This window comes from Moorena sp. SIO3I6, from assembly GCF_010672095.1.
Genome location: NZ_JAAHHU010000021.1, coordinates 1 through 55,071 on the forward strand (window position 1 = coordinate 1; position 55,071 = coordinate 55,071).

A 55,071-nucleotide genomic window follows, 5' to 3' on the forward strand; every position below is an offset into this window, starting at 1 on the left:
AATTTTTCAGTTAACACTCTTTGAGTATCAACTGTTTCTGGATGTGCTTTGATATCCGCAGGTTTGGCTGATTCGGCGGAAACAGCATAGCCATAAGCATTACCACTTTGGCTAAACAATAAGCGGTAACAAGGGATGGTATCTGAGAGAATAGAACTTGCCATCATCCCCGTATGTATTTCTAGAAGAGCCTGTGGCGGTGCTTCAAAAACTAAGCGCTGCCCTGGGAAAACAACTCTTTCAAAGTACCAGTTAGGTATATTAGTTATTCTAGCAATCTGGATCTGGCTAGTAGCGTTCACATAGCAGCACAGAAGGGAATCTTGGCTATCTGAAGGAATAGGATCAAAAACTTGTGTCATATCTATTAATTCTCTAAAGGTTAATTTATTACAAACACCAAGGTAGCATTGATGATTCCGGCGAGCTGTAAACATGGCTACTAATTATTGGAGTTTACCTCAGCCGATCACCAACAAAACACCGTTAATAGGCTGATTATTGGGATTATTTAGGATTATTTGCTGGTTTTAGCGATATTCAGCATCATTCAGGTGTAATGCTCACTCTATAAACCCTATTATATGACTTTACTCTATTAGATGACTTTATGCTGATTTTTGATCCCTATAGACAAAACTACCATACGCTTGAGGTAAGTCCCTAATTTTGGTAAAGTTAAGATATGTAAACACCAATTTCATAATTGTTGCCCACCCTTGGTAAGTTCTGCCCGCCGTAGTCTCAAAGTAGAGAAAACGGCGGTAGATAAATCTGTCTATAACTCTAGCTATAACTCTAGGTATAGATCTGCCTTGAAATCTTGAGCTTAATTGGCCTTTGGGCCACGCTACGCGAACGGAATTGGTCAAGAATAACCCAAACTAACCTTCCTGATAAAAAAAACTTATAATAACAAAAAATCATTACTATAAACAGTTACCAATGGCACAGAAAATACTATACGTTCGCCTTCCTTGTAATCCAATCTTTCCGATCGGGGTGGTTTATTTAGCTGACCATGTTCATAAACAGTTCCCGGATGTAGAACAGCGCATTTTTGACTTGGGAACTGTACCTCCCCTAGACTTTGGCAGCGCCTTGGATACTGAGATAGACCAGTTTAAACCAACCCTGTTGGTATTTTCCTGGCGCGACATTCAAATCTATGCTCCAGTGGGTGGTAGGGGTGGTAATCCCCTCCAAAATGCCTTTGAGTTTTACTATGCTGGCAATCCCTTGGTAAAATTACGGGGAGCCCTGGGGGGTCTGCGTTTAGCAGCGTCTTACTATGGGGAACTGTGGGGTAACTTGGGGTTAATCAAACAAGGACTCAAACGGGCTAAACGATATAACCCAGACGCTCGCCTGATTGTGGGGGGTGGAGCAGTTAGTGTATTCTATGAGCAGTTGGAAAATAAACTGCCAACTGGAACCATCGTTTCCGTTGGAGAAGGGGAAACCTTACTCACGAAAATTCTCCGGGGTCAGGACTTCGATGATCAGCGGTGTTATGTGGTAGGGGAAGCTAAGCCACGCGATCGCATGATCCATGAGTCTCCCACTGCCATTGAAAAAATTGCTTGCAACTACGACTATATTCAAAGCATCTGGCCGAGCTTTGATTATTACTTCCAACAGAACGACTTTTACATTGGAGTTCAAACCAAGCGTGGGTGCCCCCATAACTGCTGCTACTGTATCTATACCGTTGTAGAAGGCAAACAGGTAAGGATTAACCCGGCAGATGAAGTGGTGGCAGAAATGCGCCAACTCTATGACCGAGGCATCCGCAAGTTCTGGTTCACTGATGCTCAGTTCATTCCTGCCAAAAAATTCATTGGTGATGCGGTTGAACTGTTGCAGAAAATCCTTGATGCTGGAATGAGCGACATTAACTGGGCAGCATACATTCGGGCAGACAATCTCACCCCAGAATTATGCGACCTGATGGTAAAAACCGGGATGAATTACTTTGAAATTGGGATTACCAGTGGTTCTCAGGAACTGGTGCGGAAAATGCGCATGGGCTATAACCTACGCACCGTACTGCAAAACTGTCGTGATTTAAAAGCAGCTGGCTTCAATGACCTAGTTTCCGTCAACTATTCTTTCAATGTGATCGATGAAACCTTTGACACCATTCGTCAGACTATTGCCTATCACCGGGAACTAGAGCAAATATTTGGTAGGGATAAAGTAGAACCAGCCATCTTCTTCATTGGTCTACAACCCCATACCCATTTAGAACAGTACGCCTTTGACAAAACTATCCTCAACCGGGACTATGATCCCATGAGTCTGATGCCCTGGACAGCCAAGAAACTCCTATGGAATCCCGAACCCCTAGGGTCTTTCTTTGGTGAAGTTTGTCTGGAAGCTTGGCGGCAAAATTCTAATGATTTTGGGCGTGAAGTGATGAAAATCCTTGAAGAAAGACTAGGAGTGGCTCCATTAGAAGCAGCCCTCACTGCCCCAATATTACCAAATAAACACCAAGAAAAAAAACTAGTTTTAAATAACTAGAAAGGGATAATGGCAAAATTAAATTAACAAGTTTAAATAACAAAATTTAATTAACAATTTTTTAGTAACCATGCGCTCAGGTTCGATATTACAAAAACTAGAACAAGCCCATCGCGGCACCAAAAAACCTCTAAGCTTTGGAGTTTATTACAAAAATACCTTAGTATCGCTGTGCCATGCCCTAGAAGACTTTATCCTAGAGTCTGACAGTGCTCCACTAATGATTACGGCATTCCAGCGGGGCAAATGGTATCTTGAGGAAGCTGAACGCTATGGCGATATAGCGCTGAAATCATCTCAGGTGGTGATCATGGCCGCACCGGATGCTGGCTTTGCTGAACATCCCACCAGTCAGCGGTCGAATGTTGCCCTAGTTAGTTTAGAGTCCTCCGATCCTGTAGCTCAAGAGTGGCACTTGATTATTATTTCCGAGACATACACAGCAATGGTGTTATGTCAAGAATTATCTGAGTCGGATTATGGCACTCAAGGACTGCCAGAGCAGGATCGAGAGCGCAAATTCTATGGATTCTGGACATTTGAGCCAGACTTGGTCAGGGAGACAGTGGAGTTTGCGATCGCTCACATTGGTAACTATAACCCAGACTTGCAAGCTAGCTTAACGGCACAACTTCAAAAGATGATCGACAGCACCAAGCCACGAGACTATATTGGGGCAGTGGTGAATCGGGTCGTGAACTATCTTCAGAAAGGTCAACAAGAGTTACCGTCCCATACCTCCCCTAGCCATGCTCAGGTGTTAGACGATAACCTCGTTTCTAATGAAATGCAGGCTTTCTTGCGTATGGCTCAGCTAATTGACCAAGCGGATGCTGTGAATCCCAACGCTAGCGCTGAGGTAAAAAGCTTGTCTGAGACTATAGGCCAGTTGCTGGATTTACCAGCATGGCAACTGAAACGTTTAAGTCTGGCAGCACTCTTGCACCGTCTATCTCCCTTGCAGGGGGTCAAGATAGAACTACCCCCTAAGTCAGCTGCTCAGAAAGAGGTGATCGAGAAGCAGGAATCTCTTCCGAGGGGATCGGTGTTACGGATTATGCCTCGATTGCAGGCTGTCGCTAACATTATTACCCACCAAACCGAATCCTGGGATGGTTCAGGACAACCGGATGGCTTAGCTTACGATAACATTCCCTTGGAATCAAGGATTTTGAGGCTGATCGCTTATTTTCAGCAGCAACTCAATACCTATAAATCTGAGGAGGATGCTCTGTCTCAAGCTCTAAGAAACTGTCAGGCATTGTCAGGGGAAGCGTTTGACCCTAAACTGGTGGAAACCCTGGGACTGATAGTGATGGGAATGCAGCAGGGTATGAGTTTGCAGGCTAATCAGCCTAAAATAGCTTCAGGGATGTGGTTGCTTGATTCCTTATCTGAGGAAAAAGTAACGGTTGAAGGATCAAGGAAGAAAAGTTGAAGGTTATCAAGGTTGAAGGTTATCAAGGTTGAAGGTTATCAAGGTTGAAGGTTATCAAGGTTGAAGGTTATCAAGGTTGTTCGCCTTTGGCGTTCCCGTAGGGTAGGTTGAACGCGATTGCGTGGCCTTTTGGCCAAGGTTGAACAGTTCAAGATTGTTCTTGCCCAGGGGTCTGGTGTAGGGTAGGTTGAAGGATGAACAGTTCAAGGTTATCTGGTTGATGGAAATTGAAGCAATTCGGGCGGGGAAAGTAAAGCAACTGCCAGGAGCAGATTTGGAAGATGAGGATCTTTCCGGTAGCCAATTGGAAAAAATTAATCTTGCTGGTGCAACACTTGTGGGGGTAAATTTTTCTGGCTGTAATTTGAATGGTGCTCGTCTTGATGGTGCTAACTTAATCGGTGCCAAACTGGAATCTGCTGACTTACGGGCAAATTTGCTTGGTGCTAATTTGATGCAGGCGGATTTGAGTGGTGCGGACTTGCGGGGTGGTAATCTGCGCGGCGCTAATTTGATGGGGGCTAAGTTGAGTCAGGCTTGCTTTACCGGTGCTTTTTTAAGTGGTGCCAATTTGATGGGGGTGAATTTGCAAGGGGTGGATTTGCGAGGGGCAGATTTGCGAGGAGCTAATCTTAATGGTGCCAATTTGAAGGGAGCCGATTTGTCTCAGGCGGATTTACAAGGGGCAACCTTAAGTGAAGCCAATCTGGAAGAGGCCGATCTCCGTGGAGCTAATCTATCTGGTAGTAATCTCAGTGGGGCGAACTTGCTTTGTGCTGAGATGGATGGGGCTTCTTTAAGTGGTGTTAATTTGGATCGAGCTTGTTTAGTAGGGACTTGTGTGCCTGAGGAATAATTGGCAATAGTGGATAACGGATATAAAGGATGGCAGCTGGGGAGGTGTGTGATGGAATTGCTTAGCAATAAGTAAGACTTATTTCGATTTAAAAAATTGACTTTTTAATTCCCGTAACATTCTGCTTGTTCCTTGATTAATTGCCTGTTCTACGAGTTGAGGAATCTGTGTAGTTAAGGATAAATTGGGAAAGGTTGGACTGAGCGACGTTTCTTGATAATTTCCATCTTTGATGATGTAAATTCTAAGTTGTTGTTTGCTATAAATCCATACTTCAGGAACACCAATAGCTGCATAAACCTCAAGAGTTGTTTTTGACGTAACATCAGATTCTATAGCTAAGTCTGGGGGTGGATAAATGTCCAAGTCAATGTGAGTACAGCCTCGCATTTGAGGAGCATTCTGAATATAAAGACAGGTATCCGGTTCAACACCAGCAATTTCAGGACGTTTAAAGGTAGTTGAACCAAAATCTTCCCAGTCGCGCCCCTGTAGGTTTAATATGCCTTTAACAATATCGGCAATAATCCGGTGGGGTCTTTCGTGAATAGCAAGGGGGGACATGATTTCTAAATTTCCTTGATAGTAGGTCAGCCGCACTCGTCGCTTTTCCCCAAGTTCGTCAAGAATTGTTTCAAAGTCTTGCCATTTAAGGTTATCTATAGTAATGGCACTACCGGGTGTGAGTTGGATAGCTTTGATGGGTATGGTAACGGTCATGGTTTTTCCTCAACTGTACCGACGTGATGGGTAAGTCCTAATTGGATTAATTTGAGGGAGGGAGTGCGATCGCAAAATGCCTACACAAAATGCGATCGCATTTACAAATCCTAACTAGTCCCTGGGTTTAAGCAACACCGTTCAGCAGTCAACAAAGAAATCTATTCCACAGTCACCGACTTCGCCAAATTCCTGGGCTGATCCACATCCAACCCTCGCCTTGCCGCAATGTGATAGGCTAACAACTGCAACGGAATCACCGCCAGAATTGGTGAAAGCAACTCCTCCACCTCTGGTACAGGCAACAAATCATCAAAGATATCCATCGCCTCTTTGCCATTGCTCGGTGTCACCCCAATCAACCGAGCATCCCGAGCCTTAGCTTCCTGAGCATTAGAAATTACCTTCTCATAGACAGTACCAGGCATTGCGATCGCAACCACAGGCACCTTAGCATCCAGCAGAGCAATCGGACCATGCTTCATTTCCCCAGCTGGGTAGCCTTCAGCATGAATATAGCTAATTTCCTTAAGTTTCAGCGCCCCTTCTAAAGCAATCGGAAAATTAATCCCCCGTCCTACAAAGATAAAGTCTTGGGTTTCCGCAAAGTCATGGGCTAATTCTTCAATATACTTTTCTTGACTTTCCAGCACCTGCTCAATCTGATTAGGCAATTGCCGCAAGCCTGCCATAATTGCTTGAATTTTTTCAGGGGCGAGAGTATTACGTCGATCTGCTAAATCTAGCGCTAGACAATAAAAGGCCACTAACTGGGTCACAAAGGTTTTAGTAGCCGCCACCCCAATTTCAATCCCTGCCTGGGTATCAATCACATCAGGCACCAACTGAGCCAAAGAACTTTCTGGTCGATTCGTAATTCCCAGCAGTCGGGGCTGATACAGAGGGTCTAATCCACTGCGACGGTGTTTTTCCATCTCCAGTGCTGCTAAGGTATCAGCAGTTTCCCCAGACTGAGTTACCCCAATAGTTAGGGTATTCTTAGTTAACGGACCTGGTGCATAACGAAACTCAGATGCATACTGCACCATGGTAGGAATTCCTGCCAACTGCTCCAACAAATATTTACCCACCAAACTAGCGTGCCAACTGGTTCCGCACGCCAGAATCTGAATCTGTTCTACATCCTCGTACAGTGACTCTGGTATGCCTAACTGAACTGGGGAATTAGCCAGGTCTGCCTCTGTCTGTGTAGGATTAGCATGCCAATTACTATTGAGATACCGCTCGAAACAGTTGCGCACTACCCCTGGTTGCTCATAAATTTCCTTAAGCATAAAGTGTCGGAATCCTTGCTTTTCCACTTGAAAGGGATTCCAACTGAGGGTACGGGGGAACTTATTCAAGCGACGACCCTCAAAGTCGTAAACTTCTGCCCCTAGGGGAGTTAACCGTGCGATTTCCCCATTGTCTAAGTTCAATACTGCCCTGGTATGGGGTAACAATGCTGGGGTATCTGAGCCAAAGAAAAATTCCCCTTGACCAAACCCAATAATCAAAGGAGCCTGTTGCCGCACTCCAATCAATTCATCAGGATAGTCAGCACAAAGGATAGCTAGGGCAAAAGCTCCCTCTAATCGATTCACTGTTTGCCGCACTGCTTCTAGGAAAGGAGAGAAGAAGGAAGAGGAAGAAGCAGAATTTTGCTGTAAACACTCAGCAATTAGATGGGGAATAACTTCTGTATCGGTATCGGAGCGGAATTCATGTCCCTGCTGGATCAATTCTTCCCGCAATTCCCGGTAGTTTTCAACAATGCCATTTTGTACCACTGCCACCCGCATTGCCATATCCATGTGGGGGTGAGCATTATACTCTTCCGGTTTACCATGGGTTGCCCAGCGCGTGTGTCCAATGCCAATCCGCGCCTGGTTTTCGATTTGTACCAGTTTTTCCCGCAAATTGTGCAATTTTCCCTTAGCACGTACACAATGAACGTCCCCTTCCGAGACTGTAGCAATCCCAGCAGAATCATAGCCTCGATATTCGAGTTTCTCTAATCCTGCCATTAAAATTTCTGTAGCGATTTGCGGACCGATATAGCCGACTATTCCACACATAGTGTTGAGTTTAGTAAGTAACCATAATACTCAAACTATAGCCGTGCTAACAGTGGAGTGTCCTGTGTTGACGGTTAACCGTCAACGGTTGACCATCAACAGTCAACCGTCAACATCAGATAGATTGCTAGGTTAATGGTTAGTAAGCCAAGCCCATGCTACGAGTTGTTTCAGCTCCCAGGTAAACCCGGATGCTCAAGAAGTCAGTAGGACAAGCAGTTTCGCACCGCTTGCAACCAATACAGTCTTCTGTACGAGGAGAAGAGGCAATCTGACCAGCTTTACAGCCATCCCAGGGAACCATCTCCAATACATCTAGAGGGCAAGCCCGAACACATTGGGTGCAACCAATACAGGTATCGTAAATTTTAACGCTATGAGACATTGATTTAAGAACTCCTACATTTTTTTATCGGACATTGCGGAAAAACCGCTGACCTGTCTCCTTGGGAAAATTGGGGATATTCCCGATGATTCCACCAGGATTATCTTTGCCTAGGTTCGTGCTTGTTGGCGTTTCAGGCAAACGACAGGGAATTTTAAGGATCAAGGGCTAGTTTACCGCAGGGTTTTGATAGTCTTGCGCCAGAGGTTACAGAACTTTAAATTCTTTAATATATCAGTATCAGAAACTATTGTGTGATCGAGCCTAATCTATGGGTCAACCTCAGGAAGAGCGATAACGGGGAAACCTTGGTAATTCAATAGACGCTAAGGATTTGCGCCCTTTGGAGGGACGTAGGGGATAGAGTACTGGTGATGGCGACTTACCCTGAGACGGAAATACGTCATTGGTCTGATTTGACTGTGACTCAGCCTCTATGATATCTTCTGGCAATTCCTGACTCGATGGATTTGCTTCAGGCTCCAAGGTCTGAGTATGGTCTGACCTACTGGTTTGCTCAAGGTCACTAGTCAATTCAACGGTTTGGTCAGATTCATCTGAGTTAGTCGTTTCTAGTTCTGATCTGCCATCGACTTTGGCATTAGCCGACTCTGATGGCAACTCCGACAACCCAAATTCCTCTGCCAGGGCAGACATTTGCTCAATTAACTGTTGTGCTACTTCTATCTCTTTGGCTGTCACATTTTCAGGGGAGATTACCTGAGTTTGCCCTGGACCCGAGGCATCTGCTGGGGATATAGGATCAGTTTGGTTAGGTTGGCTGCTGTCAACCGATAACGCTTCTGTGGTAGATTGAGACTGGACAGAAGAATTACCAGTACTGCTGAAAATAAATTCTTCTGCAAATAACTCTGGGTCAGCAGACCAGGGTCTAATCGCCTGGGCTTTTTGTAGCAGAGATTGCTGAGCAATGATGCTCCGACTCTCTTGCTGTTGTAGTACAGAATTCTCAGAGGCAGGCATTTCCAGACACTTTTCTAAGGCTACCTTAAATTGCAAGGTTTGCTGTTGTTGTCGGTATAGACGGGTTCTAAGTTCTCGACAGGTATCTTTCAATTGCACCAGCTGATGAGATTGTTCGTTGTAGCGCTGCTGGGTTTGGGAATAGTCCTGTTCGAGTCTGGCAACTTGATCCTGAGAGCTTTGTAACTGTTCTGATAAGGTTTCAACCAAAATTTGCTGGCGTTGACCGGATTGATGGGATGATTCTAGAGTGTGGAACAAACGGGTTAATTGGTCTTGAACTGTATTGAGTTCCAGATCTTTTGTGGACAGGAGTTTGTCGTACTCTCGCAATTGCTTAGCTTGTCCGTTTAACTCCTGCTGTTTTTCCTGGAGTGCTTGCTGCAGCTGNCCTACTTCCCACTCCCCACTCCCCACTCCCTACTCCCTACTCCCTACTCCCTACTCCCTACTCCCTACTCCCTACTCCCTACTCCCTTTTCTATAGTGCTAGGGCTGTGCTTTTGGATCACCATACTTAATCAAAAGTGCGATCGCTATACTCACAACCAAAATTAACATCATACTCAAAGCTGACCCAAATCCCCAGTTTTGAGTAGCTCCTAAAAACTGGTTATAAATCAATCTTGCTCCAGTCATACTCGATGCTCCCCCTAGCAATTCCGGATTAATAAAATCCCCTAATCCAGAGATAAATACCAGCAAAGAACCTGCAGCAATTCCTGGTAGAGTTTGGGGTACAGTTACTTTCCAAAACGTTTGATAGGGATTTGCCCCTAAATCCGCCGCCGCTTCTAACAACCGTTTGTCTAACTTTTCTATAGACGCATAGAGAATCAAGACCATATATGGCAGAAAGCTGTAAGCCATGGCAATCAATACAGCAGCACTACGATTGAGCAAATCCAACCCTGGTAGTCCAAGAGTAGTCAGGACTGTATTGAGAACCCCAGTCGGTCGCAGAATGCTAATCCAGGCATAAGAACGCAGTAGAGAGGATGTCCACAACGGTAATATAAAACCCAGCAGCAGTAAATTTTGCCACCGCTTGGGTGCTAGCTGAGCAATCCAATAAGCCACAGGAAATCCTAGCACAAGACAAATCACAGTGGTTCCCATGGCCAAAAAAAGCGATCGCCCCATCACTTGCAAGATTACTGGATCAAATATCCGCAAATAATTATCAATACCAGAGGGATTGACCACATCTCCTGGTCTAATGTTGGGTACCAAACTTAGTTCAAAAATCACTAGGGTTGGCAGCACCAACAACAAAGCTAACCATATACCTGCTGGACTGAGCAATCCTAGGGGTTCTAACCACTGCCATCGTAAGTGTCTCTTATCTTGCATAACTGGGGATTCAGCAATGTTCTCAGTAACGCTTTCAGTGTTATTTATCATTAGTTCTTAGTCATTATTCCAAGACTTATACCAATTTTATTAAAAAATGCTATCTTTATTTTATATAGAAATTTAAAACTCTTAAAAATTAGAGTGATTATTTATGATTTTATTACTTATGGTTTTTTATTCGTGATAATAACATTTATCAATAGCGTTTCGCTCTTTTTGATAGGTAGTTTTAATGATATTTTTATTGCTACCGTTCCGTACTATTTTCCTAAACTTTAGGGTGTTGAAAAGGGCTAATTCCTAACTCCTAAGCACTGGTCAACTGAGTCCAGTATCGGTCATAAAGTTCGCTAACCTCGTCAACAGGTGCAAGACCTTCACAACGTTCTAACGCTGATTGTTCTGGAAACAAACTTTGATCCTCTTGGATGTCACGGGACAATAGCTTAAAGGCTTTCTGGTTTGGTGTGGCGAAGCTCAACCGTTCACAAATTTGAGCAGCAACATCTGCTTCTAACATAAAGTTAATCCAAGCGTAGGCACCCTCAAGATTGGGAGCTGTTTTGGGAATTGCCAAGGTATCGGTCCACAAGGAAGAACCACTTTTCGGTAGCACGTACTGCAAATCTGGGTTTTCTGCCATGATGTCAACAGCATCGGAGGAGTAACACATCGCAACCCATAAATCCCCAGTCAGGATTTGCGATCGCCAAGCATCAGAAGAAAATGAAGCAATACTTGGTTTTAACTCCACCAACGTTTCATAGGCCTTTTTGATCTCCTGGGGATTGGTAGAGTTGTACGAGTAACCCAACATTTTCAAAGTTGCACCCATCACTTCTCGCACATCGTTGAGCAAAGTCATCCGTCTCGATAATTTATCTTTATATTGCCAAAGATAGCTCCAATCCTCCGGTACCTTAGATAGTTTTTTGGAGTTGTAAATCAAACCTGTTGTTCCCCAGCTCAGAGGAATACTGTGCAAATTGTTGGGGTCATATATAGGATTGAGGAACTTAGAAAACAGTCGATTTATTCCGATGATGCGTTCAAAATCCAGTTTCACCAACAGATCCAACTCCACCATCTTCCGCACCATGTAGTCAGACGGGTAGATAATGCTATAGGCTCCACCCCCAGAAGCCTGAAGTCGAGCAAGCATAGCTTCGTTGGAATCAAAGACATCGACTACAGCTTTGATTCCAGTTATTTCCTTAAAGCGGTCTAGTAGCTCATCATCGGTATAGTTAGTCCAAGTGTAGATAAATAGTTTATTTCTGTCACCTGGTGAAGGAGGTGTTGGTCTGACCTCAGCTAGAGTCCAGCCACATCCAGACAAGGTTAGACCTGATAGGGTAGCGACCGTGGCTAGCTGTAAAAAGTTGCGCCTTGTAGGGCGTTTTAGTAATGATTGTCGATCCTTAGAAAGCACGATTGAAAAGGTTGAAGGTTGACGTTTGTTTTTGCCCAGGCGTCCATTTTAGGGTAGGTTGAAGAAAGTTATTCACAACGGATTACCGATTACCCATTACCCTAAAATGGATAGGATAATTAATCCAGCGGATTTTATCTAGTCAACAAATAAAAATCTCTTGCTCTACTCAGCACTATTTTCCAAGCAAACTAGGCTCAAAAACTACCGAAATCCTCAAATTATTCCTCCAACACTCGACAATCCGTGGGTGCCCAACGAGCATAAATTGTCGTGTGAGGGTCTGGTAACTTGTTATTGGTGTTGGCCAGTATGACTCTGAGACAGTCGCCACTGAGTAACTCCACCACACATTGAATATGAGTACCCAGGTACATCGCGTGTTTGAGACGTCCTTCAAAGCAATTCATTGTAGTAGTAGTAGTTGTTGTTGTTGGGGGGGAAAGACTAAGGCGAATTTTCTCTGGTCGTACACCTACTACAATATCCTGAGCATTAGAATTATCCAGGACTTCTTTAACGGATGGAGACTCAACCACAATCTTGATACCAGTCTTGGTGGTAATTTCAAGTGTGTCGGCATCGGACCGTTGCAGACGACCTTTAAATAAATTGGTATCACCGATAAAGTCCGCCACAAAGGTTGTCCGAGGATTTTCATAGATTTCTCTGGGGGAACCAACTTGCTCAATTTTACCTGCACGCATCACAGCGATACGGTCAGAAAGACTCATAGCTTCTTCTTGGTCGTGGGTCACCATCACAAAGGTTAACCCCAGGTCTTGATGGAGATTTGACAGTTCCACCTGCATCTGTTTGCGCAGCTTGAAATCTAGCGCTCCCAAAGGTTCATCCAACAACAGCACCGCTGGTCGATTAACTAATGCTCGGGCTAATGCCACTCGTTGCTGTTGACCCCCAGACAATTGAGGGGGATACCGATTCGCCAATCCCTCCAGTTTCACTTGTTTGAGGGCTGCTTTGACTCGTTCCTCAACCTCCAATGAGGGTAGCTTTTTTAGCCGTAGACCGAAGGCAATATTTTCGGAAACACTCAGGTGATTGAATAGAGCATAACTTTGAAAGACAGTATTGACAGGTCGGCGGTGTGGTGGAATATGATTCATCGAGCGTCCCTGAATCATTACCTCCCCAGCTGAAGGCATCTCAAATCCCGCTACTAAACGCAAGGTTGTAGTCTTGCCACAGCCAGACGGACCAAGAATGCTAAAAAATTCTCCTCGACGGATAGTTAAGTCAACACCACGAACAACAGTCTCGGTGTCGAACACTTTAAAAACCTTCCGGAGTTCAACATCAAGTTTAGCTGTAGTCGTAGTAGTCGGACGTGGTTCTTTAACAGTCGTTTGAAACATGGTGGTTATTTCAGCAGTAGTGATGCCCCCAGAGTCATGCCTCGTCTGTCTGCATCTGTGCAACACGGTTTCTCTCCTTGGGTTTATTTTATCCTCCAACCTAAAAATACTCCTGCAGTAGCTAAACAGATCTGCACTGATCCAGTAGCTGAGGTGCAGAAGTAAATTGCTGGGTATTAGCCGTGACTAGGTATTAAGCTAATGGTAAGAGCTATTAGAACAGGGGCAAATCAGAGCCTCCTTAATCAAGGCTTTGGGGCAGATCTAGGTGAATTAGTGTGGGCAATCCCAAGGGCATATTCCAATTCTGCTCACTACACCCGGTCACCCTCAACCCCATACCCAGTTTTAACCGACAAGCTTGGGGCGTGAGTCCTGTTGTTTTGTTGTCAATTGTCAATCCTTAATTCTTAATTGAAAAGGGAGACTTATTCGGAATCAAAGCCAATAGGTTACTGGGATTGATCAGGTGACTATTCGCCTTAATTGCCCAATTCCGTGTTCTCCAAGTGCGATTCCCCATTCTCAGACCTCTGACGATGACATTAATTCAGCCTTCCTTATCTCCATTTGCAGTGCATCGATCTAATTCCCGCACTGTCGGACGCAAATACCAATCCGTAGTGATTATGGTACTGATTAGCCTATTCTTGCTGGGGGGAATTGCTTCCCGTTTAGCGTATTTACAGCTAGTTCAAGGGGAACGCAACCAACAGCTGGCAGAAAATAACCGGATTCGTCTGATTCCCAAGCCCCCTATACGGGGCAATATTTTTGACCGTAAGGGAAGAGTATTAGCTAGCTATCGGTTGTCTCACTCGGTATTTGTGTGGCCGATGGTTCTTAGGCAGGAGCAATGGCCCCAAACTCGCAAACGCCTGTCCCAAATTTTGAAGATACCAGACGCTGAGATTCAAAAGCGTCTGGAACAAGCGGGCTATAACTCTCCTTACCTACTTCGGATTGCCCGTGGTGTTACTCCCGCTCAAGTTACTGCCTTGGCTGAGTACAGCAATGAATTACAGGGGATAGAGGTGGATATTGATGCCTTGCGGTACTATCCCCATGGACAGCTATCGGCTCACGTTCTAGGTTATACTGGAGAGCTGGACTATGAAGAGCTGCAACGGCGTAAACCTGACGGCTACCGCCTCGGTGATGTGGTTGGCAAAATGGGGGTGGAGAAGTCCTATGAGCATCTGCTACGGGGAGAATGGGGCGGTCAGCAAGTAGAAGTTGATGGTGCTGGACGAGTCGTCAGGGTTCTGGGTCAGAAACAGGCACAAGCGGGTAAACCTATCCATATAACCATCGATATAGATGTGCAGAAGGCAGCCGAGGCAGCATTAGGCGATCGCAAAGGGGCAGTCGTGGCTATAGACCCCAACACCGGTGCTGTCCTCGCAATGGTTTCTCGTCCAACCTTTGACCCGAATATTTTCTCGACTCGCATCACCTCAGAAACCTGGCGAAAGCTACAAGGCAGAGGGAATCCGTTTATCAACCGGGCAATGCGAGGGTTTCCTCCAGCCAGTACATTTAAGGTGGTCACGGCTTCGGCGGGTATGGAATCTGGTCGGTATTCTCCCAAAACTGTTTTACAGACTTATCCTTACCTGTATGTCGGTGGTCATGCCTTTGGGGAGTGGAACCGAGCCGGATTTGGTCCAATGGGATTTGTGGGTGCTATGGCTTGGAGCAGTAACACCTTCTTTGGTCAAATCGGTCGAGGGGTTGGGGGGAAAACCCTGATTGAATGGGCTCGTAGATATGGCTTTGGTGAAAAAACTGGTATTGAGTTATCCGGCGAATCCAGTGGTTTGATAGTGGATGATGCCTGGAAGCGGAAAAACTACAATTGGGGATGGACCGTTGGGGATACCATAAATATGTCTATTGGTCAAGGGTTTACCCTAGGAACACCCTTACAATCCTCGGTGATGTTTTCTGCAGTTGCCAATGGTGGCTATCGGGTTAAACCCCACTTGCTCAAGAACAATCAGGATGCTATTAAAGGGCGAGTGTCCATCAATATGAAGCCATCAACGATTCAGACCCTGCGCCGAGGATTGCGAGCTGTGGTAACTGGGGGAACAGGAGCGGCATTGAGGGTGCCAGAGTTGCCTCCTGCCGCTGGTAAGAGTGGAACAGCAGAGGCTCCTCCTGGGAAAGCTCATGCTTGGTTTGGTGGTTTTGCCCCCTATGATAAACCCGAGATTGCGGTTGTTGCTTTTGTGGAACATTCCGGCGGCGGTGGAGGTTCAGTGGCAGGACCAATTGTGCGCCAGGTGATGGAGGCTTATTTTAAGCATAAATAGTAATTAGTTATGTTTAATTACCAACAGACTCTGGTCAGTAACCTTCGACTCAGGAGCAACCAACTCAGGGCTAACCAAGTTAGGGCTAACCAACTCAACACTAACGACTCAAGGTGTTGACATGATCTGAATTCCCTGACTCGATAATTTGGTTACCCAAAACTCCAAATCTGGGTCAGTAATGTCAATGCTTACTTTCTGTTGAATTTCCTGGGCTTGCTCCTGGGACTCGCACAGGGCAAATACCGTCGGACCTGAACCAGACATCATGGTTCCTATGGCACCACTATTCTCAAAGGCTTCCCGTAGTTGCAAGACTTGGGGGTGATTGGGTAACACCACTTTCTCTAAATCATTGCGCAATAGTTTTCCAATCTGTCCCCCATCCTTATTGAGGATTTCCTTAACCATCGGACCACTATGAAAACGATTAGCACGGGATTCTAAGTCCTCAGGCTCCCGGATATAGGTTTCCCCAAACTGATTTCGATAAGTCTGATAAGCCCAAGCAGTAGAAACCATGAGACTGCGGTATTTACCCAACACGACATATAGAGAATCTAGTCCCGGTAGGGCAGACAATCGCTCACCTCTGCCCAGAGCTAGAGCGGTGCCACCAGCAAGGCAAAACGGCACATCCGATCCAAGCTGTGCTGCCAATTGTTCTAATTCCGGGTGGGTTAATCCCAATTGCCACAACATATCGATTCCTACTAACACAGCCGCTGCATCCGTCGAGCCACCAGCTAGTCCAGCGGCTACAGGAATTCGCTTGTGGATAGTAATTTCTACACCGCCCAAGTTAGCAAAGTACTCAGGAAACTCCTCCCACATCAAGGCAGCTGCTTTATAAGCGAGGTTGCTTTCATCCGTTGGCACTTGGGGATGATGACAGTGGACTTTAATCTCCTGTGTACCAATGGCACGGATGTCGATTTGATCAGCTAATTCGATGCTTTGGAGAATCATTGCGAGTTCGTGATAACCATCACCCGCATCACCGATGATTTCCAAATACAGATTGATTTTAGCTGGGGCATTTAGGGAATAAGAATGCATTCTTTATGGTGATCTGATTCGCTAGGGCTATCCATTGAGCAACACTAAGGTCTTCGGCTCGGGCTTGAGGGCTTATTTCTAATTGTTCCAGCAATTGGGTGATGCGATCGCGTTCGATTACAGATTTTAAATTATTGCGCAACATTTTTCGTTTGCTGCCAAAGCCCAGTTTCAATAGTGTCTCCAAGCATCTGGGGTCAGAAGCTGGTGGTTCAGCTAGGCTCGGATGTAACCGCACCACAGCAGAATCAACCTTGGGGGGAGGAGAGAAGGCCGACCCAGGGACATCGCAAATCAATTCACATTCGGCGAGATACTGCACCCGCACTGATAATGCCCCGAATTGTCTACAACTGGGTTTGGCATATAACCGCTGAGCGACTTCTTTTTGCACTAGCAGCACGATTAAATCAAACCCTGGCACAGCTGGCTGAGTAATAGTACCTAGCAACTTTTCCAGAATCGGACCGGTGATATTATATGGGATATTGGCAACAACTTTATTGGGTTGTTGGAAATTGGAAAAGTTAGCTAACAAGGTATCTAAGTCTAGGGATAGAAAGTCCCCTTGTAGCAGTAAGAAATTATCTATCTTACCTAGTTTTTTCACTAATAATCGGCACAAGTCTCGATCAATTTCTACCGCCACTACAGACTGAACAAAAGGCAGTAACCGCTGGGTAAGAATGCCAGTACCCGGACCAATTTCTAGAATGCGATCGCTTTTTTGTAAATTAGCAGCTGCCACGATTTGGTTCAGTGCATCCTCGCTACGCAGCCAATGTTGAGCAAATTTTTTACGAGCTTTTAAGGTCATTGCCCAATTTTATAGGATTTATCAATTCGGTCCCCAATTGACAACCGAAGCGCGTAATTACCGATTACTGAAGTATAATAATGATGCTAATGTACAGGATATTATTGAAAGTTTTGCTAATCACTTCTAATCGGGTTTATTTCATGAATGTTACTTACTTTTTAATTAACCAGTAACAACTAACCAAGTTAGTAAACCTACGAACATAAGCTCAAAGGTTAATCAATTTATTTTCAGGAAGTTTTGGAACAAACCTTGGTTTTGCCAGGCGTAATTCTTGGCAACACGCTTTAACTTGGCGATATTGCTCCGAGTCGCATCATCCATTATGTCATTAGTGATTTGCGGTTGTAGACGCAGGTAACGAGAAACTGCATCCTCGGATTCTAAGCTACCCATCAACTCTTTGGTAATATACCGGTGAATGTCAGAAGGAGCATCAAATAGCACTTCAATCAATCGTCCTTGCCATCCCCATTGTCCCAATCCCCAGCCTCTAGCTTTTTCCCAAGGAATGGGGCGGTTGGATGCTCCTGTGCCAATGGAGATTATAGAAATTTCCTCAAGGGAATGATTTAAGCGGATCGCTTCAGCTAATGCACAGCTTGAGGGATTATTCGCCCCAACTCCACCATCAATCGCTGAGTAAGTCTTGCTTTGAGTCTTGAGTTGATGGGCTGGAAAATAGGTGGGGGCAGATGCGGAACAGACACAGGCTTCCCACAAGGGAACATGGAAATAATCTTTGTCTTCACGCCAGCTTTTAAATATTATCGGCATGCGACTCATAGTGTCATAGGCTGTGATCAACAGCCGAGGTGAATCGTAGATATCCGACAGCTTGGTCGTCCCAAACTGTTCTTTCATCACCTCAATTAACCCCTGATTGGAGTGTTTAGGAGCAGAAAGACCATACTGAAGGATCACCTTAAGCCGCTTTAGTGAAAAACGGCTGGTGTAGCGGAAAATCCTTTCCCCTTTCTGTTCATAAAGTCTAATCATCTCCCGACTGGGGATGCCAGTGGCAATTCCGGCAGCCAAGATTGAACCAGTGGAGGTACCTGCAATTAAATCAAAATACTTGTTGAGGGGCTGGTTAATATCTTTCTCTAATTCCGCCAAGATTACTGCTGCGATAACGCCCCGAATACCACCGCCATCTAAGCTGAGTATGCGAAAAGTCATGATCCCCCTAAAAACCCACGATGTTGAATTATTCCTCCTACCTATTGTGACGGGTTCTAGTCACTTCCAGGGTGATATTACCTCCAAAATCTGGAATCGGGGCACCAGGTTTGCTTAACTGCACCTGAACTTGCTCCACCTTATCGAATTCTAGAATCGCATTAGCAATTTGAACTGCCAATTTTTCGATCAGGGCACATTTTGAGGTTTTAACCAAATGCTTGACAGTATCAATAGTTTGCCGATAATCCATGGTATCCCTAAGGTCATCACTTTCTCCCGCAGGGCTTAGATCTAGCCACAGGGTCAGGTCTACTTCAAACCACTGTCCTAGGGTCTGTTCTTCCGGTAGGTAGCCAGTGTAACCGTAGCAGCGAATATTGCTCAGTTTAATACAGTCCATCATTTGTCAAGTTTTCCCTCATCTATGCTTTATCACCAAAGTCAACGATTGCCATTAGCGCTACTACTTTGGGTTAATCGCTTTTAAAATCTAATGTTTAAAAATGAGAATTGCTGGAATTTACTACCAGAATTTTTGTCTCAATTCAACCCCTAGCATACAACGATATCTCTTGCTGTGCTTTCACCCTTCGTTCTCTTGGTGCGCGTTCACGCTTGTCGGGACACCCGACCGGGGTCGCACCGCGTCGCAAAAAGTGCGGTGTTGCACCGCTGCCTAAGTCCGCTCCTTTATTAGATTTGTACCCAAGCAATCCATAACCAGGGACTTGTGTTTTATAGTCTTAGTCTGTTCCAGTCTCTAAGGATACTGCTGGAGAAAGGGGTTTCCCGATTTGGGGTTCGGTACCTGTAAGTAGACGCTGGATGTTACTGCGGTGACGGATGATCACATATATGCCAGCAGCAATACCAAATAGCTCATAGGCAAGAGGAGCTTTGGTAAGGTACATCAGTAGGGAAACAGCGATCGCACCAGCAATGGAACTGAGAGAGACAATACGAGAAATGGCCAAGACTACTGCAAATACACCTACGGTTCCTAACCCTACAGGCCAAGACATGGTGAAGATAACACCTATACTGGTCGCAACGGATTTACCTCCGGTGAAGTTTAGCCAAATGGATTTACTATGACCAAAGATAGCAGCAAACGCAGCTAATGCCACTAACCAGGGTTGCCACGTTTCAGGCAGTAGGGAAACTTGTGTCAGGGTATAAAAGCCATTGACTAGACTAATAGCAGCTACTCCTTTCAAGGCATCAATCAGTAATACCACCACTGCTGGTCCTTTGCCCACAGTTCTCAATATATTGGTGGCACCGGTGGAGCCAGAGCCATGCTCACGAATATCAATATCTTTAAGCCAGCGTCCTGCTAGGTAACCAGTAGGCAGGGAACCTAATAAATAGGCTGAGATTACTAGTAGCCCACTCCAAGTTAAGTTAAGTACCATTGGTGTCATGTTGAAAATTTTCACAAGATCCGGCATTGACATCCTCCCGCCGCTAAATCCGGCGATTATAGCGGGGGATTCCTAAGACTCACGACTTAGGTTTCTGCTTCCTTCTCCCTTTTTTTGGAGTTTTTCGCACCAGCCTTCCGAGACTTACTCTCCTCGGGTCTTACGGTCGCTCCACAGACTGACACGGCAAGCCCTGCCGCCAAAATATTAATTGATGCGTTGATATCGCGATCGTGGTGAGTATTGCAAGATGGACAATCCCACTCTCGAACATTTAACGGTAAAGATTCGACGCGATTCAAGCACACAGAACATAACTTGCTACTGGGAAACCATCTGTCAATTGATACAGCTTCACGGTTGTACCACTCTGACTTGTATTTGATTTGACGGATTATTTCTGCCCAGTTAGCATCACTAATCACCAGCGCTAATTTGTGGTTTTTGACCAGATTTTTCACAGCTAAGTCCTCAAACGCAATCAATTGGTTTTCTTTGACCAGTTTAGTAGTTAGCTTGTGGGTAAAATCCCTTCTAGCGTCCTTGATTTTTGCGTGTATCCTGGCTACCTTCAATCTGGCTTTGTAGCGATTGTTAGATCCTTTCTGTTTCCGCGACAAAGCTTTTTGGTATTTAGCCAGTTTTTTCTTGAGCTTTTTAAAATGCTTTGGGTTAGCAATCTTATCTCCGTCACTGGTTGTAATTAGGCTAGTAATTCCTAGATCAAAACCAACTCGTTTATCCGTGGTAGGTAAACTCAAGTCTCTAGGGTCATTGAACCTGATCGAGACATGCCAACGATTGGACGGATCTAAACTAACTGTAACGGTACTTGGATTGCAGTTTGCAGGTAGCTGACGACTCCAGCGAATAGGCAAAGGTTCTTGACATTTAGCTAGATATATCTGACCATTTTTCCATTTAAATGCGGATTTTGTGAATTCCGCACTACCACCATTCCGCTTTTTCTTGAAGTTTGGATATTTAATGCGACCTGCAAAGAAGTTCGTAAAAGCAGTTTGAAGATGTCTTAATCCCTGTTGAAGTGGAACAGAGCTAACTTCATTTAAAAAGAACAAATCATCCTCTTTCTTCCATCCTGTCAACATTGAGGAAGTTTCTTTATAGCTGACTCGTTTTTGGTGCTCGTACCATCCTTTTGTTCTAGCGTCCAAGGCTTTGTTGTATACAAGTCTTACGCAGCCTAGAGTTCTCCTTAACAGAGTCTCCTGTTCAGGGGTTGGGTAAAAACGGTAACGGTAAGCTTTTTCAGTCATGCTTACATTTTAAAGCGTTCCGTGTAAGATGTCAAGGGGAGGTGCGCTTTCCGTTCGCCTTTGGCGAACGGAAAGCGCACCTAGCAATTCATGAGGGGCTGTGTGCGGAACCTGCGTCCGCACTTTATACGCCCCGTCTCCCGCTAACCCTACCGGTATAACGGGAGTATTCTTGCTCTTAAGGATAATCGTCATAGGTATACATCTGCCGAGGATCAGGTGCAAAAGCCAACCATAGGGGAAATTGCAATAATGAGAGACTGATTTTATCTTCGGTTTCGTCAACAATGATTAAGGCTAACTGATCCCGCTTGATCAGTCGTTCCGCTTTTTGAACCAGGGCTATTGGATCTTCAAATAAAACAACTCCCCGTTCTGGACCAAAATCACTGCGGGAGATTCCTAGGCAGTCCTGTAATCCTCTGCGCCATTCTCCCAGTCGTTCTGGGGTGTTGGCAAGGACAAGAGTACGTAGGCGATTGTCATATAGTGTCCGCAACACGGATATAACCGCTGAGGCAATTAAAACATTTTGTAAGCGGCTCCCCATAGTTTGCAGCGCACCACGACCACCTTGGGAAAAAAACCACTGAGACACTTTTTCAGCGTGAATTGGCTCAAAGGTACGACGCAGTTGCCAGGGAGGACCATAATAATCTGGCATTTTGCGATATTGATCCAACAGCTGACGAATCTGTCGGACTTCGTCTTTAAAGGCTTGTTCGGCAAATTGTGGGTTGCCTCTGGTGGGGGGTGGTGGGGGTTCTTCTAATGCTGGCCGTGGTGTTTCGGTTGGCGGCTGGGAGAGTTCCAGTTGTTCAGCAGCAGCAGCTAGGTCTTGTAAGGAGCCAACCAAATAATCTTTAAAGCCTTGAACCCGAATGGCTAGCTCTTGAGATACACCCGCAAAACTGGTGCGCATTTCTTCACGAATGCGTTCCCGGCGGCGTTCTAATTGCTCAATAGAAATTTGCAACTTTTGCTTGCGTTGCTCCAGTTCGGTCAGACCTTCAAGTATCATCCGCTCCACAACTGCTTGGGTGGTTCCCAATTCCTTTGAAACCAGTGACTGTTCATGGTTTTGCAGATGGGCAATTCTCTGTCTCAACTCCTGTTCTTTTTGCTCAAGTTCAGCCACAGTTTGAGCTAAGCTAGCCATTTTTTTTGCTTGATCTGAAGACTGCCCTAGTTGAATTTGACTTACTTTCTCCTCCTGCAGCGGATCACTTGACTGTGTGGCTTTAGCTTTGTCATGGTCTGATAGGGTCAGAGAAATGGGAGGAAGGTCGGGAGCTTGAGAGTTATCCCTAGGAGTAGCCCTATCCTGATTTGGCAAATTTGACTCCTGTGAATTATATAATCCCTTAACTGCTTGGTTTTTATCTTGCTCTTGTTCTGGGTTTTGTGGGTCTTCGGAATTCATTTAAACTGATTTCTTAATAACTTATTCACTAACTACCTAACCTCTACTCTATACTTTGAGGTAATTGACACTCCCCACGGTTGTAAACCGGGGGATTCTTACTTCACAGATTCAACTTGCTCAACCAGGTCGGAACCAAGAAAAGTAGAGGCCAAATCTCCATAAGCGTTTAATAAGGTTTCGGTGTGCCCCACCGTACCCAAGGCTGTTTTGAGGATATTGATTGCAGCATTGTGGTCTCGATCCAACTGACAACCACACTTACAGACGTGAGTTCTAGTTGAGAGCGACTTTTGAACCACTTCGCCACAATCAGAACAGTTTTGGCTAGTATAGGCAGGATTTACTGCGACAGTTATCCTGCCAAATTTATTGCCAAAATACTCTAGCCATTTTCTGAATTGATACCAACCTGCATCATTAATAGACTTGGAAAGACAGTGGTTCTTTACTAAGTTTTTAACTTTTAGATCTTCATAGGCCACCAAGTCGTTAGACTGGACTACGCAACGTGCAAGTCTCTTTGCATGTTCCTCACGCTGCCTACTTATTCTAAGGTGTGTTCTACCTAGTTTATTAATGGCTTTTTTGCGGTTGGCAGAGCCTTTCTTTTTTCGGGATACTCGACGTTGATAGAACTTTAAGAGTTTTTCACCCGTTCTGTAAAATCTAGGATTGGGTTCAGCTAACCCTTCGGAATCAGTATAAAAGTCTTTTAGCCCGACATCTAAACCAATAGTATTTCCTGTTGCTTCTAGTTGATCGTGGTTGTCTACTTTAAGGCAAAACTGAACATAATACCCATCAGCCCTTTGGACGATCCGAACCCGCTTAATTTGCTTATTGTCGAATCGCCACAAGTCCCAGGTACCCTTGAGTCTAACCTTACCTATCCCTTTTTTATCCCTAAATACAATCGACTTCTGATCAGGGGATAATTTCCAACCGGATTGCTTATATTCAACGGAGCGACAATGCTTCTTGAATCTGGGATAACCTTTTTTGCCTGGCACCTTCTTCTTACAGTTGTCATAAAAGCGTTTAATTGCCCGTTCTACGTTTTCTACAGAAGCTTGACAGGCATGACTATTGAGTTCTTTTACAAAGTGAAATTCATCTCTTAACTGAGTGTTATAGCGATAGAGTTCTTTCTTGCCGATACCTCGATTGTCCATCCAGTATCGAAGCACTTTGTTTCGGACAAAACGAGCTGTCCTGATCGCTTCATTTATTGCTAATTTTTGAGGCTCTTTTAGGACAGCCTTGAACTCCATAACCAACAATTAAAATCACCTCCTTAGGTTATTTACATTACTTTACTTACTATCATAGTCGATATTATAACGCAACAGTTCCCAAACAGTTAGGGAATAAATTCCTGTTCGGGCTAACCCCATAAATGGAATTTAGGTGCTTGCGCCCTCATGGTTTTCGGTCAGTTAGATTTTAGGGAAGTGTTCTTCTAGGCAAGTTCGTAGCAGCTTTGGGTCAAAGAGAATTGGTATAAAGTGAATGCTTTTGACTTCTGAGAAATAAAACAAAATCGGTACTGATGTCCAGAAGATTTCCCAATTTTGCCATTCCTGATAAGGAAAACGCCGGATCAGGGTCTCGGAGCGATAAATATCCAAGGCGGTTTCAGTAAATTGCAGGCGTATGGTTACGGCCTGAAACAACAAGAACAACCCAAACAATGCGATCGGCGAAGCCGCGCCAAAGGCGATCGCTAAACTTACCCAGGGTTGTATGAGCACTATTGTCACTGCAGCAACAATCAACACTATAGGCAGTGTATAACTTGGAGAGAGTTCAACGGTTGATGTTGATTTTGGAGAATAATCAGCAGAAGTCACTTCGCTTAAATCCCGAGCTGATAAACTTGAATGAATATCTGAATATAATCTAATTCTAAGCCTATATTCCCAACTTCTTCGATCTTCCCAACTTCTTCTATGGCATTTTCTGGGATGACAGTTAGCTAATCTTACCTACTACCAGTATGTAGCACATGCCTGAGTAAGATTGACCAAAAATTGATTTAAATCCCTGTACGGAGAGGGGGGGATTCGAACCCCCGATGGCTTTGACACCATAACAGATTTCGAGTCTGCCACCTTAAACCACTCGGACACCCCTCCATGATCTAATCAAGCCGCACCCCAGACTTCATCTGAAATTTGAACACAAAACCCTGGAATTTGTCAAGCCTTCCGTTTAAAACTCGCCTGTTGCTGGGTGGTCAATGTTAAGTGAGCTAACTGAGGTGCGACCCGTGGCGAATTTAATTCTTAATGGGTCAAGGGCACCTAATTGAATTGATTATTGCGCGCTAGGTGTTTTAGCAAACAGCGATAGCAGTCAGATCAAGTCCAGTGGCATAGGGAATTGTATAGCGGGAAATGGGATCACCATCAAGGAACATCAATGTCTATCTCAATATCTTCAACAGTAGTCTTAAAACCACCATCCGGTGTCCACTGGATAGCACCATCACGGCCTGTCCAATAGAGGGTCATCTTAGCATTGCGCATTAGCTTCGCCGTGTAGGAATCCACTACATTCGATGATGCGATCGCAATTTTTGGCTGCAGGGCATCGAGGAATTCTGGCCTCAGACTTTTTCCCGACCACCAAAGTACTTGTAGGTCAGGGAAACTGATGGTTTTGGCTAACTGTTTTTGGACGCCTGGTTTGAGATCTCCTAGGAGTAACCAATTTTGGTCAATGATGCGCATCAGCAACACTGGTGGTTCAGTGTTGACTAATTCTATTGATGTAGAGCCAAAAGAGAGTATTTCACCCACTGGAATTGGTTGGTAGTTCGCCTCCCTAGAGGCTACTGCACTAGCGATAGAGTTACGGGTGACAATATCGTTCCAATTTTGAGCCTGAGACAATGGTCGTTGTAAATCAGTATTATCGTAGAAGGTCTCGATCGGTAAACTACCTAAAACCTGAACCCAACCACTTCTGAGTTGGGGCTGCTTGTCTAGAGCAACCGCCCAATTAATATGATTGATACCTTGCTTTTGCAGAAAAGGCAGCACTGTAAACCTTACTGTATCAGGGTTGCCACTATTGACCAACGTTACTTGTCCCTGGTCTTGAATCACTAAAATTTGGTCATTTCCTGTAGCTAGCACTGTAACTTGAAACAATTTTGACGCTTGTTGCCATTGGGGCAACACCACCACAGTGACAGCAACTAGACTAATCAGCCACCAACGAGGATGTAACCATTTAATCAAGCAAGCTAGAGCAATTAGCCCGTAGAGGAATAACAGTTGCCCTAGGGAAATTTTGCCCACCGCTACAGAACTTCCTGGCAACTGATTGAAAAATTGCACTAGTCCCATCAGTCCATGGGTTGGGTAATACAGTAACCAAGCCAGTCCACTTCCTGCTGTTGGCCAAATTAGTCCTGCCAAGGCGCTGACAATTCCACCCAAAGTGATTATAGAAATTAGGGGTGTAGCAATAACACTAACTGGTATAGAGTAGCTGGCAACAACTTGAAAAACATACAGTTGCAGGGGTAGAGTCCAAACTGCTGCTGCAATTGGCACAGCAACTAGGGATGCGATCGCAGGTGGCAACCAATCCAAACGTTGGATAATCTCTGGTGCAGTGATTAGTAATCCTAGGGTGGCCAGAAAGCTCAGCTGAAATCCCAAATCCCAGATCCACAAAGGATTAAATAGGAGTAACAGTGTTGCTGCTAACAAGAGTGACCCTAAAGGCTTCACTTTCCGTGCCGTCACTAATGCAATTAGGGCACCCACCCCCATCAGAGCCGCCCGCATTACCGATGGCTGTAGTCCAGTTAATGCCACGTAAATTAACAGTACACTCAAGCTAATACTGAACTGCTTTCCTTTGCTTAAACCCCTGGTAACGGCTAAGACAAAACCCAACAGCAAAGATACATGGAATCCAGATGCTGCTAAGGTATAGGCTAACCCAGCCTGAATAAATTGATCGCGGATATCGTAGGGCAAATCAACAGCACGACGTCCTAAAACCATTGAACTGACTAAGGGACCTGTGGGAGAGCCTAAAAAGCGAACTTGGGAACGGATAATACGTTGTCGCAGTCTCCACCATCCCCAGGGTTTGCCAATAGTTTCCTCATCAAAGTTTATTTGACGCCCACTCAAACCAGCAAAAGCCCCTTGACGAGCAAGATAGGCTCCAAAATCAAAGGCTCCGGGATTAGTCACTGGCTTGGGTTTATATAAAACCCCAGTTACGCTAATTATCTGACCTGGGTATAAACCAGTTCCTTGAAGTAATGGCACAGTTACATACAACTTGCCTGTCACTCCTTGACTTATCGCTCCCCCATCTTCGCGACTTTCAATTTCAGTTAACTGAGTAGCTTGTAACCAAAATTGTGTACGCTGATTTCGGGTCAGGCGAGGCATACTCTCCACTTTGCCTTCAACCTTAAACAGTTGCTCTGGAGCAATGCTATTGGTTGAGGGGACATATTCGCTAATGTCATTCAGTTCTGGTTGTGGTACCCGCAATTGAAAATAGACCACCGCCAAGGCCGAGATTAGTCCTGCTGCTACCCATAATCTTGGTTTTGGTCCTGTGCGCCAGAACCTGGGGAATGCGATCGCAGCCACTATCCCTGTGACAACCAATCCTGTTACCAAAGCTCTGTACTCTTGCCAGGGAATCTCACCAGTCGGTAAGTTGAGAATCCCTGTAGAAAGTAAGCCGAGAATATAAGCAAGACTTATTACTGTACCACTGGCAGGCTTCATTAGATCGATAAACCTAGCCTTAAGCCCAAAACGACATGAAGCAAGAGCAGGCAAAGTGCCGTACTTCCTAAGTAGGCATGAACGCTACGCACCAATGGTTTGTTACCGCCAAAGCCAGTCAAGGCAATCACCCCATTAGCAGCCAGCAAAATCAGTACGATAGATCCTGTCCAAAAGTGTGGGCTTTCTAGAATTGGCTGATACTGCATTACTAGAGACAACACCCCACCCGTGTAGCCACCTGCGATAAAAATGAACATCCAGGGTGCTATTTTTCGATGATCACTGCGACTCTGTAGTGCTATTTCAGGATCAGATACTACTCGGCCACGCCATCCTGCTATTCCCACAAAGCTACCCATAATCAATACCACAATTCCCATCATCAATGGGTGTCCCCAATGCACCACTGGCTCAGGAATACCTAAAATCCTAAATTGGTTAGCAATTGGTTCTAACAGCTGACTCAAATTTCCCACCGGTGTAAAACTATCCTCTCGATTAAGGTTGACCTAGCTTAAGTAACCATCTTTTTAGCATATTCAGAATTTGATTGGGCAAGAAACTCTCAACATGCCCAGATAGTGATGTTTAGATTCCTTGACATTTGTCCCTGGTTCAAAGGAGACGCAGGGCTTTAGCCCCCAGGGCAAACCCATCTAAATTTTTTTTGACAAATGACTTTGAGTATGCATCGAAGACTTGAAAGCACAACGCTAAGGGGATCGCTTCGAGATCCCCATTTGTTAGAGGGCGTCGCCTACGGCGAAAGCGTGGCCTACGGCCTCCGCGAAGCGAACACTTACTAGCTTATTAGTGACAATAATTTAATAACCCACATTGCTCACTCCTCACTTCTTTTATGATAATTCTTTTAAAGAAAACTAGTAATACTAAATAGGTGCGATTACCCTGGCAAATTGAGAACTATTATATATCCAAATTAGTATTTACTAATTTTTTTCTGTCGCTAACGTAGCTTTGGAGTTTTTTTGAGCAATGCCTTTACTATAGACAAGCCAGGTAAAGATGACTAATCCAGCTTCGGTTCCTACTAAATCGTGAAGGATATGAAATAAAGCATTGAAAGTCACTTGTGGATCAGTATAGGGATTCCCTCCAAACTTATCTAGAAGAAACACAAACGTTAAATTGACTCCAACTGAGAAAATTGGGAAAAGAATAATTTTCCAATCTTGGAGTATTTTATAGCCTCGATAGGTCAACACACCCAAAACTATAGTAAGTGCAATATAAATAGGAATCTTAAAATTATCGTTACCGGCTTTATAACCTAAAGGGTACAAAATTGAAACAACTAACAGACTAATCGCAAACACAATATTAATTAAATTGGTTATTATAGTAGTCTTTTCCACTAAACCATCGGCCCACAGCGCAAATGCTGAAATCAAGAAAAAGTAAAACATGAAATTCAGCATCGTAAAATCGTTTTGATAATACCAGCATTGGGTGACATGCCAACCAATTTCTGAAGCGATCGCCACCATCACAAAAGCTAGCCCCAGTTGAGACGCAAAAATACTTCTCGATGGCAGTCCTAAGTTTTTTAAACTGTTGTAAAAAATTCTCATCGCCAGAGGGATGATGGCAAAAACCAGCACGTGGGTGATAATTAATCCCAGTTTCCAACCATCGACTATACAGGTTCTAGAGGGGTCTGTCGGGGATTCTGCGATTCCGGGCAATGTGGCGAGAATATAGCCAAATCCAGCTAAACCAATTAAGAAGCAGAGTGCAGTAAACCCTAAGTTAGTAGTAAAAATCTTGCCATCGTTATTTTCGTGGGATTTAGTAAATTGCTTTGAAGACATTCATACAGCTCCTGCTCATAGACAACTAAAACAAATCGCCGAAATCCCTGGAGGAGTATCCCCACAGCCTAATACCAACTACTAATTCTCTCACAATAACTATCCCTGGAATCTAATAGTTAAGATAAATTTTAGGTTATCATTGATAAATGTTAAGTAACCATCAAATTTATAATGATTGCGTTACATATCTTTGTTAATATATAGATTGCTTTACAAGTGTGATGGGTAAATCCCCTGTACTTTAGTCGAGGGATATAAGCGAACAGATAAATTGATTCATCCGTGATGGGGGTCGCTAATGTACACTAAAACTTTCTGAGTGCTAATCTTGCCAGTGGTGTCAAACATATACGAAGGTGTCCATAAACTTGGCAATCTCAACAGGTCTGGAAATTATTGTCTAAGCAATAATGATCTTCGTAATTGGTTTGTTCATTGCTGTTACTGTACCTCACGCTTACTAGGAAACGCTATAGTATGAAGCAAAAATTTTACCCAAAATTGACCTTAATCGCTGCTTATTGCATCAGTCTATTTGAGTTTTCTCCCACCGCAGAGGCGCTCACCATCGATCAATGGTCTCTCAAGATTATGCCTTTAGGAGACTCAAACACTCGTGGTAAAGCATTGGATCGAGCCGGATATCGAGATGACCTGTGGGCATTGTTTAAAGATAATGGCTATAAAGTAAATTTTGTCGGTAGCGCTACCTCAGAAAATCCCGAAATAGTTTTAGGGCAAAAGAACACATATGTGTTTGATCAAGACCATCAAGGGCATGGGGGATTTGCCATAGCTGGTGTTGGAGCATCCAATGCGTGGTCGGATTTAAACTCCGAAATAGAAGATTGGCTGAAGCAAGCAAGACCGGAGATTGTCTTATTAATGGCTGGAACAAACGACATCCTTTTTCAGAATGAAAGCCCTGAAGATACGGTCAATGAAATGATTTTACTCATTGATAAAATTCTCGCCTGGTCAGATCAGGTATATTTGTTTGTCTCTTCAATTCCCCCGATTAACCCCTCTGCACTTAAAGATGGTACTATCAAGAATCAGAAAGCAGATAAATACAATAATCTATTGGCAAATTTGCTGACAGTAGAAAGTTATAAAAACAAGAACATTAGATTTGTTGATAACCGCAATCTATTCACCCCTGAACACATGCTTGAGGATGATATTAACCTAACCCCAGAGGGTTACAAAAAGTTGGCTCATGCTTGGTTCAAAATGATGATCGGCATTGGTACGAGGGAAGAGCAAGATGATATTCCTATAGATGTTCCGGTTGAGATCGAGATCTATAGTAATTGAGAAAAAAATCTGTAGCTGTTGAGACTACAAAATCCCTCGCTATGATCACTTCCGGTAGGGTTTGCTCATTGCTGTTACTGTACCTCACGCTTACTAGGAAAGGCTATAACAAGTAACGATTTCTATAGTTTACCAAAGATGTCTCCACCAAGGAATAGGCTTAACATCAGGAAAATCGATTTTATTGCGGATTTCATCAATATCCCATCCAGTCAACTTAGCTAAGGTTTGAGCTTCCTGTTGCAATCGTCGATTTAAGGATTGTTGATAGTCAACTCCTGCCTTACAGCTCATCTCCCCAGTAAACGGATGACGAAGGATATATCGTCCCTGAAACAATTCACGATTGGACGTTTCCTGGAATATCAAATCTTCTGGGAAGGTATCACGGGTATAGCGAACATGGAGGCGAGTGATATAAACATTATTATTGGGTCTTCTATTGGCTCTTCCCGAGTTTAGCCAAAAGACACCTGATTTCCGGAGTTCTTCCGGATTGAGGGGGTTAGCTGAACATGGGTCACAACTAGCCATATTCCAAGCATATTCAACAAAAGCTACTTTTTTCCCTTCACTCTCGTAAGCAGTTTGGAACATAGCAGTGTAGAAATCACCAAACTCTGTTTTGACAAATACCGGAATTTCAGTATTAGAAGGAATCTTCACCGTGCGGTAGTTTGTAATTTCAGTCTGACCTCGGGGTGATAAGACATAGACAATGAGGTCTTGCTCACCGGTAGCATTCATCATCCCTAAGCGAATGGGCAGCATAAATCGGGGAGACTCGTAAGCCATCTGGAGGGGTCGCAACCGTTGGTAGGCAGTTTTGTCAAATTCCTCCAGATTGACTTTGGCAACGAAAAATTTCATATTCTGGCGGATGTAGGGTCGCAATAGCCGATTTGCTCCCCGTGGAATTTTGTAACCGTTGCGTCTAAGCCAGGTTTCTAAACCTCTAGAGTCCTTAGCACTGAGGATAAGAATGTTATATTCTCCAACTGAGAAGCGCTCTTCTACCGTGACACCTAAAGCACGATCATCAGTATTCCTTGCCCTTGTGCCACTTCTTGGACCACCTAGCCGTGGTGCTGCAGTTTCGGGATACTTTCGGTTATCGGCACAGGGGTCTGGGTCAAAATATTCCACTAGTCGAGGTGCACTAAACTGATCGAGGCGTTCAATAATCTTAGGGTCACCTACATTCACCTGTTCTCGCTGAAGCACCACAGGAACTGGGACAACCATAGCAAAGTCTTTAACATCTCCTTGATAGTCATTTGCCATGGTTAAAACAGTGCGATCGCCATCCCGAGCAATTACCACTTGAGAGGACTGGTTATATAGTTGAGTATCAGCTTTGGCGACATAAAACCCACAAAAACCCCAGGCTTTTTGTGCCAAGCACAAACTCAATAAAACCGTTATAAAAATAGTACTTATAACCCGAATAATTTTCATGTTGATTTATTTTTTTGTCTTTAACTCAAGTTAGTTAACGTCATTCAACAAAGTCACTATCATCCCAGGAAAATCTCGTAGATGACCAGATAAAATCCAAAAGTACGCTCAAAGGGGATAGGGCAAACAACGCCCAGAAAATAGCAGTAGGCATGAAGAATTGATTGCGCAATATAAAAGTGAGTAAGGCAATACACACTGCCCAGAGCAATCGACTAATCGGTGCATTAGGGATTGAGCGAGGGTCGGTTAGCATAAATAGGGCAAACAGTAAGAAAGACCCACTCATCAACCGATGGCAAAATACATCCCAACTCCAGCCAAGCCAGAGATTTCTAATCCCTTCTAAAACGGCATAAGCACCCAAAAACGCTGCCGTTGTATCCCATCGTCCTACCCGTTTTAACACCATACTCCCAGTGCCCGCAAATAATAGACCATACCAACCATCATCCCCCCACTGTCCGGGAGAAACCCAAGCATCATTGGTTAGGATAAGAACAGCAATAATTCCAAAATTGGCTGGATTAAAAAAATGCTTGCCCTCAACTCGGAAAATAAATTTACTCAAAATTCCTAGGGAGCCAGCTAAAACCATAGTGCTATAGTTATCAGCTCGCAGCAGAAGACTCAAGCTTAAAGCTGTAATCATAGCACTTTTTAGGGAAGGGGATTTGGGAGAACTGGCGATAGTAGCATCATTATCCTGGGGGCAATTTGGTTGTTTTCTCAGCAGATTAAGAATTGTTTCTAAGGTTTGAATTTTGCACCATTCAAGGGTAGTTTGGAAAAAGGGTTTCGGATTAAAACCCAAAGGGAGGCAAAGGAAAGGGAGGCCAAGGAAAGAGAGGCTGAGGTCCCCAGAGTTTTTGATTGCGGATCTGTGTTTGGGGTTTGACCAAAGAAATGCTGCTAACCACTGAGTTAGTAGGCAGCTTACGATTACAACTAGAATCAAGTCTGGTCTTAGTGTCCAGTCCCGAGTGCTGATGCCCAAGACTAGGAAAATGGAGAGAAACAGAATTTGATTGTTTCGGGGGTCTTGTTGCCACATTATCTACGGATTCTGATCCGACTTTTAAAGTAATCAGGGCGCTCTGTATGGATCAGGTTTAACACAAAAAAAGACGCTAACTCTACCAAGACTAATGCCAGAGCGGTCAGGAAATGTTTACCCGCTGCCAACACCAGGCTACGGGAGCGATCGCACCATACTGTACAAATGCCTTTACAAATGCCTTTACAAATCCCTTTACAAATGCTATAGAGCTACTATTTTTGAGTGGTTCATCGGGCATGATATCAAGTATAGTGGTCAGTTAACCATTACCCATTACCCACTCCCCTCAATTATTCCATCATTAATGGATAATTCTCTAGGTTATAAATTAAGAAAATTTTAGTTAGATGGCCAGATAATTGCCAATTGTAATTAACTATAATTAGCCAAAATTTGACGAATTTGAACATCAATAGTCTCTGGTTTCTCCACCATCGCCATATGTCCACATTCACCAATTTCAATCACATTGTCCCCACAGGATTGAAAGAGACTGTGAAAACTAGCAAGATGACGCACATATTTCGGTTCCATTACCTTATCCTGAGTACCAGCAATGAAATAAACAGGTTGTTTGAGTCGGAAAACCACCTGAGGTAAGCGATGCACCTCGGCTTCTGTGGTGGAATCTAGTAACGTCCTCAGTGCAGCTTCCGCGTTAGCAGTAACAAAATCAATAACCCGTTGACGTCCCCATTTCCGGGCAATAGGACGCGCTACCTGGGCCCGGGTAAACAGTAAGTCCAGTAAAGGGACATAACACAACCAACGGGGACGACGTTTTACCAACTGCTCACCAGCCAGCCGAAAGCGCTCAAATTCTTCTTTAAGATAAATCCCACCACCAGCATTAAGACAGATTACCCCTTGAATCCTCTGAGGCAGCAAATAGGCACCCCATATAGCAATGCTACCCCCTAGGGAATGACCAACCAACCAAGCCTGCTCGATTCCCAGTTTTTCTAGCAGGATGCCCAAGTCCTGAGCGTAGGCCGCTAAGGTATAGCGGTCAGTGGATGAAGCCGTAGTCTCAGGAAATGGTGATTCCGAGTCGGGGTTCGATGTTGAGCTTTGAGTGTTATGAATTTGGGACTGGGATTCACCGAATCCGCGCAGGTCATAGATCAGACACTGATACTGCTGTGACAACCTATAAATTAGAGGTTGCCAATAGCTACGGCTTAACAGCCAGCCGTGGATGAAAACTAGAACAGGGCAGGATGATTGAGTAGGAGGTGTTAATTCGTAAGTATGGGATACTCCTAGGATGTTAATGGTTGCCATACCTTGATCTTATCGAAGAATTAACAGGATAGGAAATTAGTCAGTGATTTTAATCACATCTTGTTTGTCCTTACTTGAAAAGTAGGCAGGGTGATGGACTTAGGCACCAAGAGCCTTAAAGCCCGGTTTCTGGTTATAAATCAAAGGCTGAAATCGTTGTAATTACGTTAAGAAAGTGGGTTTGCGGCATAAGTCCTGTGCTTGTCACCCCTTGATGACTAAAACACTTGACCTAGTAATCGCCGCCGAATACTTTCAGCAATTTTTTGACCTAAATAATCGGGAATCAAGTTTCCGTTAGGGCCTAGTAGGTAAAGAATCAGCCGGGTTCGTCCCCGCCACACCAGCAAGTTGGCATTGACCACCAGTAAATCCTCTTGCCATATGGCGTACATAACTTTGTAAAATAATCCAGGTTGGTTATTTGCCTCAATTAACAGCGCTGGTAGATGAAACACTGGGTCTACATAAAATTCTGTTTCTACCTGCTTCAAGCCAGCATCGAGATTAAATTCCACTGCCAGCATTTGTTCCACCTCAAAGCGCCCTGCCAAAGCCTCCCTCAGGGCACGGCAGACATTTTCTGAGGTTTTGTGGGTCAGCGCTTTCCGGTTACGAGACACCACCAGTTTCATAAATACCAGCATTGGGGCACTAATTTGACCATAAAGACTGAGACTGTGGATAGTCAGTCCATAGGCAGTCAGAACCCCAAAAATGTCACTGAGCAGAAAAGACTCATTGCGGTAAGCAAAATGCAGGACACTTTTTGAGCCTTCTGGTTTGATCTCAATTACAGCATGTTTGCTTTTATAGAGTCGGTAAGCCAGTCTGAGGTTGTGCAGTTGGATCTCACTACTGACAAACTGTTCATAGAACTTAGGAAACGCTCGGTTGAAGCGTTTCAGGATTTCTTGTTGGGATGATTTCCAACCCACAGTGATCGATAGGGGTAGGTGGCTATTCTTATTTATCAAAAGGTGCGACCCGTGGCGAATTAAATTCGCCAAGTAAGAGCGCACCTGAGCTTTTTGAGTTAACACAACCCGGATTGCTTCTAGGGAGACTTACAAAAATACTGATAAAAGAGCCTTAAATGTATATATAGATAGAGTTTAACATTGATTTGCTTGATTTATTGATATATATGGCTTTGAGCCCCCAGGCAACAACAAGTGCGGATCTGATTCATTTCTGATCAATCCTGCTGATTAGCCTAGTCTAACTAATCTTCCCCAACTTCCCCACCTTCGGTAGCTTGCCGACTTTGATTGTCTTGATGCAATAGCGAGTGGTTTTGGATCTGTGTGTTAAGACATAACCGCCGGATGGGGGAGCCTTATTTCATGTAACTTAAAATTATTACTCATAGCCTATCGCTTATAAAGGCTCCCCTCTCCTTACGGTAATTCAAAGGAAACCTGCGTCCGCACCGCTGTTTGCCCCGTAGAAACCACGCCAGTCGCTCATGGTGGGAACCCCCTTTGGCCGCGCTGGCTCCCTTTGACCGCGCTGCATCGCTTGTTGATTTTAGATTCGCCTAAGGGCTCAAATGTGTCCCCTCCGAAGAATCTTACCCTGTCTTGATTCAGCGGGGTCTTGAGGGAATGCTAGGATAGGAATTTAGATAGGAGGCTTAATTGTGGTATTATCATTTGCACAAAGAATTAGTTTCAGATCAAGGTAGGTCGGGTATGATAGTTTTCCTGGTGGAGTAAAACCAATAGATCAAATATCACTTTCTGTTTTTTGAAACATTTAAGTCTGGCTCTGGTTGACCGAGACCCAGAACGTCTGAGCCGTCAGGGAAAGAAGACCATTACCAGTCCAAGTAGCTCACAATTATGATAACGCCACTGTCACACCTGCATGGGTTTTTGGAAAAGCTTCTTTAGCAGTTCTGACACTGCTTTGCCTCAAACACGAACTGAAGGAGATACCGTAGAAGGTGTAAAATATCGCACCGACGGTGCCTCACGGGTATTTTTCAGTACAACACGGGAAATTGACCTGTACGAATTGGAAGAACTTTGTGATGCTGTTGGTTGGTCTCGGCGTCCTTTGCGCAAAGTTAGGAAAGCCATTCAGCATAGCTTTTTGGTTACTTCTATGTGGTACCAGCGAGGTAACACGAGGCGCTTAATTGGCTTTGCCCGTGCCACTTCTGATCATGCTTTCAATGCCACAATCTGGGATGTAGTGGTTCATCCAGATTTCCAAGCCAAGGGACTGGGTAAAGCTTTGATGAGATATATGATCAAAAAATTGCGCAGCCAGGATATTAGCAATATCACCTTATTTGCCGATCCTCAAGTAGTAAGTTTTTACCGTAAAATGGGATTTATGCCTGACCCAGAAGGTATTAAAGGCATGTTCTGGTATCCAGATTAATCTCGAGTACACACAAAGTGCCAAAAGTGAGTTATAGTAGTTATACTACTTAGAGGTAGCATCCGGGATGTAGCGCAGCTTGGTAGCGCGCCTGCTTTGGGAGCAGGATGTCGCAGGTTCAAATCCTGTCATCCCGATTAGAAATTCATCAGTCAGTCAGTTAACCAGTCAAGACACTAGGTTAAAGTCAGTGGAGCTTGATAAGATTCAGGTGCAGAGGCATTAAACGCCCCCAATCAGCTAAGTTGACATGCCACGTCAAGCTATGATCGACAAGAATGACTTGAAGATCTGCTTCTACTGGAGGTTAGTGAGGTGCGTTCAGATCTCTCAGTCAGCAGGGTATTCTAGTTGTAACAGGCTCTTCTTCGTTAAAATTAGAGGTAATTTCTATGAAATCATTGTTCCGTTGGGGCACAACATTAAGTTTAGTAGGGAGTGCCTTACTAGGCTCAGTGACCGCAGAAAATTTACCGGCACTAGCTCTGACCGAAGAGCAGGTAAGAGAAAAGTTGAGACGTGTCCCTGTATTTGCAGTTACTGATACTAAAGGTTCGCCACTAGTAGCCTCAATTCCAGATCAGCAAGATCAAAAGAAGACTACCTCAGTGGCAGGTGTGTTTATTAGCCAAGGAGATGCTAATGCCTTTGTACAGCGTTTAAAGCAGCAAAATCCTGAACTAGGTAGCAAGGTACAAGTAGTGCCTGTATCTTTGATGGAAGTTCATGAGCAAAATCAAAAGAATCGCACCGTTCCCGATGGTTTAAATTTTGCCTACATACCAAACCAAGAGCAGTTAAAGCAGGCACAAGCGATCTGGAACCAAAATGGTCAAGAAAAAAAGCCATTTCAGGGGGTACCGCTGTTTGTGGCAAAAGAAGCTAGCAATAGCGGATACCTAACCATTCAACAAAATGGGGTCTCATCAATTCCGTTCTTTTTTAACAAAGAACAATTGCAGAGTATAGTGAACCGCTATAAGCAGCAAGACCCTAACTCCCAGGTTAAGATAGAAGTAGTGCCTCTAGAGGGCGTTATTCAAACCTTACAGGAGAGCAATGATCAGCAGCTAGAGAAAATCGTACTAGTGCCATCCCAGGAATCCATTAAATTTTTGCAAAGTTTGCCCCCAAATCAAGGCCAACGTCCAAATCAATGATTATGGATCAGCGGTGGGTGGTCTCGGGAAAAGAACTCTGGCAGTGGCGTCAAGATGCCTGCAAGTCTGCCACCGAGGCAGGTGTTCCTACAGCCGAAGTGGACTGGTTGCTAAAGGAGGTAGCTGAGCTTGACCCATTAGTACTGCGCTTGGAGTCATGGCAACAGTGTTCCTTTTCAGGGAAAGCCACTGAAAACTCAACTATTCAACTTTCCCAACCTCTAGCTGTACTAACCCAACTCTGGCAAAGGCGTATCCATCAGCGATGCCCAGTTCAATACCTAGCTGGGGTTACTCCTTGGCGTCATTTCTCCTTGAGAGTTTCCCCAGCTGTCCTGATTCCCCGCCCAGAAACTGAATCCCTGATTGATTTGGCGGTCAATGGTGTAGCTATGAGCTCTACACCTGACTTATCATCAGGACACTGGGCGGATTTGGGCACTGGTAGTGGAGCGATCGCTTGTGGACTGGCAGAGGTATTTCCCCATGGGAAAATTCATGCCGTTGATTGCACTCAAGAAGCCCTTGCCATTGCTCAACTTAATGCTCAAGAGTTGGGCATGGCAGAAAAAATTAAGTTCTACCATGGTTCTTGGTATTCACCTCTAGAAGCCTGGAAAGGTCAGTTAAGTGGTATGGTGGCAAATCCACCTTATATACCTAGTAACTCCCTCAAACAGCTACAACCAGAAATATACTACCATGAACCCCATATTGCCCTCGACGGTGGCAGGGATGGTCTAGACTGTATCCGACAGCTGATTGAGATGTCTGGGGATTATCTGCGCCCAGGCGGTGTTTGGTTAATTGAAATGATGGCAGGACAAGCGGACAAGGTTGTTCAACTACTACAAAACCAGGGCAGTTACTCTCAGATTCAGATATTTCCAGATTTAGGAGGTATTGACCGCTTTGCTCTAGCTTATAGGAAGTATGAAGTATAAACAAGGTATGGATGAATGCCAATAGGTAAAAAGCTTTGGATAATTTCCGCAAGCTTTTACCTTTAACGTTATAGCTTCTTCTTTTTAGTGTGCTGGTGAGCAATGACCCAAGTTTCTATGGCTACCCTGATTTCCGGGGCTCTCTCAGGTAAGCTGGTAAGTTTTCCGACAGATACTGTACCAGCACTAGCAGTGCTACCGGACAAGTCAGAGTTGGTGTTTGAGGCAAAGCGGCGTCCTCAAGACAAACCTTTGATTTTGATGGGGGCATCTCCTAAGTCTCTTTGGCCATATGTTCAAGGTACTTCCTCACAGAGGTCGATTTGGGAACACATGGCTCAGAAGTATTGGCCAGGAGCATTAACATTGGTTTTACCCGCTTCAGATAAAGTACCTACCGTTATGAATCCTTCTGACCCGACTACTATTGGGGTGCGTGTGCCAGCTTCCAGGATAGCGATCGCAATTTTGTCCAAGACTGGTCCGTTGGCAACTACCAGTGCTAATTACTCAGGCGAGCCACCTTTGCAAACCATGGCAGCGGTTGAGGTGCAGTTTCCCGAGGTATTGACGCTCCAGCCAGCTGAGTTAGAAGCTATCAAACCAGACAAGATTGGCGTCCCGTCTACTGTTGCCAAATGGACAAGCAGTGGCTGGGAAATTTTGCGTGCTGGAGGGATTCAATTAGACGATTCAAAGTTTTAATCCTTCTACTCACCTTTGAAAAAAACTAGCTATCCTTAAAAAGATCTGACAAAAAAGTATGAAGTTTGAATTGTGAAGGAAGTCTGAATTGTGAAGGAAGCCTGAATTGTGAAGGAAGCCTGAAAACGTTCTATCGATTGGTTACTTGGCAACAGGTATTTTTTTTAGCCTGGTTGCCTACCCAACTCTACCCTTGTCGATTAGCAGCAGTACAACCTTCAACCTTCATTCTTTATCCTTCAATTTTTTTAGGTGCGCTTTCCGTTGGCGAATTAAATTCGCTCAAGGTGCGCGCCTCCTAGGCCGCGAGCAATCCCTCGCGGCCTAGGATCGCACCAACGGGCTCGCACCTTTTGACGTTTTTAGTGTGGCAAGACTTAATAAGCATGGGTGAGACGGATCTGATCTATTTGCTAGTAGGCATTGGGTTAGGAGTTATGGGGAGTCGCTTCAGGAAATTTTTCCATGAAAGCACAAACTCAAAGACCTCTGGATGCCATCAAACTGATGCTGAAGAAATCCAGCATCTAAAAGAGGAATTCAAGCAAAATGAATTGGCTTACCAAATGGCAAGGGAAATGAGCCAGTTTAAAGCCGGATTTTTGGCACGAACTTCCCACGAGTTGCGATCGCCCCTGAGTCGGTTGATTGGTTTACATCAGTTGATTTTGTCGGATCTCTGTGAGTCTCCAGAAGAAGAGAGAGAATTTGTGAAGCAGGCTAACGCCTCTGCCCATACTATGGTCAAACTGCTTGATGAGGTGACTGCTGTAGCTAAAACTGAACACGGTACTAACGTTTTGGAGATTTGCTCAGTCCCGTTGAAGCAGCTGTTGGAAGACCTCGATCGTCTCACCCATTTGCAAGCTGCCAATCGCAATCTCCACCTGGAAATAGTTCCACCTGACCCCCAAATCTATATTTTAGCAGATCCACGGCGTTTTCGACAGGCATTAGTAATGATGGTAGATACTGCCATTACTCAGATAACCAGTGGTCAAATTAAAGTTTGGACTGCACTGTCCTATAAATCTGAAACAGTTTCCATCTGGATTGATATGCCCTGTGCCATCAGCTGTTGGGCTGAAGCTGTTGATTTATTGCAATTACCTCTAGATCAATCAAAACAGCCCAGTGAAACGGTATCCACTTCATCTGGACTGACCTTGTTGATGATTCAAACACTCCTGGAAGTGATGCAGGGGCGTATAGAAGTATTAGCGGTCCCCAGTGAAGAAGCTCAAAATGATGCCTCTGCTGAGAATCTTACCCGGTTTCATGTTTCTATACCCCAGGGGATTCCTGAGATTGTAGAGCCTTACTAGGGACTAGAGTAGCTAGAGGCTTATTGTACAAGACCATTGTGGTACTGGAGTTCAGCTCAAAACCAATGCGTTCGTAAAAACTTTGTTGATGGGTGGTCATCAGATAAACTCTCTCTACTCGGCTCATCTGAGGATGAGAGAGTGCGGTTTCCACTAGCTTACGCCCTAGCCCAGCCCCTCGATAGTCTGGGTGGATAACGACATCCCAAATGGTTGCCCGATAAATTCCATCAGAGGTAGCTCTGGCTAATCCAATCAGCTTCTGGTTATCCCAGACACTGATGACAGGATCACTGTTAGCGATCGCAACTTGCCAATCCTCGATTTTTCGGTCTTTTGCCCAAAAAGCACCTAGGTTAAACAATTGTTGTAGCTGGTAATAGTCGATTTGAGATTTGCGATCGCAAAACTGAATATGGCGGTAGTCCATAGTTGCAAAAGTTCCTTCTGATTTTGTTAAACGTGCCTTTAAATTGACTTACTTTCCTGATGTTAGTCTGGAGTTTTAATGAAAAAATTTTAATTTAAAATAGGGTTCAGAGCCTGTCCTATTGACTACTTTTCAGTAATAGAAACCAGAAAATTTTTCCTGATTAATTAACAATTTAAAATTGACAATTAATCAGGATTAAACGGGTTTGCAGATAGCTGTTAAAGATATCTCTATCGATAGGTTATCTCTGGCTTGACAAACCCAGGGAGCTGAATATTACAAAATGTTAAGATTATAACCTATTGTAATTATCTCGGTCAAATCCAATAACTGATCCCATGGGTGATAGTATGGGCTATTGTTGTTCGATCACGACACCTGTGCACAACCACCTCTCACCCACCCCATCCAAACCCCATCCCCAATTGCCTAATCAGCGTTGGGAAATTGCCCCCCTCAAAACTGAACAAGCTAACCAACTCGCCCAAGCTAGAGGCATTTCCCCCCTAATCGCTCAACTCCTGATTAATCGGGGTATTGAAACCTCTGAACAAGCGCAGGTTTTCCTCAATCCCCTATCTCAGGTGATGCCTGCACCAATTGATGAATTTCCCGATTTGGCAATTAGTGTCGAGATGCTCACTGAAGCGATCGCAAATCAAGAAAAAATCGCTATCTGTGGAGACTACGATGCTGATGGCATGACCAGCACGGCTTTGTTACTCAGAGCATTACGCTGGTTGGGGGCGGATGTAGACTACGCCATCCCGAGCCGGATGACAGAGGGTTATGGCATCAATACACGGATTGTGGAAGAATTTGCGGAGGAAGGGGTGGGTGTGATTTTAACGGTTGATAATGGTATTGCTGCCCATGAACCTATCGCTAGAGCTGTAGAACTGGGAATAACGGTTATTGTAACTGACCACCATGACCTACCTCCAGAACTTCCAGACGCTGATGCCATTCTCAATCCTAAGCAATTGCCGGAAGAGTCACCCTACCGAAGTTTAGCTGGTGTAGGGATAGCTTACATTTTAGCTATCTGTCTAGCACAAGAACTGGGTCAACTCAAAGGCTTGACGCAACAGCTGTTAGAACTATTTACTCTGGGAACTATTGCGGATTTAGCCCCTTTAACGGGGATCAACCGACGTTGGTTAAAGCGAGGCTTAGGGTTATTGCCTCAATCTCAATTAGCAGGAGTTCAAGCATTAATCGAGATAACTGGGGTTAAAGATGACCAAAAATCCCTTAAGCCGGAGGATATTGGATTTAGACTAGGACCAAGAATTAACGCTATTGGTCGCTTATCGGATCCCCAAATTGTAATTGAACTGCTGACGACTACTGCACCCGAAGTAGCACGTGAGAGGGCAATGCAGTGTGAAGAAGTGAACCAACGGCGTCAGCAATTGTGTGCTGATATTGAACAAGATGCGATCGCATTTATTGAAGACACTGGAATAGATTGGCAACAGAAGCGAGTATTAGTGATTGTCCAACCGAATTGGCATCATGGAGTGATTGGCATTGTTGCCTCCCGATTAGTAGAGCGCTATGGTGTCCCAGTCTTTATTGGAACCTATGAAGACGACGACCAACAACACATTCGCGGTTCAGCAAGGGGCATAACTGAATTCAATATTTTTGAAGCCTTAGAGTTCTGCAAAGAGTTACTGGGCAAATATGGAGGACACAAAGCAGCTGGCGGATTTTCCCTACCTGCTGAGAACTTAAGCGCTTTTGAAGAATCCCTTAGCCGTTTTGCCCATCAATCTCTAAAACCTGAACACCTCAAACCCCTAGTTGCTATCGACGCTAGCCTAGAATTCCCTCAAATTACCTCTAACCTCTACCAGCAATTAGATCTGCTTCACCCCTGTGGCATTGGCAATCGGGATCCTGTCTTTTGGAGTGCCAATGTCCAAATCCTTGAGCAACGAGTTGTTGGTAAGGGACACATTAAGCTTACCTTGAATCAGGACAATCAACCAGTCACGATTCAAGCTATTGCTTGGCGTTGGGGGGAATACTTCCCTTTACCTAAACGAGTAGATATTGCCTACAAGTTGCGAGAGCATCATTGGGAGGGCAACACGACCATTGAGTTAGAGTTAGTGGGTGTCCGTCTACCCGTAGTTACTAGTACCTCAAGCCCCAAAAAAGCAGAATTTTATTACAATCAGCGCCGCTACACCTGTAGCCTTTGGGAATCTTTAAATGAACTAAGGATTAGAAACCCGGAAGGGAAAGTCCTAGCGATTCAGAAAGGACAACGCATTGGACTTTTGGGTACTAAACGGGAAGATGCTAAAGAAGTTAATGTCACTAAACCTCCTTACTACCCCTTGATCAAAGCAGCAACTCGTGCGTTGGGACTCAGCTAAGGAGTTGAAAGTTGACAAGTTACAGGTTGCTGACAAGTTGAAAGTTAACAAGTTATAGGTTGCTGGCGAGTTGAAAGTTAACCAGTTACAGGTTGCAGGTTTTCTACTGAACCTTGGCCAAAAGGCCACGCGTGCGCGTTCAACCTTCAACCTTCAACCTTCAACCCCCTCACCTTCAACCCTCTATTAAAGGTCGCCTCTAAGAGCATATAGGGCGAAAATGACCACTGGACCAGCAATCACAACAGCTGCCAGCATAGTCAACTGAGCAATCAATACCCAATCGATGTTACCTATAAAATCTAAAAAAGCTAAATACATGTGTTCTCCAGAATTAACCCAACAAAGCCGATGGTGACTAATCACAATCCATCCCTTAGATATTACTGGGTAATGATCTGTTTTTTTTAAGTAAGTTTACAAAAATATACAAAACTCAACGGCAAGCCTGACCACACCTATCACGGGTGAAAACTCGCTAAGCTAGATCTGCTGTAAGTTTGTAGCTCTTTTTTCAAAGTCATGGCCACTTGGAGTTGTGTAAAGCAATGTGGCGCTTGCTGTCATCTTGACCCAGCTGAGCGTCCAGGATTAGAGGAGTATCTGCTACCAGAAGAGCTAGCGCTATATTTGAGTATGGTAGGTGAGGGGGGATGGTGTATAAATTTCGACCACACCACCCGTGAATGTCGTATTTATCCCCATCGACCTCGTTTCTGTCGGGTGGAACCTGAGGTATTTCAGGATATGTATGGGGTGGAGGAAGCAGATTTAAATGATTTTGCCATTGACTGCTGTTTGGAGCACATTGAAGCACTTTATGGAGATGGCTCTCTGGAAATGCTGCGCTTTGAGCGGGAAATATGGAGAGAATAGCGAAAATCGAAATTAATGAGTAACGAGTAACGACTAACAAGTAACGACTAACAAGTAACAAGTAACAATGCGTGTAAAAATTTGTGGCATTACGAAACCGGAGCAAGGAAATGCGATCGCAAAATTGGGAGCAACAGCATTAGGCTTTATTTGTGTACCAGGCTCTCCTCGTTACGTTACACCCCAGCAAATTCAAGTCGTGGTCAACCACTTGTCCGTATCAGTTGACCGCATTGGTGTGTTTGCTAATACCTCTACGGAAGAAATCACTCAAATTGTCGCTGATTCAGGGATAAATGCCGTTCAGCTGCATAGTAATGAATCCCCAGAATTTTGCCAAAAGCTGCGCCAAGCTTTACCAGAGATTGAAATTATTAAAGCCTTAAGGATAAGAACTCCAGAATGTTTAAATCAGGCAGATAGTTATTTGAGTTGTGTAGATACACTATTGCTAGATGCTTACCATCGAAAAATGTTGGGCGGCACTGGTAAAACCTTAGACTGGCAAAGGCTACAAAAATTTCGTCCCACTATCCCTTGGTTACTAGCTGGTGGCTTGACACCAGATAATGTCTTAGATGCCCTAACGTTGGTGCAACCCAGTGGGATTGATCTATCCAGTGGTGTAGAGCGAACACCAGGTGATAAAGATTTAAAAAAGGTTGCTCGGTTATTCGAGAAATTAGGATCAAGAGTTTAAGGTTGAAGGTTAAAATTTAAATGTTTAATGTTAAGTGTTAAATGTTGAAGGTTGAAGGTTGAAGGTTGTTGGCCTTTGGCGTTCGGTGTAGGGTAGGTTTAAGATTAAAGATCAATAGTCAACAGTCAACAAGGTTTGGGATGATTCTAATGGAATGGTAAAGTGGAATTGACTACCTTGATTTTTCCCCTCAGACTTAGCCCAAATTTTTCCACCCATACCTTTAATAATCTGACGACAAATAGCTAGACCAAGACCTGTGCCACCAACAGTGCGTCGGAGTGAATCTTCCTCTTGATAAAAACTTTCAAATATTGCGTCTAGCTGACTGGGTTCAATACCCCTACCTGTATCCGCTACAATTACTTCTAGCATAGGATTACGGTGGCGATTCTTGGTTATCAATCCCACCGAATCAGGTTGAGTTTCATTAATTTGGGCTTGGATAGTGATTTTACCCCCTGGCTCAGTAAACTTACAGGCATTATCTAGGAGTTTGGTTAAGACTTCTACCAATCCTTCACCATCTGCTAGGACTGTAGGTAACACAGAGGGTAGTTTAACGTTGATTTCTGGTAGTGTATCTGGTGACCAAATTGATCTCAGAGCAGAAAGAGCCAAGTCTAGGACTTCGATAATCTGGATGGATTCAGGGTAACGGGATGTCTGACCACTTTCTAACTTAGACAGAGTGAGGAAATCTTGAATCAGTTTACGCATGCGCTCGGCATCGGTTAACGCCGTATCAAGCATAGTTTGCCGAAACTCCGTTGGCATTTCTGGTTCACTCTCTAAACTTTCTAGGCAAACTCGAATAGTTGATAAGGGAGTTCGTAATTCATGACCAACGATAGCAATCAGATTATTGCGGGTTCGTTCTAGGGCTTCTAGTTGGTTATGGAGTTGAGTTAAGTCAGTATAAGCTTGGGCTTGATTCAACGCTACCCCAGCTTGAGTTGCGATCGCTTCTACTAAATCAATCTCGTCTTCGAGCCATCTATAGGCTTCCGAACCGCCATGGTGAAGTTCGAGCATCCCCAGCAGTGTTCCTTGATAGTGTATTGGTACCAGTAACCAAGATCGAATCTGCCAACGCTCAATAGTTGTCCTCAGAGCTGGGTTATTGTGTAAGTTGGGAGCTCCAGTAACATCAGCAATGGCAATGGCTCGTTCCTGAGCTAGAGCGACTTGAATTAGAGGATTATCTGCTAACGACCACATCTGTCCAGTGAGGGACGGTAAACCAGAAGCAACCGATTCATACTCAATTTTTGCTTGCTGGTCACTAGGACTACAGCGGTAAAGCAGGCAACGGCAAGAATTAAAGGTGTTTCCTAACTCCTTTACTGTCGCTGCTAGAACATCTTGGGGATTGAGGGAGCGACGGATGGTGGCGGTGATGGCATTAATCAGACGCTCCTTGCCTTCTTTGGTGGTCAGGACTCGATAAGCTTTCAGGAGCTTATATTGACTAGCTTGCAGATAAGTTACCAGCCGCTGAGCAAAAATACTAATATCAATCCCTGCACTCGTCAGCAACAATGTTTTCTCTGGGAGCTCTGTGGTCAAACCATAGTGCTGCCATACCTGCTCCACTTTTGGGGCTAGTTCTGGTCGATAACTAGCAATCCGTCCCAGTAACAGTCGAGCAGCATGAATAGTAACCCGGGGGTCAAAGGACCAAAATCCCTCAAACCTGCGCGCCTGATCGATCGAAATTGCTGGTGTCAGTTGTTCTCGACAAATTAGGCAAGCTGTATACTTCTGCGCCAAAATCACCAGGTGCCACTCTTGGGCAAGACCATCATTTGGGTCTAAGGGGATAATTTCTAAGGATTGTTCAACCACAGCAAAGCCAGACTCGGATTCTGGTGCCGCCAGCACATAAACTTGGTTTGTACGTTGGGCAATTCGCTGATAGCGGTGGACTTCCTGACGATAAAACTTTTCATGCTGGAAATTGGCAATCACCAAGGGAGAGTCATCCACTGCTAGCACGAGGTCTTCCATGGCATGAGAAAGAGCTGTCAAGGAAGATTTGAAGTACATTTGGCAGCGCAGATCTGGTAACTCTTGCCGTAAATCTCCCAGTAACGAATTCGGATTATTCACCTAGAAATCCCTCCCTAATTAGTCCCACTCCACCCATGAGGGGGATAGTTTTACCTCAACAAACCCTTTTGATCAAACAAACCCTTTTGATCAAACCAACCCTTTTGATCAAGGGATTATTTATTAGTTGTTAGCTGTTAGCTTTTGGAAGTTTGAATATTCACTACTGAGTTGATCTGGTACCGTTGCCCCAGAAAGCTCAGCCTGACCCAAATCTACATTTGAGAGAGTAACCCGTCTCAAGTCTACCTGACTCAAAATTGCTCCACTCAAGTTTGCTTGAGAAAGGTCAGCATCACACAGATTTGCCCTAGTCAAGTCTGCCTGGTGCAGACAAGCACCAGTCAAGTTAGCCCCTCTTAAGTCAGCGTAGCGTAGGTCTGCCCTGGTTAAATTGGCTCCTCGCAAATCGGTATCCTGAAGAACGGTTAATCTTAAATCGGCTCGGGTTAGAATAGCTTGGCGCAGGTTTACTCTAGTCAGATTCGCCCGAATCATAAATGCCTGACTCAAGTTAGCCTGCACTAGAGAGGTTTTTTTCAAATTGGTTCGCCACAGTTTCGCTCCAGTCAGATTTGCCTGATTAAGGTTGACTTCCTGTAAAACCGCGAGACTCAGGTTGGCGTCAGCTAGGTTGACTCGTCTGAAAATTACTCCAGTCAGATTGACTTCACTCAGGTTGATTTGCTGGAGATCTACTCCACGGAAATCCCTCTCACCTGCTGAATAACGCTCTAGAAGCTCAATAGTATCCATTTGGGGTATCCATAGCTGGCAGCTGCGCCAACATGACATAGTGTTAATTTTAATGTAACATAATGTTAAGAATACTTTTTGTATGTAAATGATTATGTTAAATTAGGAAGTTTTATCCGGAGATAAGCTATTCTTATCGGTGCCTGCAATCGATTGGTGATAAAATATGAAGCTTACCCGAACAGGTAAGTGTCGGCTTCAAGCTAACCCTAGCTATTCCTTGTGCTTTTAAGCTGGCGTAAAGTCTTTGCTGACTTGGTGTGGGATGCCACAATAGAGATCCAACTCAAGATCTAAGAGCAGTTTTGACCATTGATAGCCCAATAGCTGATTTGGAGGTAAGCTCAGAATAAGCTGTTGCTGTAACCAACGCTATGGTCTACTGATTTTAAAACTGCGTTCACCAGATCGAATGTTGCTCTGATGATTATCATCAATCTGTTGTGATTAGCCGTTCTGATAAGGAAAAATTGCCGTGGAAGCTGGGAATCAGCAAAGGATTTTAGGCTATTTCATTGAAGAAGCGAAAGAACACCTGGAAACCATTGAACAGGGACTGTTAAATCTGGGCTCAGTGGTCAATGAACCAGAGACGGTTAATGAATTGTTTCGCGCTGCTCATTCTGTAAAAGGCGGGGCGGCGATGTTGGGATATACAAGTATTCAAAAGACTGCCCATCGTTTAGAGGATTCTTTCAAAGTACTTCAAGAGAATAAGATTAAGGTTGATCAACAGCTGGAGACTCTGTTTTTAAAGAGTTATGATACCCTCAAAGCTTTGATTGATCTGTTGGAAGGACCGTTTGGGTTTGAGCAAAGTGAAGCAGAAAAAATTATAAAAGCAGCTCAGCCAGGCTTTGAACAATTACAGAATTATCTCAAAACTTTGGTCAGTGGTGAGAGTCAATTACCAGCCGCAATGGCTTCTAGCTCTGCTGCTGAAAAAGCGATTCGTTCTGATCAAGTTTCGACTAGCAAAGCTTCTTCTTCAGCAAAAGGTAAATTTCCCCCAGACTTTGGGCCGAAGGTGATTAGCCTGCTTAAAGATATGCTAGAGCTGTTTAAACAATCTTCCACACCAACCAATCGCCAACAACTTCAAAAGCTTTGTAAGCGTCTGGCTCAACTGGGGGCTGGGATTGGTAGTTGGCATAAATTAGTGGTAGTTTGCCATAAAGCGATCGCAAATCCTCAAAACTCCTATATCCAGTTAGCACCATTAGTGATCAAAGAACTCAAAGAAGCTAGTGACCAGTTGCAAGCAGCACAGGGTAATCTAGACGAGTTGCGAAAGGCAGCGGCTGCGATCGCTCCGAGTTCAGCACTGCAAAAACTAGCAGCTGTAGGATCTACTGGGCGAAGCCGAACCACTAAGGGTAAGGAAATTACTATTGTGCTAGAACCAAAAGCCGCCGCCAAGGTACTCATCCAAGCCTTTGATAAACCCCAGCTGTCAAAACTGGTTAAGTTACTGATTCCAGCAACTCGTGCTTCTTCCTAGGCCAACGAATCGCACTTTTGATTAACGTCCTAAGTGCCGTGATGCCAGCTGCATGGCATCATAAATATCCACATCCCCATCCCCATCAGCATCTAGAAAGCCACTGAGTACAGAATTAGAACCAAGGGGATTCTCAATATTGGTGCCAGTCTTGAGGAAATTCAACACCACGGGTACCAGGGTGGGTAGCATGGCTTGAATGATACCAGCATTAATGCCTGTCTTGCTGGTAATTTCTCCAACAAGCTCCTGGATCTGAGGCGCACTAAAGAGCATATTGACCACTTGAGAACTAGCACCAATGCCACCAAATTGATTAACTAGTGCTTGTACCTGCTCATCTCCTTCATTTCTGCGCTTTTGTTGCAGCGCTGAACGCACATACTTACCTACAATTGAGGTGGCAGATTGCACCGCTGAGGGATTGGTGTGATGGTTACCACTCAACTGCTGTACCGTGTCCAGAATATCCCCTAGCTGACTAGAACTAGCTTGTTGTGTAGGACTATTAATGGCACTGAGAATACTATTGAATAAGTTCATTGTTTTTTTTACAGATTTAAACAGTCAGTTTTAAACAGTTCTTTCCAAAATCAATTATAAATTGCTGATAGCTTATATAGCGAAAGGCAACAGGCAACAGGCAACAGGCAACAGGGGAAAGATATCCGGAGTTTTATTGGACAGCGTCTCGGGTTGCTGGAGATGGGGGAATTCTTGCCGGATCTTCTAAGATTAATAATTAAAACCTATCCTATCTTCCATGCCCCTGCCACGTCTACTAACCCTAATTATTGGCCTCATTATTATTCTGGGGCTAATGCTTTGGTTGATTAATGGTATATACCAACTATATATCCAAATTTCCTTTACTGCTCCGGTACTGGCTAATTTACTGCTGCTGTTGGTGATTACCTTGCTAGGGCTACTAATATGGGCCTTAATCTACACCATGGGGTTATTTGGTAAATCCCGGAAACGGCCAGGTAAAGGTCGTCTGGAACCTAAAGCCCCGGAGGTAAAAACTGAAGCAGCAGAAGAAACCCTTAAAGCAGTAAGGCAACAGGTCAAACAGATTCAGGATGAAGTGTCACGGCAAGCGATGCTGCGTCGCTCTGAGGAAATTGAAGCTATCCTCTCCCGTGGGGAACTGTTAGTGGTAGTGTTTGGTACTGGTTCAGCGGGGAAAACTTCTCTAGTGAATGCTTTGATTGGTCGGATGGTGGGTGAAGTCGGTGCGCCCATGGGAACGACGGAGGTTGGGGAAACCTACAAACTAAAGCTGAAGGGATTAGAACGCCCAATTCTGATTACTGATACACCAGGAATTTTAGAATCTGGCGTGGTTGGCACTCAGCGAGAGCAATGGGCACGACATCTGGCAACGGAAGCAGATTTGTTGTTGTTTGTGGTGGATAACGACTTACGACACTCAGAGTATGATCCATTCCGAAAGTTGGCAGAGATTGGGAAGCGATCGCTTCTGGTCTTCAATAAAATTGACCTGTACACGGAACAAGACTCAGAGAGGATTCTAGCACGATTGCGCCACCGAGTAAGGAGCTTTATTGCTGGTTCAGATGTAGTTGCGATCGCAGCCAATCCCCAGCCTGTTACCCTAGAAAATGGTCAGCTTTGTCAACCTGAACCGGAAATTTTGCCCTTAATCCGTCGCTTAGCTGCTGTATTAAGAGCAGAGGGAGAAGAGTTGATTGCTGATAACATTCTGCTACAATCCCAACGGTTAGGCCAAGAAGCTCGACACATCCTCGACAAGCAGCGCAGGCGAGAAGCAGAGAAAGTGGTGGAACGGTTCCAGTGGATTGGGGCGAGTGTAATTTCTCTGACTCCCTTACCCGTGGTGGATTTGTTAGCAACTGCAGCAGTCAATGCCCAAATGGTGGTGGAAATTGGCAAAATCTACGGCTGTGAACTGAATATGGAAAGGGGTCGGGAATTAGCCCTATCCTTGGGAAAAACCTTAGCTAGTTTGGGTATTGTCAAGGGAGCGGTTCAAATCCTTAGCACTACACTAAGGTTTAATCTTGCCACCTATATTGTCGGCAAAGCGATTCAGGGGGTAACCGCTGCTTATCTGATCCGAATTGCTGGGAAAAGCTTTATTGAATACTTCCGCAATGACCAAGACTGGGGAGATGGAGGGATGAGTGAAGTGGTGCAGAAGCAGTTTCAGTTAAACCAGCGCGATGAGTTTATTAAAGCCTTTGTCAGTGAAGCGATCGCAAAAGTAGTCAAACCTCTGACAGGGAAACCAGAAGCCCAATCACCAATCGATGAAAGGGACTAAATCAAGGGCAAAGCCAGGAAATCATAAATCTCCGCCAGAATGCCTATCAAATCGACTCACATTCCTGTTTAATGAAATAGAGTAGATTCAATGTTTTCTCCAGCCCCCCATGCCCCTCACATCAATGGGGGTTTCTTTTTATCTATCGTTTTATATATCCTTTTCTCAAGGATACGAATCAACTACCTATAGTCAAAGCACTAGGTAGCAAGCTTCACCCTGCCCCGATTTACAGCGTGGAGCAATCTGTCGATGGAGTCTCTCTCTTCGGAGGTGAGTGAATCCTCCAATAGTGCTGCCATCAATCCATATCGATCAGCAAGAGTAATTTTTCCAGAGCTGCTAACTTTAGCAAATAGTTCTGGTATAGCACCGGGAATAAGACGAACTGGAGCCAACATTATACTATAGGGTAATGGCTGTTGTTTATATTTTTAACCTTTTTCCGGAGCTTGGGGATGTGGGGCTATACCCCCTGTTAAATCAAGTCCGGTTGAATACCCACTTTCTACTCCCACTAACTTTGCTGAATTCTTCTAAGGAGACCCTACTTCTGAGCTAACAGTGCTTTAGCCTTTTGCCAGAGAGCATCCAACTCATCTAAGGTGTAATCAGACAGTGGGCGCTCAGCCAATGCTTCCACTTGGGCTAACCTTTCAATAAAGCGTGCTTGGGTTCCCTGCAAAGCAGCTGAAGGGTCAAGGTCATACCAACGCGCTATATTAATCAGAGTAAACAGTACGTCTCCCAATTCTGCTTCCTGGTGGGCTTTATCGTCCTGTTCAAGTGCTTGTTGAAACTCAGCCAATTCTTCGTGAAACTTATCCCAAACTCCCTCAACATTATCCCACTCAAACCCACCACTAGCGGCCTTTTTCGATATCTTCATCCCAGCCATTAGGGGGGGAAGGGTTTTACTATAGCGACTGAGTTTATGACTCAATAATTGCTTATCCGCAACGGTTTCTCCTTTCTCTGCTGCCTTAATGTCCTCCCAGTTTTGACGCACCTCCTCGACATTATCAACCTGGACATCACCGAACACATGGGGATGACGGCGGATTAGTTTTTGAGTAATCCCCTGAGCTACCTCGGTCAAGGTAAACTGACCTTGCTCACTACTAATCTGAGCTTGCAGAACTACCTGCAATAACAAATCCCCCAACTCCTCTGCGATCGCATTTTGATTGTTACTGCGAATCGCATCCACTACTTCATAAGCTTCTTCAATCACATAAGGAATTAGGGACTGAGGGGTCTGAGCCAAATCCCAAGGACAACCACCCTCAGGCGATCGCAATCTGGCTACCACATCAATCAACTCTTGCAAAGCCGCCAACATCGAAACCTGATCAACTGGCTGAGCTTGTTCCGGGGAAGTAGACATAAAACCGAAAAGCGAAACGCAACTTAATTATTCTTAACGAAATTCACCACTAATGCCAAATTTTAGGTAAGCATTCAGCTATCAGCTATCAGCTATCAGCTATCAGCTATTAGCTATCAGCTTATGCCCATGCTACTTGAAGTGCTATCAGCTTTCAGGCGCTTTAACTGTACGGGGTCGGATCAGTAAAGCGAGCAGGGATTTTCAACCAGCCGTACCAGCACCCCCCACCTTGTTTACTACCTCCCGTTGATTAGCTGACGGCTGACAGCTGATAGCTGTTGGCGTAGCCTGCGCGTAGCGCATATGCTTACCTTTTGCCTTTGCGTGCTTTGCGTCTTTGTGGTTTAGTCTTACCAGCACCCCTACCCTTGCTCCTCCCTTGCTTGGGAGACCATAACCCCGTGATCCCCCCTTTTTTAAACTGCTTATAAGCGGAACTTCCCCAATCACTGACAAAATGCGCGATCGCACCCAACTCCAATCCCACCACACAGGCCATCAACCAGGTACGATATTCCCACACCCTACCGCCCAGCCCTTGAATCAGCTCTAGCCAACGATCTGGTTCATCCTGGAATAGCTGAAACACCAGCAATCCCACACCCCCAAACAAGACGAGCCAATTGGCTAGATAAAGCAGTCGCAAAATTGTTCCAATCACTGGTCCATGAGAAAAAATAGAACGGTGAGGCACCATCCTCTGATAAGGAATCCAAATCCAGCGCAACCAGCCCCAACGCTTAAAGGGTCGAGAGTATAGATCTAAATCAGGGCTAAACATCAAGCCTCCAAACAGGAAACCTCCAGCTACAATCAAGGTCAAATCACTACTCCGGGTTACTACCAGGCTCAAAACCGTGACTACTGGCAAACTCCACAAGGTTATGCGATCATGTATATAGCCAGAGGACATATTTTTTATAGTTGTTGTCGTCTTTGGAAAAATATGCTATAGTAAGTAAGTATTGCATACGGGCGGTTAGCTCAGCGGTAGAGCGCCTGCCTTACAAGCAGGACGTCACTGGTTCGAATCCAGTACTGCCCATGTCCGTTAAATTCCAAAGTTAAACAAAGAACTAACTCTCGCTTGTTAGCTGGCCGGTAAAAGAAGCCCCACGTCTCAATCCGTAAGGATGAGTGCTTAAAGTTACCGTAAGAATAGTGGAGCCTTAATCAAAAAGTTTTAACCCTTTTACCCATAGCCGACCAACCATAAAGGCTCCACTATTCTAAGGTTTCGTCTCCAGGGATGAATTTTACACAGAGTCTTTGGGATCCCGGAAGCGAGCTATTAAACTCCTAAGTAACTCAGAGCACGTCATTCCCCTGCGGTCAGCTTCCTGTTTCAGTTGCTTCTTTTCAAAGCCAGTCAACCTAATCATTAAATTTTTGTATTTAATTTTGTTTTAACATATGTAAATACGAATGTTATCTTGATAATAGGTCGAAAAACAGGAGATGGCAACAATGATAACAGCCTATCAGTACCGGCTAAGGTTAACTAAGTCACAAGAAGCGGAGATAGAAAGATGGCTTGACATGCTTCGACATCAATACAACTACTTACTGGCTGACAGATTTAGCTGGTATGAACAGAATCGCTGTTCCATTAACTCTTGCCCTCTTGTTTGCCACTTACCAAATTTAAGGAACAATCCAGACTATTTTTCCCAAAAGAAAACCCTCCCCCAGTT

General features: G+C 44.5%; 51 protein-coding genes, 3 tRNA genes and 1 pseudogene. 19 read left to right on the forward strand and 36 right to left on the reverse strand.

The window, feature by feature from the left end; all coding sequences use genetic code 11:
* A partial coding sequence (locus tag F6K49_RS08715) for a DUF1830 domain-containing protein (protein WP_293095850.1) occupies nt 1-362 on the reverse strand: 362 nt, incomplete at its 3' end.
* 583 nt (nt 363-945) lie between these two features.
* Here F6K49_RS08715 and F6K49_RS08720 point away from each other — a divergent pair.
* From F6K49_RS08720 to F6K49_RS08730, 3 genes are all read left to right on the forward strand, one after another.
* Complete coding sequence (locus F6K49_RS08720; RefSeq protein WP_293095855.1) at nt 946-2,526, forward strand: photosystem II high light acclimation radical SAM protein; 1,581 nt, start codon at nt 946-948, stop codon at nt 2,524-2,526.
* Nucleotides 2,527-2,596: 70 nt separating this feature from the next.
* The gene (locus F6K49_RS08725) at nt 2,597-3,964 is read left to right on the forward strand and encodes a DICT sensory domain-containing protein (protein WP_293095861.1); all 1,368 of its coding nucleotides are present in this window, start codon (nt 2,597-2,599) and stop codon (nt 3,962-3,964) included.
* Nucleotides 3,965-4,184: 220 nt separating this feature from the next.
* Nucleotides 4,185-4,820: a pentapeptide repeat-containing protein gene (locus tag F6K49_RS08730; RefSeq protein WP_293018258.1), complete on the forward strand. Its 636-nt coding sequence runs from the start codon at nt 4,185-4,187 to the stop codon at nt 4,818-4,820.
* A gap of 78 nt (nt 4,821-4,898) precedes the next feature.
* Here the strand turns inward: F6K49_RS08730 and F6K49_RS08735 are convergent, their stop codons facing one another.
* The 5 genes from F6K49_RS08735 to F6K49_RS08755 form a co-directional block, all read right to left on the reverse strand.
* A complete protein-coding gene (locus F6K49_RS08735) occupies nt 4,899-5,540 on the reverse strand; it encodes a Uma2 family endonuclease (protein WP_293095867.1) in 642 nt (213 codons plus the stop codon).
* A gap of 161 nt (nt 5,541-5,701) precedes the next feature.
* The gene (gene glmS, locus F6K49_RS08740) at nt 5,702-7,618 is read right to left on the reverse strand and encodes a glutamine--fructose-6-phosphate transaminase (isomerizing) (protein ID WP_293095874.1); all 1,917 of its coding nucleotides are present in this window, start codon (nt 7,616-7,618) and stop codon (nt 5,702-5,704) included.
* A gap of 139 nt (nt 7,619-7,757) precedes the next feature.
* Complete coding sequence (psaC, locus tag F6K49_RS08745; protein WP_015145320.1) at nt 7,758-8,003, reverse strand: photosystem I iron-sulfur center protein PsaC; 246 nt, start codon at nt 8,001-8,003, stop codon at nt 7,758-7,760.
* Nucleotides 8,004-8,027: 24 nt separating this feature from the next.
* Complete coding sequence (locus F6K49_RS08750) at nt 8,028-8,168, reverse strand: hypothetical protein (RefSeq protein WP_293045159.1); 141 nt, start codon at nt 8,166-8,168, stop codon at nt 8,028-8,030.
* Nucleotides 8,169-8,285: 117 nt separating this feature from the next.
* On the reverse strand, nt 8,286-9,320 hold the full coding sequence (locus F6K49_RS08755; protein WP_293095881.1) for a hypothetical protein: 1,035 nt from the start codon (nt 9,318-9,320) through the stop codon (nt 8,286-8,288).
* Nucleotides 9,321-9,361: 41 nt separating this feature from the next.
* On the opposite strand from F6K49_RS08755, the gene F6K49_RS08760 reads away from it, so the two are divergent.
* On the forward strand, nt 9,362-9,508 hold the full coding sequence (locus F6K49_RS08760; RefSeq protein WP_293095888.1) for a hypothetical protein: 147 nt from the start codon (nt 9,362-9,364) through the stop codon (nt 9,506-9,508).
* On the opposite strand, the gene F6K49_RS08765 is transcribed toward F6K49_RS08760, so the two are convergent.
* From F6K49_RS08765 to F6K49_RS08775, 3 genes are all read right to left on the reverse strand, one after another.
* Nucleotides 9,477-10,340 (reverse strand): ABC transporter permease, encoded by an 864-nt coding sequence (locus F6K49_RS08765; RefSeq protein ID WP_293095955.1) that lies wholly within the window; start codon nt 10,338-10,340, stop codon nt 9,477-9,479. The two genes, F6K49_RS08760 and F6K49_RS08765, sit on opposite strands and share 32 nt — an antisense overlap.
* A 310-nt stretch (nt 10,341-10,650) precedes the next feature.
* On the reverse strand, nt 10,651-11,775 hold the full coding sequence (locus tag F6K49_RS08770; protein ID WP_293095895.1) for a spermidine/putrescine ABC transporter substrate-binding protein: 1,125 nt from the start codon (nt 11,773-11,775) through the stop codon (nt 10,651-10,653).
* Between the two features lie 221 nt (nt 11,776-11,996).
* Entirely contained in the window at nt 11,997-13,151 is a 1,155-nt protein-coding gene (locus tag F6K49_RS08775; protein WP_293044565.1) for an ABC transporter ATP-binding protein, read from the reverse strand.
* 575 nt (nt 13,152-13,726) lie between these two features.
* On the opposite strand from F6K49_RS08775, the gene mrdA reads away from it, so the two are divergent.
* The gene (gene mrdA, locus F6K49_RS08780) at nt 13,727-15,469 is read left to right on the forward strand and encodes a penicillin-binding protein 2 (RefSeq protein WP_364303959.1); all 1,743 of its coding nucleotides are present in this window, start codon (nt 13,727-13,729) and stop codon (nt 15,467-15,469) included.
* 108 nt (nt 15,470-15,577) lie between these two features.
* On the opposite strand, the gene ispE is transcribed toward mrdA, so the two are convergent.
* The 14 genes and pseudogenes from ispE to F6K49_RS08850 form a co-directional block, all read right to left on the reverse strand.
* Nucleotides 15,578-16,528 carry a 4-(cytidine 5'-diphospho)-2-C-methyl-D-erythritol kinase gene (gene ispE / locus F6K49_RS08785; protein WP_293095905.1) on the reverse strand — a complete coding sequence of 317 codons (951 nt, stop codon included), beginning with the start codon at nt 16,526-16,528 and terminating at the stop codon, nt 15,578-15,580.
* A complete protein-coding gene (gene rsmA, locus F6K49_RS08790; protein ID WP_293095909.1) occupies nt 16,497-17,345 on the reverse strand; it encodes a 16S rRNA (adenine(1518)-N(6)/adenine(1519)-N(6))-dimethyltransferase RsmA in 849 nt (282 codons plus the stop codon). Before rsmA ends, ispE begins: the two co-directional genes overlap by 32 nt.
* A 222-nt stretch (nt 17,346-17,567) precedes the next feature.
* On the reverse strand, nt 17,568-18,530 hold the full coding sequence (locus F6K49_RS08795; RefSeq protein ID WP_293095912.1) for a CBASS cGAMP-activated phospholipase: 963 nt from the start codon (nt 18,528-18,530) through the stop codon (nt 17,568-17,570).
* Nucleotides 18,531-18,567: 37 nt separating this feature from the next.
* Nucleotides 18,568-18,933: a dihydroneopterin aldolase gene (folB, locus tag F6K49_RS08800; RefSeq protein WP_293044580.1), complete on the reverse strand. Its 366-nt coding sequence runs from the start codon at nt 18,931-18,933 to the stop codon at nt 18,568-18,570.
* Nucleotides 18,934-19,276: 343 nt separating this feature from the next.
* The gene (gene plsY / locus F6K49_RS08805; RefSeq protein WP_366511364.1) at nt 19,277-19,957 is read right to left on the reverse strand and encodes a glycerol-3-phosphate 1-O-acyltransferase PlsY; all 681 of its coding nucleotides are present in this window, start codon (nt 19,955-19,957) and stop codon (nt 19,277-19,279) included.
* An 86-nt stretch (nt 19,958-20,043) separates the two neighbouring features.
* Nucleotides 20,044-21,234 (reverse strand): RNA-guided endonuclease TnpB family protein, encoded by a 1,191-nt coding sequence (locus tag F6K49_RS08810; protein WP_293018365.1) that lies wholly within the window; start codon nt 21,232-21,234, stop codon nt 20,044-20,046.
* 178 nt (nt 21,235-21,412) lie between these two features.
* Complete coding sequence (locus F6K49_RS08815; protein ID WP_293018366.1) at nt 21,413-22,657, reverse strand: DUF3086 domain-containing protein; 1,245 nt, start codon at nt 22,655-22,657, stop codon at nt 21,413-21,415.
* Between the two features lie 98 nt (nt 22,658-22,755).
* The gene (locus tag F6K49_RS08820) at nt 22,756-23,940 is read right to left on the reverse strand and encodes a transposase (RefSeq protein WP_293095916.1); all 1,185 of its coding nucleotides are present in this window, start codon (nt 23,938-23,940) and stop codon (nt 22,756-22,758) included.
* Between the two features lie 156 nt (nt 23,941-24,096).
* Nucleotides 24,097-24,510, reverse strand: a complete 414-nt coding sequence (locus F6K49_RS08825; RefSeq protein ID WP_293095919.1) for a DUF3119 family protein — start codon at nt 24,508-24,510, stop codon at nt 24,097-24,099.
* 198 nt (nt 24,511-24,708) lie between these two features.
* A tRNA-Ser gene (locus F6K49_RS08830) sits at nt 24,709-24,795 on the reverse strand.
* Nucleotides 24,796-25,068: 273 nt separating this feature from the next.
* Nucleotides 25,069-27,429, reverse strand: a complete 2,361-nt coding sequence (locus tag F6K49_RS08835) for a ComEC/Rec2 family competence protein (RefSeq protein ID WP_293066892.1) — start codon at nt 27,427-27,429, stop codon at nt 25,069-25,071.
* Nucleotides 27,429-27,908, reverse strand: coding sequence for a DUF4079 domain-containing protein (locus F6K49_RS08840; RefSeq protein WP_293095922.1), 480 nt, complete (start codon nt 27,906-27,908; stop codon nt 27,429-27,431). Before F6K49_RS08840 ends, F6K49_RS08835 begins: the two co-directional genes overlap by 1 nt.
* Nucleotides 27,909-28,382: 474 nt before the next feature.
* Nucleotides 28,383-29,264 carry a hypothetical protein gene (locus tag F6K49_RS08845; protein WP_293040046.1) on the reverse strand — a complete coding sequence of 294 codons (882 nt, stop codon included), beginning with the start codon at nt 29,262-29,264 and terminating at the stop codon, nt 28,383-28,385.
* Nucleotides 29,265-29,543: 279 nt separating this feature from the next.
* Nucleotides 29,544-29,672 (reverse strand): annotated as a pseudogene (locus F6K49_RS08850) (IS200/IS605 family transposase); the annotation flags it as partial.
* A 72-nt stretch (nt 29,673-29,744) separates the two neighbouring features.
* Here F6K49_RS08850 and F6K49_RS08855 point away from each other — a divergent pair.
* Nucleotides 29,745-30,584: an SGNH/GDSL hydrolase family protein gene (locus F6K49_RS08855; protein ID WP_293095925.1), complete on the forward strand. Its 840-nt coding sequence runs from the start codon at nt 29,745-29,747 to the stop codon at nt 30,582-30,584.
* Nucleotides 30,585-30,713: 129 nt separating this feature from the next.
* Here F6K49_RS08855 and F6K49_RS08860 read toward each other — a convergent pair whose 3' ends face one another.
* The 5 genes from F6K49_RS08860 to F6K49_RS08880 form a co-directional block, all read right to left on the reverse strand.
* The gene (locus F6K49_RS08860) at nt 30,714-32,042 is read right to left on the reverse strand and encodes a DUF2330 domain-containing protein (RefSeq protein WP_293095928.1); all 1,329 of its coding nucleotides are present in this window, start codon (nt 32,040-32,042) and stop codon (nt 30,714-30,716) included.
* Nucleotides 32,043-32,082: 40 nt separating this feature from the next.
* Complete coding sequence (locus tag F6K49_RS08865) at nt 32,083-33,096, reverse strand: RnfABCDGE type electron transport complex subunit D (RefSeq protein WP_293018375.1); 1,014 nt, start codon at nt 33,094-33,096, stop codon at nt 32,083-32,085.
* 106 nt (nt 33,097-33,202) lie between these two features.
* Entirely contained in the window at nt 33,203-33,340 is a 138-nt protein-coding gene (locus F6K49_RS08870; protein ID WP_293040038.1) for a hypothetical protein, read from the reverse strand.
* Between the two features lie 134 nt (nt 33,341-33,474).
* Nucleotides 33,475-34,386, reverse strand: coding sequence for an alpha/beta hydrolase (locus F6K49_RS08875; protein WP_293095931.1), 912 nt, complete (start codon nt 34,384-34,386; stop codon nt 33,475-33,477).
* Between the two features lie 218 nt (nt 34,387-34,604).
* A complete protein-coding gene (locus F6K49_RS08880; protein ID WP_293018507.1) occupies nt 34,605-35,330 on the reverse strand; it encodes a hypothetical protein in 726 nt (241 codons plus the stop codon).
* A gap of 925 nt (nt 35,331-36,255) precedes the next feature.
* Here F6K49_RS08880 and F6K49_RS08885 point away from each other — a divergent pair.
* The 6 genes from F6K49_RS08885 (at nt 36,256) to F6K49_RS08910 (ending at nt 40,911) form a co-directional block, all read left to right on the forward strand.
* Nucleotides 36,256-36,777 carry a GNAT family N-acetyltransferase gene (locus tag F6K49_RS08885; RefSeq protein WP_293018381.1) on the forward strand — a complete coding sequence of 174 codons (522 nt, stop codon included), beginning with the start codon at nt 36,256-36,258 and terminating at the stop codon, nt 36,775-36,777.
* 63 nt (nt 36,778-36,840) lie between these two features.
* A tRNA-Pro gene (locus tag F6K49_RS08890) sits at nt 36,841-36,914 on the forward strand.
* Between the two features lie 255 nt (nt 36,915-37,169).
* Entirely contained in the window at nt 37,170-37,937 is a 768-nt protein-coding gene (locus F6K49_RS08895; protein ID WP_293018383.1) for a Tic22 family protein, read from the forward strand.
* Nucleotides 37,934-38,881, forward strand: coding sequence for a peptide chain release factor N(5)-glutamine methyltransferase (gene prmC / locus F6K49_RS08900; RefSeq protein ID WP_293095934.1), 948 nt, complete (start codon nt 37,934-37,936; stop codon nt 38,879-38,881). Before F6K49_RS08895 ends, prmC begins: the two co-directional genes overlap by 4 nt.
* A 102-nt stretch (nt 38,882-38,983) precedes the next feature.
* Nucleotides 38,984-39,586 carry an L-threonylcarbamoyladenylate synthase gene (locus F6K49_RS08905; RefSeq protein WP_293018386.1) on the forward strand — a complete coding sequence of 201 codons (603 nt, stop codon included), beginning with the start codon at nt 38,984-38,986 and terminating at the stop codon, nt 39,584-39,586.
* A gap of 386 nt (nt 39,587-39,972) precedes the next feature.
* A complete protein-coding gene (locus F6K49_RS08910) occupies nt 39,973-40,911 on the forward strand; it encodes a HAMP domain-containing sensor histidine kinase (protein WP_293040034.1) in 939 nt (312 codons plus the stop codon).
* Here the strand turns inward: F6K49_RS08910 and F6K49_RS08915 are convergent.
* Nucleotides 40,871-41,341, reverse strand: coding sequence for a GNAT family N-acetyltransferase (locus F6K49_RS08915; RefSeq protein WP_293095937.1), 471 nt, complete (start codon nt 41,339-41,341; stop codon nt 40,871-40,873). The genes F6K49_RS08910 and F6K49_RS08915 overlap by 41 nt on opposite strands.
* Before the next feature lie 341 nt (nt 41,342-41,682).
* On the opposite strand from F6K49_RS08915, the gene recJ reads away from it, so the two are divergent.
* The gene (recJ, locus tag F6K49_RS08920; RefSeq protein WP_293018391.1) at nt 41,683-43,734 is read left to right on the forward strand and encodes a single-stranded-DNA-specific exonuclease RecJ; all 2,052 of its coding nucleotides are present in this window, start codon (nt 41,683-41,685) and stop codon (nt 43,732-43,734) included.
* A 186-nt stretch (nt 43,735-43,920) separates the two neighbouring features.
* Here the strand turns inward: recJ and F6K49_RS08925 are convergent, their stop codons facing one another.
* Complete coding sequence (locus F6K49_RS08925) at nt 43,921-44,055, reverse strand: photosystem II reaction center protein Ycf12 (protein WP_008178400.1); 135 nt, start codon at nt 44,053-44,055, stop codon at nt 43,921-43,923.
* Nucleotides 44,056-44,256: 201 nt separating this feature from the next.
* Here F6K49_RS08925 and F6K49_RS08930 point away from each other — a divergent pair, with 201 nt between their 5' ends.
* Both F6K49_RS08930 and F6K49_RS08935 read left to right on the forward strand, forming a co-directional pair.
* Nucleotides 44,257-44,610 (forward strand): YkgJ family cysteine cluster protein, encoded by a 354-nt coding sequence (locus F6K49_RS08930; protein WP_293095940.1) that lies wholly within the window; start codon nt 44,257-44,259, stop codon nt 44,608-44,610.
* Nucleotides 44,611-44,677: 67 nt separating this feature from the next.
* Nucleotides 44,678-45,310 (forward strand): phosphoribosylanthranilate isomerase, encoded by a 633-nt coding sequence (locus F6K49_RS08935; protein WP_293018395.1) that lies wholly within the window; start codon nt 44,678-44,680, stop codon nt 45,308-45,310.
* A gap of 111 nt (nt 45,311-45,421) precedes the next feature.
* On the opposite strand, the gene F6K49_RS08940 is transcribed toward F6K49_RS08935, so the two are convergent.
* Both F6K49_RS08940 and F6K49_RS08945 read right to left on the reverse strand, forming a co-directional pair.
* Nucleotides 45,422-47,422, reverse strand: a complete 2,001-nt coding sequence (locus F6K49_RS08940; protein ID WP_293095942.1) for a DICT sensory domain-containing protein — start codon at nt 47,420-47,422, stop codon at nt 45,422-45,424.
* A 123-nt stretch (nt 47,423-47,545) separates the two neighbouring features.
* Nucleotides 47,546-48,178 carry a pentapeptide repeat-containing protein gene (locus F6K49_RS08945; RefSeq protein ID WP_293066918.1) on the reverse strand — a complete coding sequence of 211 codons (633 nt, stop codon included), beginning with the start codon at nt 48,176-48,178 and terminating at the stop codon, nt 47,546-47,548.
* Between the two features lie 475 nt (nt 48,179-48,653).
* On the opposite strand from F6K49_RS08945, the gene F6K49_RS08950 reads away from it, so the two are divergent.
* Nucleotides 48,654-49,679 carry an Hpt domain-containing protein gene (locus F6K49_RS08950; RefSeq protein WP_293095945.1) on the forward strand — a complete coding sequence of 342 codons (1,026 nt, stop codon included), beginning with the start codon at nt 48,654-48,656 and terminating at the stop codon, nt 49,677-49,679.
* Nucleotides 49,680-49,700: 21 nt separating this feature from the next.
* Here the strand turns inward: F6K49_RS08950 and F6K49_RS08955 are convergent, their stop codons facing one another.
* Nucleotides 49,701-50,222 (reverse strand): hypothetical protein, encoded by a 522-nt coding sequence (locus F6K49_RS08955; protein ID WP_293066922.1) that lies wholly within the window; start codon nt 50,220-50,222, stop codon nt 49,701-49,703.
* A gap of 220 nt (nt 50,223-50,442) precedes the next feature.
* Here F6K49_RS08955 and F6K49_RS08960 point away from each other — a divergent pair, with 220 nt between their 5' ends.
* Nucleotides 50,443-51,987 carry a GTP-binding protein gene (locus F6K49_RS08960; protein WP_293095948.1) on the forward strand — a complete coding sequence of 515 codons (1,545 nt, stop codon included), beginning with the start codon at nt 50,443-50,445 and terminating at the stop codon, nt 51,985-51,987.
* A 200-nt stretch (nt 51,988-52,187) separates the two neighbouring features.
* On the opposite strand, the gene F6K49_RS08965 is transcribed toward F6K49_RS08960, so the two are convergent.
* From F6K49_RS08965 to F6K49_RS08975, 3 genes are all read right to left on the reverse strand, one after another.
* Nucleotides 52,188-52,388: a hypothetical protein gene (locus F6K49_RS08965; protein WP_075898656.1), complete on the reverse strand. Its 201-nt coding sequence runs from the start codon at nt 52,386-52,388 to the stop codon at nt 52,188-52,190.
* Nucleotides 52,389-52,534: 146 nt separating this feature from the next.
* Complete coding sequence (gene mazG / locus F6K49_RS08970) at nt 52,535-53,374, reverse strand: nucleoside triphosphate pyrophosphohydrolase (protein WP_293018416.1); 840 nt, start codon at nt 53,372-53,374, stop codon at nt 52,535-52,537.
* 310 nt (nt 53,375-53,684) lie between these two features.
* A complete protein-coding gene (locus tag F6K49_RS08975; RefSeq protein WP_293095950.1) occupies nt 53,685-54,290 on the reverse strand; it encodes a metal-binding protein in 606 nt (201 codons plus the stop codon).
* Nucleotides 54,291-54,350: 60 nt separating this feature from the next.
* Here F6K49_RS08975 and F6K49_RS08980 point away from each other — a divergent pair.
* Nucleotides 54,351-54,422 (forward strand) — tRNA-Val (locus F6K49_RS08980).
* A 422-nt stretch (nt 54,423-54,844) separates the two neighbouring features.
* Nucleotides 54,845-55,071, forward strand: a 227-nt coding sequence (locus tag F6K49_RS08985; protein WP_293095953.1) for a helix-turn-helix domain-containing protein, incomplete at its 3' end; no start/stop codon positions are given.

Bases quoted from the DNA above. Each gene is read 5' to 3' on its own strand.
- F6K49_RS08720 (WP_293095855.1), top strand. From the start codon at position 946: ATGGCACAGAAAATACTATACGTTCGCCTTCCTTGTAATCCAATCTTT.
- F6K49_RS08725 (WP_293095861.1), top strand. From the start codon at position 2,597: ATGCGCTCAGGTTCGATATTACAAAAACTAGAACAAGCCCATCGCGGC.
- F6K49_RS08730 (WP_293018258.1), top strand. From the start codon at position 4,185: ATGGAAATTGAAGCAATTCGGGCGGGGAAAGTAAAGCAACTGCCAGGA.
- F6K49_RS08735 (WP_293095867.1), bottom strand. From the start codon at position 5,540: ATGACCGTTACCATACCCATCAAAGCTATCCAACTCACACCCGGTAGT.
- glmS (WP_293095874.1), bottom strand. From the start codon at position 7,618: ATGTGTGGAATAGTCGGCTATATCGGTCCGCAAATCGCTACAGAAATT.
- psaC (WP_015145320.1), bottom strand. From the start codon at position 8,003: ATGTCTCATAGCGTTAAAATTTACGATACCTGTATTGGTTGCACCCAA.
- F6K49_RS08765 (WP_293095955.1), bottom strand. From the start codon at position 10,340: ATGCAAGATAAGAGACACTTACGATGGCAGTGGTTAGAACCCCTAGGA.
- F6K49_RS08775 (WP_293044565.1), bottom strand. From the start codon at position 13,151: ATGTTTCAAACGACTGTTAAAGAACCACGTCCGACTACTACGACTACA.
- ispE (WP_293095905.1), bottom strand. From the start codon at position 16,528: ATGCATTCTTATTCCCTAAATGCCCCAGCTAAAATCAATCTGTATTTG.
- rsmA (WP_293095909.1), bottom strand. From the start codon at position 17,345: ATGACCTTAAAAGCTCGTAAAAAATTTGCTCAACATTGGCTGCGTAGC.
- F6K49_RS08795 (WP_293095912.1), bottom strand. From the start codon at position 18,530: ATGACTTTTCGCATACTCAGCTTAGATGGCGGTGGTATTCGGGGCGTT.
- folB (WP_293044580.1), bottom strand. From the start codon at position 18,933: ATGGACTGTATTAAACTGAGCAATATTCGCTGCTACGGTTACACTGGC.
- plsY (WP_366511364.1), bottom strand. From the start codon at position 19,957: ATGACACCAATGGTACTTAACTTAACTTGGAGTGGGCTACTAGTAATC.
- F6K49_RS08810 (WP_293018365.1), bottom strand. From the start codon at position 21,234: ATGACTGAAAAAGCTTACCGTTACCGTTTTTACCCAACCCCTGAACAG.
- F6K49_RS08815 (WP_293018366.1), bottom strand. From the start codon at position 22,657: ATGAATTCCGAAGACCCACAAAACCCAGAACAAGAGCAAGATAAAAAC.
- F6K49_RS08835 (WP_293066892.1), bottom strand. From the start codon at position 27,429: ATGAAGCCTGCCAGTGGTACAGTAATAAGTCTTGCTTATATTCTCGGC.
- F6K49_RS08845 (WP_293040046.1), bottom strand. From the start codon at position 29,264: ATGTCTTCAAAGCAATTTACTAAATCCCACGAAAATAACGATGGCAAG.
- F6K49_RS08855 (WP_293095925.1), top strand. From the start codon at position 29,745: ATGAAGCAAAAATTTTACCCAAAATTGACCTTAATCGCTGCTTATTGC.
- F6K49_RS08860 (WP_293095928.1), bottom strand. From the start codon at position 32,042: ATGAAAATTATTCGGGTTATAAGTACTATTTTTATAACGGTTTTATTG.
- F6K49_RS08865 (WP_293018375.1), bottom strand. From the start codon at position 33,096: ATGTGGCAACAAGACCCCCGAAACAATCAAATTCTGTTTCTCTCCATT.
- F6K49_RS08870 (WP_293040038.1), bottom strand. From the start codon at position 33,340: ATGCCCGATGAACCACTCAAAAATAGTAGCTCTATAGCATTTGTAAAG.
- F6K49_RS08875 (WP_293095931.1), bottom strand. From the start codon at position 34,386: ATGGCAACCATTAACATCCTAGGAGTATCCCATACTTACGAATTAACA.
- F6K49_RS08885 (WP_293018381.1), top strand. From the start codon at position 36,256: ATGGGTTTTTGGAAAAGCTTCTTTAGCAGTTCTGACACTGCTTTGCCT.
- F6K49_RS08895 (WP_293018383.1), top strand. From the start codon at position 37,170: ATGAAATCATTGTTCCGTTGGGGCACAACATTAAGTTTAGTAGGGAGT.
- prmC (WP_293095934.1), top strand. From the start codon at position 37,934: ATGATTATGGATCAGCGGTGGGTGGTCTCGGGAAAAGAACTCTGGCAG.
- F6K49_RS08905 (WP_293018386.1), top strand. From the start codon at position 38,984: ATGACCCAAGTTTCTATGGCTACCCTGATTTCCGGGGCTCTCTCAGGT.
- F6K49_RS08910 (WP_293040034.1), top strand. From the start codon at position 39,973: ATGGGTGAGACGGATCTGATCTATTTGCTAGTAGGCATTGGGTTAGGA.
- F6K49_RS08915 (WP_293095937.1), bottom strand. From the start codon at position 41,341: ATGGACTACCGCCATATTCAGTTTTGCGATCGCAAATCTCAAATCGAC.
- recJ (WP_293018391.1), top strand. From the start codon at position 41,683: ATGGGTGATAGTATGGGCTATTGTTGTTCGATCACGACACCTGTGCAC.
- F6K49_RS08925 (WP_008178400.1), bottom strand. From the start codon at position 44,055: ATGTATTTAGCTTTTTTAGATTTTATAGGTAACATCGATTGGGTATTG.
- F6K49_RS08930 (WP_293095940.1), top strand. From the start codon at position 44,257: ATGGCCACTTGGAGTTGTGTAAAGCAATGTGGCGCTTGCTGTCATCTT.
- F6K49_RS08935 (WP_293018395.1), top strand. From the start codon at position 44,678: ATGCGTGTAAAAATTTGTGGCATTACGAAACCGGAGCAAGGAAATGCG.
- F6K49_RS08945 (WP_293066918.1), bottom strand. From the start codon at position 48,178: ATGGATACTATTGAGCTTCTAGAGCGTTATTCAGCAGGTGAGAGGGAT.
- F6K49_RS08955 (WP_293066922.1), bottom strand. From the start codon at position 50,222: ATGAACTTATTCAATAGTATTCTCAGTGCCATTAATAGTCCTACACAA.
- F6K49_RS08960 (WP_293095948.1), top strand. From the start codon at position 50,443: ATGCCCCTGCCACGTCTACTAACCCTAATTATTGGCCTCATTATTATT.
- F6K49_RS08965 (WP_075898656.1), bottom strand. From the start codon at position 52,388: ATGTTGGCTCCAGTTCGTCTTATTCCCGGTGCTATACCAGAACTATTT.
- mazG (WP_293018416.1), bottom strand. From the start codon at position 53,374: ATGTCTACTTCCCCGGAACAAGCTCAGCCAGTTGATCAGGTTTCGATG.
- F6K49_RS08975 (WP_293095950.1), bottom strand. From the start codon at position 54,290: ATGTCCTCTGGCTATATACATGATCGCATAACCTTGTGGAGTTTGCCA.